This window comes from Lysobacter sp. GX 14042 (assembly GCF_021390425.1).
Taxonomy (GTDB): Bacteria; Pseudomonadota; Gammaproteobacteria; order Xanthomonadales; family Xanthomonadaceae; genus Novilysobacter.
The window spans coordinates 110,185-165,496 of the sequence record NZ_JAJUWY010000004.1 but is presented as its reverse complement, the minus strand read 5'-3'; the positions used below and the strand labels follow the sequence as shown (position 1 = coordinate 165,496).

Here is a 55,312-nt window from a genome sequence, read left to right as displayed (position 1 = left end):
ATCCTCGACATCGGCGGGGAATCGACCCGCCCCGGCTCGGCCGGCGTGCCGGTGGACGAGGAGCTGCGCCGGGTGGTGCCGCTGGTCGAGCGCCTGGCGCGCGAGACCCGGGTGCCGATCAGTGTCGATACCTCCAAGCCCGAGGTGATGCGCGCGGCCGTGGATGCCGGTGCGGGCATGATCAACGACGTCTACGCGCTGCGCCGCGAGGGCGCGCTGGACGCCGCCGCGCAGGCTGCGGTGCCGGTGGTGCTGATGCACATGCTCGGCGAGCCGCGCTCGATGCAGGACCTGCCGCACTACGAGGACGTCAGCGCCGAGGTGCAGCGTTTCCTGGCCGAGCGGATCTTCGCCGCCGAGATGGCCGGCATCGCCAGGAGCAGGCTCGTCGTCGATCCCGGTTTCGGCTTCGGCAAGACCACCGCGCACAACGTCGAGCTGCTGGCCCGCATGGGTCGCCTGGCCGAACTCGGGGTCCCGGTGCTGGCGGGACTCTCGCGCAAGCGCAGCATCGGCGAGCTGACCGGCCGTGACCTGCCTTCCGCGCGCGCCCACGGTTCGGTGGCGGCGCACCTGCTGGCGGTGCAGCGCGGGGCCCGGATCGTGCGGGTGCATGATGTCGCCGGGACCGTCGATGCGCTCAGGGTATGGCACGCGGTCGAGGCGGTCGCGGTGCCACGTCAGGGGCGCTCCGCGCCCGCGATGGCATGGGGCGACGACGACTGAGCGGCTCCCCGGCGGGCTGAAAGCAACCGCCGGTCTACGTTAGGCTGCGCGACTTGTGCCGCTTCCGGGCGGTCCACGCACTGCAGCAAAACGGGGGACCCCGCATGAATGATGGCTCGTCGATGATCGCCGCCAACACGCCGCTGATCGTCACCTTTCTGGTTTACCTGGCCGCCATGGTCCTGATCGGGTTCATCGCCTGGCGCCGGACGGAGAGTTTCGACGATTACATCCTCGGGGGGCGCAAGCTCGGCCCGACCGTGACCGCGCTGTCGGCCGGCGCATCGGACATGAGCGGCTGGCTGCTGATGGGCCTGCCCGGTGCGATGTACCTGGGCGGGGTGTCGGAAGCCTGGATCGGCATCGGCCTGGTCATCGGCGCCTGGGTGAACTGGCGCATCGTCGCCGGCCCGCTGCGGGTCTACACCGAGCACACCGGCAACGCGCTGACCCTGCCGGACTACTTCACCCATCGTTTCGAGGACCGTTCGCGGGTGCTGCGGATCTTCTCGGCGGTGGTGATCCTGGTGTTCTTCGCGGTCTATTGCGCCTCGGGCATGGTCGCCGGCGCGCGGCTGTTCGAAAGCGTGTTCGGCATGTCCTACGGCAGCGCGCTGTTCTGGGGCGCCTCGGTGACGGTGCTGTACACCTTCGTCGGCGGCTTCCTGGCGGTGAGCTGGACCGACGTCGCCCAGGGCACCCTGATGCTGTTCGCGCTGCTGCTGGCGCCGGTGCTGACCATCATGCACACCGGCGGCTGGGAGGTGACCGTGGAAACAGTACGCTCAGTCGACCCGTCGCTGCTGCTGTGGACCCGCAACGCTGCGGGCCCGATGAGCGTGATGGCGCTGGCCTCGCTGATCTGCTGGGGCCTGGGTTATTTCGGCCAGCCGCATATCCTCGCCCGCTTCATGGCGGCCGATTCGGTGCGCACGATCCCGGCCGCGCGCCGGATCGGCATGGGCTGGATGATCCTGTGCCTGGCCGGCTCACTGTCGATCGGCTTCTTCGGCATCGCCTATTTCGCCGTCAACCCGGGGGCGGCCGGGCCGGTGGAAGCCAACTCCGAGCGGGTCTTCATCACCCTGGTCGAGCTGCTGTTCAACCCGTGGATCGCCGGCATCCTGTTGTCGGCCATCCTGGCCGCGGTGATGAGTACGCTGTCGAGCCAGCTGCTGGTGTGCTCCAGCGTGCTGTCGGAGGACTTCTACCGTGGTTTCATCCGCAAGCAGGCGAGCCAGCGCGAGCTGGTCTGGATCGGCCGGCTGGCGGTGCTGCTGGTCTCGCTGGTGGCGATCGGCATCGGCCGGGATCCGGACAGCAAGGTGCTGGGGCTGGTGGCCTACGCCTGGGCCGGCTTTGGCGCCGCCTTCGGACCGGTGGTGCTGCTGTCGCTGTTCTGGAAGCGCATGACCCGCGATGGCGCGCTGGCCGGCATGCTGCTGGGGGCCTCGACCGTGCTGTTCTGGAAGGAGGTGATGGTCAACCGGATGGGCTCGGAGGTGTACGAGATCATTCCGGGCTTCATCATCGCCACCGTCGCCATCATCGCGGTGAGCCTGCTCGGCCGCTCGCCTTCCCCGGCGATGCAGGCCAGGCACGACCAGGTCCACGCCGCGCTGGACGAGAACGGCTACTGACCGCGATGGGCGACCGGCGTCCATCGGCCATTGCCCTGATGGGGCCGACCGCCTCGGGCAAGACCGCGCTCGCCCTGGAGTGGGGCGAGCGCCTGGGGGGTGAAATCGTCAGCGTGGACTCGGCGCTGGTCTATCGCGGCCTGGATATCGGCTCGGCCAAGCCCGACGCGGCCGAGCAGTCCCGGGTACCGCACCACCTGGTCGACATCCGCGAGCCTTGGCAGGCGTACTCGGCGGCCGAATTTGCCGCCGATGCGCGTGCCGCGATGGCCGGGATCGCGGCGCGGGGCAGGGTGCCGATCCTGGCCGGCGGCACCGGGCTGTATTTCCAGTCCCTGCTGCAGGGCCTGTCGGTGATGCCGCCGGCGGATCCGCACGTGCGCGCCGCGCTGGCGGCCGAGGCCGAAAAGCGTGGTGGCTGGCACGCGATGCATGCCGAACTGGCACGGATCGATCCAGAGTGCGCGGCGCGGATCCAGCCCGGCGACCCGCAGCGCATCCAGCGTGCCCTGGAGGTCTGGCAGCTGTCGGGACGCACCATGAGCGGTTGGCGCAGCGAACCGCTGCCGCCGCGCCCGCCGTTCCGCGTGCTGCGGCTGGCCCTCGCGCCGTCCGACCGCGCGGTGCTGCACGGGCGCATCGCCCGCCGTTTCGACCTGATGCTCGAGGCCGGTTTCCTCGACGAGGTCCGCCGGCTCCGCGCGCTGCCGGAGCTGGCCGGCCATCCCGCGCCGCTGGACCTGCCGGCGCTGCGGGCGGTCGGCTATCGGCAGGCCTGGGAACACCTGGACGGTCGCCACGATGCGGCGGAGTTCCGCGAACGGGCGATCGCCGCCACCCGGCAGCTGGCCAAACGCCAGCTCACCTGGCTGCGGGGCCAGCCCGACCTGCGATGGTTCGATCCGGTCAGCGACCGTGCCGGCCTGGACCAGGCACTCTCGCTGTTCCTCCCCTGGTAGCGGCGTCGGCCACGAGCCGGCATCTGGCGGCCAGCGCACAGCGCAATCCCCCGTGCGTGCGCTACCATCCCAGACAGCCTTGCCACGGGGTGGTGGCGGGTCGCCGGCCGCCCGCGGACGGCCATACAACAACTACAAATCCAGACCGATTTTTTAGGGGAATTCGATGTCCAAGGGGCAATCCTTGCAGGATCCTTTCCTGAACGCGCTGCGTCGCGAACGCGTCCCGGTGTCCGTGTACCTGGTCAACGGGATCAAGCTGCAGGGCACGATCGAATCGTTCGACCAGTTCGTCGTCCTGCTGCGCAACACCGTCAGCCAGATGGTCTACAAGCACGCCATCTCCACGGTGGTGCCGGCGCGCAACGTGCGCGTGGGGCCGGGCGGCGGGCACGTGCAGGCCGGGGAGCCGGGTGCGAATGGCAATGGCAATGGCAACGGCGCGGAGCGCGACGGGGAGGACTGACGGGCCGTGGGTTCCCGCGTTCGCGGGAACGACGGGCGGGCTTGCGTTTGGCGCGGCGCGGACCCATGTGGTGGGGATGCGCCGCCGGTGCCCGGAGATGACCCCGCTTGTTTGAACGTTCCCGCAAGGGCGAGCACGCCCTGCTGATCCAGCCCCACGCCGGCGGTCCGCCGGACCAGGACCTGCTGGAAGAATTCGCCGAACTGGCCCGCTCGGCGGGCGCCAGCGTGGCGGCGGTGCTCCCGGCGCGGATCGACCGGCCCAATGCCGCCACCCTGATCGGCAAAGGCAAGCTGGAAGAGGTCCAGGCCGCGGCCGAGGCCAGCGGCGCCGACCTGGTGCTGGTCAACCATCCGCTCAGCCCGGTGCAGGAGCGCAACCTGGAGAAGGTGCTGCAGCGGCGCGTCGTGGACCGGACCGGGCTGATCCTGGACATCTTCGCCCAAAGGGCCCGCAGCCACGAGGGCAAGCTGCAGGTCGAACTGGCGCAGCTGCGCCACCTGGCCACCCGGCTGGTCCGCGGCTGGACCCACCTGGAGCGCCAGCGCGGCGGCTCGATCGGCCTGCGTGGCCCCGGCGAGACCCAGCTGGAGACCGACCGCCGGCTGCTGCAGAAGCGCCTGGAGCAATTGCAGAAGCGCCTGGACAAGGTCGAGGTGCAGCGGGCGCAGATGCGCCGCGCCCGCGTGCGCAGCGAGTTGCCCCGGGTGGCCCTGGTCGGCTACACCAACGCCGGCAAGTCGACCCTGTTCAACGCCCTGACCGGCGCCGACGCGTACGCCGCCGACCAGCTGTTCGCCACCCTGGACCCTACGGTCCGGCGGGTCGAGCTGCCGGCCGGACCGGTGGCCGTGGCCGACACCGTGGGTTTCGTGCGCGACCTGCCGCATGAGCTGGTCGCGGCGTTCCGCTCCACCCTGAGCGAGGCGCGCGAGGCCGACCTGCTGCTGCACGTGGTCGACGCCTCCGACCCCCTGAGGGACGAGCGCATCGCCCAGGTCGACGAGGTGCTGGCGGAGATCGGCGCCGGCGAGTTGCCGCAAGTGCTGGTGCTCAACAAGATCGACCGGCTGGACGACGCCCGGCCGCGCATCGACCGTCCCGCCGACGGCCACGCGCGGGTATGGATCTCCGCGCGCGACGGCGACGGGGTGGGGCTGCTGGCCGAGGCGGTGGGCGAGGTGCTGCAGATGCGCCACGTGTGCGGCACGATCGAACTGCCGCCACGCGCCGGCCGCCTGCACGCACGGCTGCATGCACTGGGCGCGGTGCGCGCCGAGCAGGCCGGCGAGCATGGCTGGCGGCTGCAGGTGGACCTTCCCGAAGCGGAAGCACGCAGGCTGGCGACGGGTCCGGAAGGACACGTGCTGGCTTCGCTGCTGCCCGCCCCATAGAATCAGCGGTCGCATTTTCTCGGAGCTGGCATGGCCTGGAACTCTCCCGGCAGCAATGATCCCGGCGGCAAGGGGCCGCGGCGCGGCAACGGCGGGCTGGAGCAGATCCTCGATCCGCTGCGCAACCTGTTCGGGGGCGGAGGTGGCATCGGCCGCTGGGTCCTGCTGGTGCTGGCACTGTGGCTGGCGGCCAACTGCTTCGTGCTGATCGCCGAGCAGCAGCGCGGCGTAGTCCTGCGCTTCGGCGAGTACGCGCGCCTGCTGCAGCCCGGCCCGCACTTCAAGCTGCCATGGCCGCTCGAGCGCGTGGTCAAGGTCAACGCCACCTCGATCAAGAACTTCGGCACCACGGTGCCGGTGCTGACCGCGGACGAGAACATCGTCCAGGTCGAGATCAACGTGCAGTACCGGGTCAGCGATCCGCGCCTGTACCTGTTCGGTACCCGCGACGGCGACGCCATGCTCACCCAGGCCGCGCTGAGCACCGTGCGCGAGCAGGTCGGCCGCTCGCCGCTGGACACCGTGCTCGGCGCCCGCAACGCGCTGGCGGTCTCCGCCCGCGACCAGTTGCAGGCCTCCCTGGATGCGTATCGCACCGGACTGGTGGTGACCGAGCTCAACCTGCCCAACGCCCGTCCGCCGGAGGAGGTCAAGCCGGCCTTCGACGACGTCAACAGCGCGCAGCAGGACCAGGACCGCCTGATCAGCGAGGCCGAGGCCTACGCCGCCCAAGTGGTCCCCGAGGCCCGTGGTACGGCGGCCCGGGTCCGGGCCACCGCCCAGGGCTACCGCGAGGCGAGCATCGCCCGTGCCCAGGGTGACGCCGACCGTTTCTCGCTGCTGGTGGACGAGTACCAGCACGCCCCGGGCGTCACCCGCAAGCGCCTGTGGCTGGAGACGGTACAGGGCGTGCTGGCCGACAACCGCAAGGTGGTGGGCGGGGATTCGCGCCAGCTGATCTACGTGCCCATGGACGGTGCCGGCGGCGGCCGCGCCGATGGCGGCCAGTCCCGGCAGCCGCCCCTGGTCACCCCCGAGTTGCTGATGCCGGAGCAGGGCCAGGGCGCCGACACCGGTGCCGCGCGCAGCCCGCGCCCCACCGGTCGTGAGGAGGTGAGCCGATGAGGTACCCGGTACTCGTTGCACTCGTCGTTGCCCTGGTCCTCGGGCTGATGGGTGGCACCTACGTGGTCCGCGAAGGCCAGGTGGCCATGGTCCTGAACCTGGGCCGGGTCGACCGCACCGGGATCGGCCCGGGCCTGCACTTCAAGTGGCCGCTGATCGAGCGCGCGTTGGTCTTCGACCGCCGCCTGCAGGTACTCGACGCCGAGCCGGAGCGCTACCTGACCTCCGAGCGCAAGGACGTCGCGGTGGACTTCTTCACCGTCGGCATGATCGAGGACGTGCGCGCGTTCTACCGCGCCACCGGCGGCGACGAATCGATCGCCGTGGACCGCCTGGCGCCGATCATCAAGGATTCGCTGCGCAACGAGATCAACGCCCGCACCCTCAAGGAGATCGTCTCCGGCGACCGCTCCGAGATCATCGAGCAGCAGCTGGAAGGCATCAACCGCGGCGCGGCCACCATCGGCATCCGGATCATCGACCTGCGCCTGAAGCGCATCGACCTGCCGACCGACAGCCAGGTCATCCAGGACGTCTACCGCCGCATGCGCGCCCAGCGCCACCAGGTCGCCAGCCGCCTGCGCGCCGAGGGTGCCGAGGAGGCGCAGACGGTGCGCGCCGAGGCCGACCGGCAGCAGCAGGTGATCATCGCAGAGGCCGAGCGCGACGCGCAGCGGCTGCGTGGCGAGGGCGATGCCCAGGCGACCCGGATCTATGCCCAGGCAGCCAACCGCGACCCCGCGTTCTATGCCTTCCAGCGCAGCCTGGAGGCCTACCGCGCGGCGTTCGCCGACGGCAAGGGCGTGATCGTGTTGGACCGCGACGACGAGTTCCTGCGCTATCTCGACAGCGACAGCTGAGCCGCGGTCGATGTGGGGTGAGCTGATGGCGGCCGCCTGCCTGGCGCTGGTGCTGGAAGGGCTGTTCCTGTTCGCCGCCCCGCGTGCCTGGCGCCAGGCCATGGTGCAGCTGGTACGGCTCGACGAGCAGCGCCTGCGCCGCATCGGTGGCCTGGTGCTGGTCGCCGCGCTGACCGGCCTGTGGCTGGTCCGCGGCCCCGGCTGAGCGCGGGCCCGGCCGCAGGTTCCGACCGGGCCCGGCCGTCAGCCGGTCATGGGCCGACTCCCGCCTCCAGCGGGACATCGTGGGCGCGCAGCCAGGCGGTGACCGCCTTGCGCTCGTCCCTGGCCTGCTGCGACAGCGAGCCTTCCGGCGTGCGGAAGAAGTAGGCCTGGAAGGTGGCCTCCTGTCCGCCCGGCGCGTGCGCAGCGGCGCCGGCCTCGAGCAGCGCGAGCACATGGGCGCCGGCATTGATCATCGCCGCGCGGTGCAGCGGGGTGTAGCCCTGCGAATCGGTGGCGTTGGGGTCGGCGCCGGCGTCCAGCAACAGGGCGAACTGCCTGCTGGTGCGCGGCGACACCGCCACCGCCAGCGGGGTCTCGCCGTTGCGGCGGTTACGCGCGTCGGGATCGGCGCCTTGCCCGAGCATCAGCTCCAGATAGGAGGGATCGTCCGCCAGCGCCGCGGTGTGCAGGGCGGTGGTGCCGTTGAAGCCTTCCGCCTCCGGGTCGGCGCCACTGTCCAGCAGGGCCTCGAAGCCGGAGCGGCTGCCGGACAGGATCGCGAACTGCAGCAGGTTGATGCCGTCCTCGCCGCGCGCGTCCGGGTCGGCGCCATCCTGCACCTGGGTGCGCACGGCGTAGGCGTTGCCATGCCGGGCCGCACTGGCCAGTCCGGCGGCCTCGGCATCGTCAAACGGTAGGTCCATGGGTTCTCCGCTGCAGGCGCTGGTGGACATGAGTACCGCCAGCAGCAGGGTCAGCGTCGCGGGCTGGCGGCAGGGCATGCCGGGATACTAGCGCTCGGGCGTGGTTCTTTCAGAACCGGTCCTTGAGCCAGTTCCACCCATCGGTGAGGGCCTGGTCGACCACGCCCAGGCCCTCGCTGGCCTTCTGGATCGCCCAGCCTCCGGCCCCGGCCACCGTTTCGACAGCGTCGCCGACCCCGCGTGGGATGGCGCCGATCACTTCACCGCCAGCGCGGGTGACATCCGCCAGGCCATTGGCGAGGAAACGGTCCACCGGATGGCTCATGCCGCCGGCGGCCTGCTCGAGGCGGTTGGCGGCATTGTCGGCCAGGCCTTCAATGGTGGCGCCGGCTATGTCGGTGGCGGTGTCGACGAACTCACCCGCCGCGTCCAGGCCGAACCGTACATCCGATCCGCCCCGGTACCACTGGGCCTGCACGTCACGGCCGTCGGCGGCCAGTGCCTCGGCTTCGGTCCGGCCTTCCTGGTGCCGTTCGACGTGGCCGCGGAACTCGTCCACGCCCTGCGCGACCTCCTCGGTCACCCGGCTCTCGACCTCGCGGCTGTTGAGCGGCGACATCAGCGTGCGCTCGATGCTGGCGGGGTTCTGGTAGCCGTCCTGCCACGGCTGCTGCTGCAGCATGGTGTCGATCAGGACCTGCTGCTCGTGGCTGCTGGCCGCCCGGCCCAGGTACTGGATGCCGCTGGCCAGGCCGCCGAGGGGGCCGGGCAGTTGCGAGAGGCCCTCCAGGGCGTCGTTGACGCGGTCGGCGGTGCCGGGATCCACGCCGGCGTGTTCCAGCCCGTATTCGATCACCCGGTCGGCCAGCTCGCCCTCGGGCTTGACGATGACCTGGTGGCCGATGGCGTCGGGGGCAAGCGGTGCGGTGATCCAGCCTTCCTGGACTTGGGTCAGCGCATCCTCGTGCATCGAGTAGCGGCGTACCTGGCCGTCTTCCGCCTGGCTGCGGAACTGTTCGCCGTCCAGGCCGAGGCGCTCGAAGGTGCGGTCATGCACGCCGGAGGGGTCGAAGGTCACCGCGGGGATGCCGGTCACCGCCGAGGCCACCGTCGCCAGCCCGCCGCCCTGCGAGTGCCCGGTCAGCGCCAGATTGGTCCAGGCGGGATTGCCTTGGGCATCCACGCCCCTCTCGCCGAAAGCCTGGGCGAACTCCTGCGCGGCCTGGGGGGCCAGGCGGTCGAACTCGTCGGTGTACTGGCCGGCGCCCTGGCTGAAGTTGGTCATCCAGTCCGCCGCGCCGTCGGCCGTGCCGCGGTAGGCCAGCACGTAGTTGCCCTGGCCGTCGGTGAAGACCTCGGCCTTGAACTGGCTCCCGGGCACGTCCAGCCGGCCCGGGTCCATGCCGGCGGCCTGCAGCTGGGTGTCGTCCAGCGCGGTCCAGCCACACAGATCGACGTCCGCGTCCCCGTAGACGGTGGTGGACATGCGCATCAGGTCGACGTCGATCTCGCGGCCGCGGGTGCCGGAGACATGTCCGGAGAAGTCGGTCGCGTCGTAGGGCATGGCCGGCGCCGGCCCGCAGCTTGCCGGGGCGACCTGCGGGTGCCAGGACGGTTCGGGCCGGTACGGGGTGGCGCTCCCCCCAGGAGCCTGCGGGCGATCGGGCAACGGAGGCGGCGGGGCGAGTGGCGCCAGCCGGGCCTGCAGTACAGACGGGGCGGTGATCGGGTTCATGGCGCCTCGGCCTTTCAATCGGACGCCCCGAGCTTTGCAGCACCGCGCGCGTGGCCGCCATTGGGGCGGACCCTAGCGGGACTGGCCCGGGACCCCCGAAACCCGGATAATGCCGAAAAGCCGGAGGGGCGTTCCTTCCGGCTTTTTCTGTGCGCGCCGCCGGCAACGTCCCGCGGCCCTCATTTGCTCGGGAGCATCTGCAATGGGTCAGTCAGTCGTCGTTCTTGGTGCCCAGTGGGGCGATGAAGGCAAAGGCAAGATCGTCGACCTGCTGACGCAGGACATCGGCGCGGTGGTGCGCTTCCAGGGAGGCCACAATGCCGGCCACACACTGGTGATCGGCGATCGCAAGACGGTGCTGCACCTGATTCCGTCAGGGGTCCTGCGCGAGGGCGCGCTGTGCCTGATCGGCAACGGCGTGGTGCTGCACCCCGGCGCGCTGCAGAAGGAGATCGCCGAACTCGAGGCCAATGGCGTCGAGGTCCGCAGCCGGCTGAAGATCAGCCCGGCCACGCCGTTGATCATGCCGTACCACGTGGCGCTGGACCAGGCGCGCGAAAAGGCCGCCGGTGGCAAGGCGATCGGCACCACCGGGCGCGGGATCGGCCCGGCCTACGAGGACAAGGTGGCGCGGCGCGGCATCCGCGTCGCCGACCTGCACTACCCGAGGCAGCTCGAGGAACTCCTGCGCACCGCGCTCGACTACCACAACTTCGTGCTGACCCGGTACCTGGGCGCGGACGCCATCGACTACCAGCAGACCCTGGACGAGGCGCTGGCCTTCGCCGAGGTGGTCGAGCCGATGAAGTCCGACGTGGCCGGCATCCTCCACGACCTGCGCAAGGCCGGCAAGCGGGTGCTGTTCGAGGGCGCGCAGGGTTCGCTGCTGGACATCGACCACGGCACCTATCCCTACGTGACCAGCTCCAACACCACCGTCGGCGGTGCACTGGCCGGCACCGGCGTGGGCGCGGACGCGATCGACTACGTGCTGGGCATCTGCAAGGCCTACGCGACCCGCGTCGGTGGCGGTCCGTTCCCGACCGAGCTGGACGACGAGGCCGGCCAGCGGCTGCGCGATCGTGGCCAGGAATACGGCGCCACCACCGGCCGCCCGCGCCGCTGCGGCTGGATCGACATCGTCGCGCTCAAGCGCGCGGTCGCGATCAACGGCATCAGCGGGCTGTGCATCACCAAGCTCGACGTGCTCGACGGTTTCGACACGCTGAAGATGTGCATCGGCTACCAGTACCGCGGCAAACAGACCGAGTACGCCCCGCTCGACGCCCAGGGCTGGGAGGAGTGCGTGCCGGTGTACCTGGAGTTCCCCGGCTGGCAGGAAAGCACCCAGGGCATCACCGACTGGGACAAGCTGCCGCCGGCCGCGCGCGCCTACCTGCGCTCGCTGGAGGAGCTGTCGGGCTGCCCGCTGGCGATGGTTTCCACCGGGCCGGACCGCGACGCGAACATCGTGCTGCGCGACCCCTGGGGCTGATTCCCGGGGCAGGCGCAGCGCGCCCGGGTGCGCGCGGAACATCCGGGTTCACGTCCGTCCGACGCCCGGGCCGGGAAACTCCGTGATTTAAGGGAGTTTCCCATGGCCATGGCACGCGATCCCGACGCCGCAAGCCTGCGGGGCAGGACCTTCGTCATCACCGGCGCGTCCAGCGGGCTCGGGCGCGGCGTCGCCCTGAAGCTCGCCGCGCGCGGCGCCAATGTCGTCCTGCTCGCGCGCCGCGAGGCGCTGCTCGGCGAAATCGCCGACCAGGCCCGGGCCGCCGGCGGGGCCGCGATCGTGGTCCCCGGCGATGTCACCCAGGTCAGGGACATGGAGGCACTCGCCGAGGCCGCGCTCGCCCCCACGGGGCGGATCGATGTGTGGATCAACAATGCCGGCATCGGCGCCCTGGGCCGGTTCTGGGACATCCCGCCAGGCCACCACGCCCGGGTGGTCGACGTGAACCTCAAGGGCGTGGTCTACGGCAGCTACTTTGCCGTGCGCCGGTTCCGCGCCCAGGGCGAGGGCACCCTGGTGAACATCGGCTCGATCGACAGCGAGGTGCCGATGGCCTACCAGGGCTCCTATTCGGCATCCAAGGCCGGCGTGCTGAGCCTGGGCCGGGTGCTCAACGAGGAACTGCGGCTGGATGGCCAGGAACGCATCAAGGTCGCCACCGTCATGCCCTGGGCGGTCGACACGCCGTGGTGGGAGCACGCCGCCAACTTCACCGGCCGCGCGCCGCGGATGGCGGCGATGGACGACCCGCAGGAGGTGGTGGACGCGATCATCGACATCGCACTGGACCCGAAGGAAGAGCTGGCGGTCGGCTGGAAGGCCAAGGCCTCGTATGGAACCCACAAGCTCGCCCCGGACCTGTCGGAGCGGATGTCTGCGGATCTGGCGGACAGGTCGCAGATGGAGGATGCGCTGCCGGCGCCGTCGACCGATGGCACGCTGTTCGTGGCGATGGAATCGGGGCGCGGGGTGGAAGGCGGGGTGCGGGAACGGATGGAGCGGGAGGATGAGCTGCGCGAGCGGCAGGGCGACTAGGCCGGGCGTTCACCCCCGGCGCCCTACCGTCGTGCTTCCCACTGGAGGACATGCGCATGGCCAACCATCAGGACCGGAAGAACCCGCCGGAAGCCCCGACCACCCCGCCCGACCCCAAGGCCGGCATGGACCGCGAGGTCGGCGATCTGGACGACCCCGAGGCGGTCGAAGACGACGAGGCGCTCCCCGGCCGCATGGGTGGCGGCCTCGCCGGAGGCTGATGCCTGTTCCGGCCGCGGTGTGCGCGGCCGGTCGCGACCCGGTCCGGCGGATGCGCTTGCCTGTGGCGTCCGCTTTCCCCCGCTTCCCGCGTTTGCACTGGCATTCGTTCCCGGGGTGGGGGAGGAGACGTGCGACAGCAAGCAGGTTCGGGCGATCCGGGCCGTCCGGGCGTGTCCGCGCGCGCGCGGCACCGGCTGGCATTTCCGCGCCGGGTCTACCCGTTGCGGATCCTGGGCATGGGACTGTCGGGCCTGCCCGTCGGGGTCGTGCTCCAGCAGCAGGCGGCAGGCTGGCCGCTGTGGGCGCTGCTGGTGCTGAGCTCGCTCCTGTGGCCGCACCTGGCCCTGCTGCGTTCGCGCACCAGCGCCGATCCGTATGCCACCGAGAAGCACAACCTGGTGGTCGACTCGGCGATCGCCGGGCTGTGGGTGTCGCTGATGCACTTCAACCTGCTGCCCGGCGCCCTGCTGTTGACCCTGGCGACGGTCGACAAGATCAACACCGGCATACGCGGGCTGTGGCGGCGCTCCATGCCCTGGATGCTCGGGGCGGTGCTGCTGGGGGCGGTGCTGGGCGGCTTCGCGTTCCAGCCACGCACCGACATGGCGGTGATCATCGCCTGCATGCCGATCCTGCTGATCCACACCATCGTGGTCAGCCTGCACTCCTATTACCTGGTGCGCCGGGTCCACCGGCAGAACATCCGGCTCGACGAGCTGAGCAGCACCGATCCGCTGACCGGGCTGAGCAACCGCCGCCAGTGGGAGGAGGATGCGCAGCGCCTGCTGCATGACTGGCACGAGCGGGGGGCGCCAGCGAGCCTGGTGGTGGTGGACGTGGATGACTTCAAGCGGATCAACGACGAGTACGGCCACGCCGCCGGCGACGACGTGCTGCGCGGACTGGCAGCCGTCCTGCGCAGTTGCGCCGGGGACCACCCGGTCGGCCGCAATGGCGGCGACGAGTTCGCCATTGTCCTGCCCGCGGGCGAGGCCGAAGCGATCCGGCTGGCCGACCGGGTCAGGTGCGGAGTCGAGAGCCTGGAGGTGCCGGGCGCCCCGGGCCTGCGCTGCACGGTGAGCCTCGGCGTGGCCGCCGCGGGGCCGGAGGCGACCACCCTGCGGCGCTGGATGATCGCCGCGGATGCATCGCTGTACGAGGCCAAGCGCGGCGGCCGCAACCGGGTGGGCGAGGGCGCCGCGGCGGCGATCCGCGACGCGGCCTGAGCCGGGCCGACCGGCACAGGCGCCGCCGCCCGCCGGCACGGCATCATGCCGGGCCATGACCGCCGCTCACGCCCCGGTGCCCACCCGCGCCTCCCTCGCCCGGCAGGCCTGGCCGATCATCATCGCCAATGCCGCCGTGCCCTCGCTGGGACTGGTGGACACCGCGGTCATCGGCCACTTCGGCAGCGCGGTGGACCTGGGGGCGCTGGCGCTGGGCGCGCTGCTGTTCAACTTCATCTACTGGAGCTTCGGCTTCCTGCGCATGGCCACCACCGGCTTCACCGCGCAGGCGGCGGGCGCCGGCGACGAGGCCGAGGTGCGGGCGACGCTGGCCCGTTCGGTGTTGCTGGGGGTGGCGCTGGGGCTGGGGCTGTTGCTGCTGCAGTGGCCGCTGGTGCAGGCGTATTTCGGGCTCATGGACGCCAGCGCGCCCGTGGAGTCGGTCGGGAAGGCGTACTTCGCCGCGCGCATCTGGGGTGCCCCGGCGGCGCTGGCGCTGTACGCCTTCAGTGGCGCGTTGATCGGGCTGGGCCACAGCCGCGCGCTGCTGCTGGTGCAGTTGCTGCTCAACGGCCTCAACGCCGGACTGGACATCTGGCTGGCCGGGTCGCTGGGGATGGGTGCCCGCGGCATCGGGCTGGGCACGGCGATCGCCGAATGGGCCACCTGCCTGGTCGCGGCGGTGGTGCTGTGGCGGACGCTGCGGGCGCGGCATTCCGATGCCGGCGCATTCCTCCCTTGGGCGCGCATCGCTGATCGCACCCGGCTGCGCCGCACGCTCTCGGCCAATGGCGACATCATGGTGCGCACCTTGTGCCTGCTGCTGGGCTTTGGCTGGTTCGCCAACCAGGGCGCCCGCTTCGGCGACGTGACCCTGGCGGCCAACCACATCCTGTTGCAGCTGGTGTCGTTCAGCGCGTTCTTCCTGGACGGCTTCGCCTTCGTCGCCGAAGCACTGGTCGGTGGCGCGGCAGGCGCGCGCGATCCGGCGCGGTTCCGCCGCGTGGTGCGCCTGTCCAGCGAGCTGGCACTGGTTACTGCCGCGGTGCTGGCCGTGGGTATCTGGCTGCTGGGCGCGCCGGTGGTCGGCGCGCTGACCTCGCTGGAACAGGTCAGGGCCACCGCGGTCACCTACCTGCCATGGACCGGGCTGTACGTGCTGCTCTCGGTGGCGGCATTCCAGCTCGACGGCGTGTTCATCGGTGCCACCCGGACCCGCGAGATGCGCAACGCCGGCCTGCTGTCGCTGGCCGTGTTCCTGCTGTCCGCGTGGCCGCTGGCGACGTTTTTCGGCAACCACGGGCTCTGGGCCGCCTTCATCGTGTTCGTGGTCGCGCGCGCAGCGGCGCTGTTGCCGTATTACCGGCGGCTGGAGAGGGAACTGGCGCCCTGCGGCCGCACGTCCGCGACGGTCGGTCACGGGTAGGGCCGGTCGGCCGCGTGACCTGTTCAGGCGGTACCGGGCCGGCCACTTGGCGTGGATACGCGCGTGGGTTAGCTTGGCCGGTCATGAATGCCATGCCGGGTGAACCTTGAGCGTTTCCGAGATTCCAGGGTCCGGGATGGATGCCGCGGCCGCGGCGCTGCCGGCCACCATCGCCGACGCGGACTTCCGCCTGCTGGTGGAGTCCGTCCGCGACTACGCGATCCTGCTGCTGGACGCCCGGGGGCACATCACCAGCTGGAACCTGGGCGCGCAGCTGACCAAGGGCTACCTCGCCGGGGAAATCATCGGCCGGCACTTCTCGGTCTTCTATACCCCCGAGGACGTGGACCGCGGCTGGCCCGCCCAGGAACTGGAAATGGCCTTGCGCGACGGCCGTTTCGAGGACGAAGGCTGGCGCCTGCGCAAGGACGGCAGCCGGTTCTGGGCCAGCGTGGTGATCACCGCGCTGTTCGATGGGCAGGGGCGGCATTACGGCTTCGGCAAGGTCACCCGCGACATGACTGCGCACCGGCGGGTCAGCAAGCTGGAGAGCCAGGAGCGCCACCTCCACCAGTTCCTGGCTGTGCTGGGCCACGAGTTGCGCAACCCTCTGGCGCCGATCGCCAACGCGGTGCAGATCATGGGCATGCAGGAGCTGTCGGCTCCGCTGCGGGCGACCCGGGACATCCTCGATCGCCAGGTCGGCCACCTGTCACGGCTGGTCGACGACCTGCTGGACGTGGGGCGGATCGTCAGCGGCAAGGTCCACCTGCGGCGGGAGCCGCTGGACCTGCGCGAGGTGGTGTCGGATGCGGTGGAGACCGTCACGCCGGCCATCCAGGCACGCCGGCACGTACTGCAGGTGGACGTGCCGGATGGGCCGGTGAGGGTCGACGGCGACAAGGTCCGGCTGGTCCAGGTGCTCAACAACCTGCTCGGCAACGCGGCCAAGTTCACCCCGGAAGGCGGCCGGATGAAACTGCTCCTGAATGCCCGCGACGGTGTCGCCCAGCTGTGCGTGTCCGACAACGGCCCGGGTATTCCGGCCGCCGAACAGGAACACGTGTTCAAGCTGTTCACCCAGAGTTCGAGCAGCAGCGATCGCCATTACGGCGGCCTGGGCGTGGGGCTGAGCATGGTCCACCAGCTGGCCGAGCTGCACGGTGGCTCGGTGAGTGCCTTCAGCACCGGCGAGCCGGGCAAGGGCGCCGAGTTCGTCGTCGAGCTTCCGTTGCTCGACGACGAACCGGCGTGAGCGCCGTCAGGACACCATCGGTTCGCTGAAGGCCTCGATCTCGCCCTCGTACTCATTGATCGGCACGCAGCTGCAGAACACGTTCTTGTCGCCGTAGACGTTGTCCACGCGGGCGACCGGCGGCCAGTACTTGTGTTGCTTGAGCGTGGGCAGCGGGAAGGCCGCCAGCTCGCGCGGGTAGGCATGGGTCCACTCGCTGGCCGAGACCTGCGCGGCGGTGTGTGGGGCGTGCTTGAGCGGGTTGTCCTCGCGGTCGGCCCTGCCGTCGGCGATCGCCTGGATCTCCTCGCGGATCTGGACCATCGCGTCGATGAAGCGGTCGAGCTCGGCCAGCGACTCGCTCTCGGTCGGCTCCACCATCAGCGTGCCGGCGACCGGGAAGCTCAGGGTCGGGGCGTGGAAGCCGAAGTCGATCAGGCGCTTGGCCACGTCCTCGGCGCTGATGCCGGTGGCCTTCTCCAGCGGGCGCAGGTCGAGGATGCACTCGTGCGCCACCAGCCCGTTGCGGCCGCTGTACAGGGTCGGGTAATGCTCCTGCAGGCGGCGGGAGACGTAGTTGGCGTTGAGCATCGCCACCTGGCTGGCCTTGCGCAGCCCGTCGCGGCCCATCAGCGTGATGTACATCCAGCTGATCGGCAGGATGCTGGCGCTGCCGAAGGTGGCGGCGCTGACCATGCCGCCGGTGCCGACGCCTTCGGTCAGGCCCCCATCCGCCCTTCGGGCACCTTCCCCCGCGGGCGGGGGAAGGGGGAAAGCACCGGGCAGGTAGGGGGCGAGGTGGGACTTGACCGCGCAGGGGCCGACGCCGGGACCGCCGCCGCCGTGCGGGATGCAGAAGGTCTTGTGCAGGTTCAGGTGCGAGACGTCCGAGCCCCACTTGCCCGGCGCCGCCAAGCCCAGCATGGCGTTGAGGTTGGCGCCGTCGGTGTACACCTGGCCGCCGTGGGCGTGGACGATCTCGCAGATCTCGACCACGTCCTCCTCGAACACGCCATGGGTGGACGGGTAGGTCATCATGATCGCGGCTAGCCGGTCGGAGTACTGCTCGGCCTTGGCGCGGATGTCCTCGACCTCGACGTTGCCGTTCGCGTCGCACTTGGTCACCACCACCTTCATGCCGCACAGCTGCGCGGAGGCGGGGTTGGTGCCGTGGGCGGACTCGGGAATCAGGCAGATGTCGCGCTGCCCCTCGCCGCGGGCCTCGTGGTAGGCGCGGATCGCCAGCAGGCCGGCGTACTCGCCTTGGGCGCCGGAGTTGGGCTGCAGGCTGACGTTGTCGTAGCCGGTGCAGGCCACCAGCATCTGCTCCAGGCCGCGGACCAGCTCCAGGTAGCCCTGGGCCTGGTCGACCGGAGCCAGCGGGTGGATGTTGGTGAACTCCGGCCAGGTGATCGGGATCATCTCGGCGGTGGCGTTGAGCTTCATGGTGCACGAGCCCAGCGGGATCATCGTGCGGTCCAGTGCCAGGTCCTTGTCGGAGAGCATGCGCATATAGCGCAGCAGTTCGTGCTCGGAGTGGTGGGTGTTGAACACCGGGTGGGTCATGAACTCCGACTGGCGCAGCAGGCCGGCCGGCAGGGCGTCGGCGGTTTCCCCATCCAGCGCGTCGATGTCGCCCAGCTCGATGCCGAACAGGCCGGCCAGTGCGGTGACGTCCTCGCGCGTGGTGGTCTCGTCCAGGCTGATGCACAGGCTGCCGGCGTCGACGTGGCGCAGGTTGATGTGCGCGGCGCGGGCGCGCTCGTGGATCTGGCCTGCGTCGATGCCGGTTACGTGCAGGGTGTCGAAGAAGTCATTGCCGACCTCGATGCCGGCCTTGCGCAGCGCGCCGGCCAGGATCGCGGCCAGGCGGTGGGTGCGGCGGGCGATGCGGACCAGGCCCTCGGGGCCGTGGTAGACCGCGTACATCGAGGCCATCACCGCCAGCAGCACCTGCGCGGTGCAGATGTTGGAGGTGGCCTTCTCGCGGCGGATGTGCTGCTCGCGGGTCTGCAGGGTCAGGCGGTAGGCATTGTTGCCCTCCACGTCGACGGACACGCCGATCAGGCGGCCTGGCATGGAGCGCTTGTAGGCGTCGCGGCAGGCCATGAACGCCGCATGCGGGCCACCGAAGCCGAACGGCACGCCGAAGCGCTGGGTGTTGCCGATCACGATGTCCGCGCCCCAGGTGCCGGGCGCCTCGAGGACGGTCAGCGCCAGCAGGTCGACGGCGACGCACACCACGCCCTTGCGCGCGTGCACCGCCTCGACCAGCTGGTTGTAGTCACGGGCGTTGCCGAAGGTGTCCGGGTACTGCAGCAGCACGCCGAAGGCCTCGGTTTCCGCGGCCCGGGCGTCGTCGCCGATGACCAGCTCGATCCCCAGCGGCTCGGCGCGGGTGCGCAGCACTTCCAGCGTCTGCGGGTGCACGCCGGCGGAGACGAAGAATACGTCCGACTTCGACTTCGACGAGCGCCTGGCCAGGGTCATCGCCTCGGCCGCCGCGGTGGCCTCGTCCAGCAGCGAGGCGTTGGCGATCTCCATGCCGGTCAGCTCGGCGCACATGGTCTGGAAGTTGATCAGCGCTTCCATCCGGCCTTGGGAGATCTCCGCCTGGTATGGGGTGTAGGCGGTGTACCAGCCGGGGTTCTCGAGGATGTTGCGCAGGATGACGTTGGGCACGTGGGTGCCGTGGTAGCCCTGTCCGATGAAGCTGCGGAAGACCTTGTTGCGGTCGGCGATGTCGCGGATCTTCGCCAGTGCGTCGACCTCGGTCACGGACTCGGGCAGCGCGAGCGGGTCGGCGGTGCGGATGGAGGCAGGCACGATTGCGTCGGTGAAGCTCTCCAGCGACTCGTGGCCGACCACGCGCAGCATCTGCGCGACCTCGGCGTCGTTGGGGCCGATGTGGCGCGCGATGAACGCGTCGTGTTGCTCGAGCGAGCGCAGGGAGGTGTGCTGGGTCATGGCAGGACTCTGGACGTGGCGGGGCCGTGGCCTGCCGATGCAGGCCGGGGGTGCCCCTCTGTCCTTTTGCCTGAGAGTTCAAAGCGCGGGGGAGGAATGCGCTTCATGCCCCTTCGGCGCCGGAGTGAACCGGTCTCTCCAGAGTGTCCACACCCGGCGGTGCTGGGGCCTGAGCGATTACGGGCGTTGCGCCTTCGGCAGCGGGTCGGGCCCGCTTCTCCCACCGGGGGGTTGCAGCCCGCGGATTATAGGCGATCGCGCCGGGTCTGCTGCGCGTGCTGCCATGCCGCGCGGGTCGCCGGACGGGCGTCCTCCCAGCCCGGCTTCGAATCGCCGCGGCCGCGCTCGTACTCCTGCTGCAGCATGGCCTCGACCTCGTCGTAGCTGCGTCCGGGATGGCGGGCGGCGCCCTCCCAGCCGGTGCGGTAGGCCAGGCTGTAGTCGTCGTAGCCGTAGTCGCTGCGGGCGTAGGGCTCATGGCGGTAGTGTTCGCGCCAGTAGACCTCTTCGGCCCGGGCGGCGTCGCCCTCGCCGCCGCCGACCAGTCCGCCGGCAACCGCGCCCACCGTGGCGCCGAACACCATGCCGGGCGGCCCGGCCACCGAGCCGAGTGCCGCGCCTACCACGCCTCCGCCCACGGCGCCGGCAGTGGCGCCGATGCCGGCGCGCTTTTCCTCCGCGGGTTCGCGGTCCTTTTCGTCAGCCATGGTCGTGCCCTCCGCAAAGGCCCCGCCGCCCGGGGCGGGGCCAGGTCTGCTGCGTCGTCCGTGCCGGTCAGCGGCCGTCGCCGTCGGCATCGCCCGGCATGGCGCGTTCGACGCGGTGCCAGGCGGCGCGGGTCGCTTCGCGGGCGTCCTGCCATTCCAGCCGCGAGTCGCCGCGGTAGCGGGTCTCGTAGTCATTGCGCAGGTCGGATTCAACCTCGTCGAAGTCGCGGCCCTCGTAGCGCGCGCGGGACTCGTAGCCGGTACGGTACGCCGGGCCATAGTCCTGGTAGGTGTAGTCCGGCTTCACATAGGACTCGCTGCGGTAGTTCTGCTCCCAGTGCTGGTTCTCCGCGGTCGGGTCGATGCGCTCGGCCACGCCCTTGCCGGCCAGTCCGCCGGCGATCGCGCCGACCGCCGCCCCTACCGCGGTGCCCACCGGGCCGGCAGCCGAGCCGATGGCGGCACCGGCCACGCCGCCGCCGGCCGCGCCGACGCCGGTGCCCACCGGGTGGGCGCCCGGAGCGCCGGTGATCGGGTCGCGGTTCTGGTCGCGGTTGGGGTCTCGGGTGTCATTTGCCATGTCGTGTGCTCCTGTTTTATGGGACGGGTCCGGCCGCCGCTGCTCAGTGGTAGCGGTCGGCGTTGGTGTGGGACCCGGTTGCATCGTGGCTGTCCGGATGTTGCTGCGGCGTGGTCGCCTCGCGGCCCGCCTCGGCGAGCCGGTCGCCGGCCTCGTGCATGGCCTTGCGGGTGCGGTCGGCCACGCGGTCGCGGGTCGCGCCCAGCAACTCGTCCTCCTTCTGCGTGGGCGGCAGCAGGCCGCCGAGCAGGGCACCGACCGCAATGCCGATCGCACCGAGGGCCATCGGGTTGTCGTCCAGCATGCGCTGGAAGCCGTCGCTGGCGCGGTGGGCGCCACGACGTACCGAGTCAGCGGCGTCGTGGGCCTTCTCGCTGGCGGTATGGCCGGCCTCCTGCAGGCGCTCGCGCGCATCGTCCAGGGTCTCGCGCGCGCCGTCCGCCGTGTCCGACGGGCCCTGGCGCAGCTCCCCCGGCTCGCGGCGCGGGGCCGGCGGGTGGCGCTGGGAGGTCCACAGCCAGGCCATGCCGGCGGCGGTCAGCAGGGCGGCGGTGGGGTTGTCGCGTACCGCCTGCGCCAGGTTGCCGGCGAACTCGCGGCCGCCGTCCCTGCTGCCCTGGACCACCTTGTTGATCATCTCGCCGGGTGACAGGCGCCCTTCCAGTGCATCGATGAGGCCCGTCAGGTGCTCGCGCTGGCGGTCGATCTCGCGTTCGAGCTGTTCGGGTTCCTTGCGCGACTGGGCGCGATTGGTGTCAGTGGTATTCATGGCTGCTCCCCCGGATGGCTTCGCGGTCCTTGTGCAGCGAGCGCATGGTGCGGTCGGGACGCAGCGAACCGGCGCTGAACTTCTTCCGGCCCGCCGCGAGCATCACCGCGCCGACCACGGTGACCACGGCGCCGACGATCAGCGCCGCCGCCCACGGGGCCATGACCGTGCCCAGGCCGTAAACGGCGGCCAGCAGCAGCACGATGAAGCCGGAAAAGGCCACCAGACCGCCGGCGGAAACCGCCAGCGCCCCCTCGCGGGTCTGCTCCATGGCCTCGTGCGCTTCGCTCTTGGCCAGTGCGACCTCATTGGTCACCAGGGCGCTGCCCTCGCGCACCAGTTGTTTGAGCAGCTCGCCGACGGACGCGTCCTCGTACGCGCCCGGCGCAGCGGACGAGTAGGGTGCGTGGGCGGCGGACCGGGCACCGCCGTCGGCCCCGGGATGTATGCGGCCGTCGCGGCCGGGTTGGGTGCTCATGGTCCGATACCTCCTCGGGTGTTGCCGCCGGCCAGGTCGACGGTTGCCTCGTCGGCGGGGATCGGCAGCTGGTCGCGCCCGCCGTGGTGCGGGTGCTGGGAAGACCGGGCGAAGCGGCCCAGGCCGAAACCGATGGCGACCGCACCGGCAAGGAATACCGCCGGCTTTTCGCGTGCAAGCCGGCCCACGTCGCGCAGCAGTTCGTCGCCGCTCTTCTCGCGCAGGTCGCCGGCGACGTCGCGCAACTGTCCGGCGATGTCGGAGACGTAGTCGGACATGTGCCCGATGTCCCCGTGTGACAGCTCGCGGGCCGCGGCCTCGACGCTGTCGGCGACGGTCTCGGCCTTGTGCGCGGCGTCCGCGCGCAGCTCCTCGGCTTTCGCCTTGCCCTCGGCGGTGGCCTGGCGCCCGAGGTCGCCGGCGGTGTGGGGATCCGCGGACGGCGGGTCGGCAGCGTGGCCGCCACCCGGATCCGGGGGAGGGGGAGTAGTGGTGGGTGTCATGGTGCCCTCCTGTCATTGCCGCCGCGGGGCGGCGGCAGGGTAGGCCCGGCCGGAAGCGGCCGGGCGCTTCGTAGGGTCATTTCCGCATGCCGCCCGTAAGCCGTCCGTGTAGGGCGGCAAGCCGGCCAGCCGGCCAGCGGCGATGAACAGGGGCGCAGGGCGCTATGGCTTCGCGCCTCGTTGACGGGGCGGCACCAACCCTGAACCGCATGGCCCGACTCAAGCACACCGACTGGCCCGCCCGGCTCTGGATCGTCCGTCATGGCCAGAGCGCGGGAAATGTCGCCCGCGACCAGGCCGAACAGGCCGCCGCCCACCTGATCGACCTGCAGACCCGCGACGCCGACACGCCGTTGTCGGAACTCGGCCACGCCCAGGCCGCCGCGCTCGCCCGCTGGTTCGCCGCGTTGCCGCCCGATGAGCGGCCGACGACGCTGATGAGCTCGCCGTTCGTGCGTTCGCGGCAGACCATGGAGGCGGTCGCCGCCGCGCTGGGCACCGACCCGGACGAGGTGCTGGTTGACGAGCGCCTGCGCGAGAAGGAGTTCGGGGTGACCGACGGCTACACCGCGACGGGCATCGCGGCAAAGTTTCCCGAGCTGGCCGAACAGCGCGCCCGGGTCGGCAAGTTCTACTTCCGCGCACCCGGCGGGGAGAGCTGGTGCGACGTGATCCTGCGCCTGCGCAGCGTGGTCGAGGTGCTGCGGCGCGACTACGTCGGCGAGCGGGTGCTGATCGTGGCCCACCAGGTGATCGTCAACTGCTTCCGTTACCTGCTCGAGTGCATGGACGAGGCGGAGATCCTGGAGATCGACCGCCGGGCCGACGTGCCCAACTGCGCGGTCACCGCGTACGCGATCGATCGCGACGCCGACGGGTCGCGCTTCGGGCTGCAGGTCGCCAACCTGGAACTTCCGCTCGATCGTGCCGGCGTACCGTCCACCGGGGCCGCCGACCGTCCGGCGGGGCCGCGGTGAGCGGCGCGGTGGACATCAACGCGGAGCTGCTGCGGCAGTGGCCGCTGCCGGATCCTTCCGCCAGCGACAGCAAGGAGGACCGCGGCCGGGTGCTGGTGGTCGGGGGCAGCCGGCAGCTGGTGGGCGGCGTCCTGCTGGCCGGCATTGCCGCACTGCGCGCCGGCGCCGGCAAACTGCAGGTCGCCACGGTGGAGCCGGTCGCCGCGGCGCTGGCCACCGCGATGCCGGAGGCGCGGGTCATGCCGCAGGAAGCCGGCGGGGAGGGTGGCCTGGCGAAGCTCGATCGACAGGTGCTGGAGTCCGCTGCGCGGGCGGATGCGGTGCTGGTGGGTCCGGGCATGGAGGAGAGCGTTGCCACGCACGCAGTGGTGCGCCGGCTGCTGGCGCGGGCCGGGCGGGTCGTCGTCGCCGACGCAGGCGCCCTGCACCCGGGCACTCCGCGCGCCCGGCGGGACGGCATTGGCCTGGTGATGACACCGCACCACGGCGAGATGGCGTCACTGCTGGGAACCGGCATCGACGAGGTCCAGGCCGCGCCCGCCGAGACCGCCCTGCGCTACGCCCGGAACAACAACGTGGTGCTCGCGCTGAAAGGACCGACTACCTGGATTGCCGCGCCCGATGGCCGGCTCTGGGTCAACACCGGCGGCAGCCCCGGACTGGGCACCTCGGGGTCGGGTGATGTGCTGGCGGGGTTGATTGCAGGCCTCGCCGCCCGTGGCGCGGGTCCCGAGCAGGCCCTCGTCTGGGGCGTGCATCTGCACGCCCTGGCTGGCGCACTGCTCGCGCGGAACGTCGGCGAGGTCGGGTTCCTCGCCCGCGAGATCGCGGGCGAGGTGCCGATGTTGATGCACGCCCTTTCACAGGGGACGCAGGGAACGAGGCCATGCGCATCAGCCTGATCTCGGACACCCACGGCAAGCTCCGGCCGGAGGCGCGTGCCTTCCTGGCCGGCTGCGACCATATCGTCCACGCCGGTGACATCGGAAAGCCCGACGTGCTGGCCGACCTGGAGGCGATCGCGCCGGTCACCGCCATCCGTGGCAACGTGGATACGGGCGAGTGGGCCGAGGGCTTGCCGGAGGCCCGCGAGGTGGTGCTGTCGGGGGTGCGCCTGCTGGTGCTCCATGACCTCAGGCAACTGGCGGTGGACCCGGCGGAGCAGGGCATCCGGGTGGTGGTCTCCGGACATTCGCACAAGCCCCTGACCGAGGAACGCGAGGGCGTGCTCTACGTCAATCCCGGCAGCGCCGGCCCGCGGCGCTTCAGCCTGCCGGTCACCGCCGGCGAGCTGTTGCTCTCCGGCCCCATGCTCACACCGCGGATCGTCAATCTGCTCGAGCCTACACTCTCCCCCTGAGCCTCGGCCCATGCAGAAGCAGACCCTGATCCAGTTGTTCCTCCCGTTGCAGGGCGAAGCGGGGGCCGGCTACCCGCGGGACCTTTTCGACTGCGTGCGTGGCGAGCTGACCGAGCGCTTCGGCGGGGTCACCGCGTACCTGCGGTCACCCGCCGCGGGCGCCTGGGAGGACGACGACGGCGACGTGCAGCGCGACCGGATGGTGCTGCTGGAAGTGATGGCCGACCGGCTGGACCACCGCTGGTGGGACGGCTACCGCAGGGAGCTCGAGCAGCGGTTCGCCCAGGAGGAGATCCTGGTCCGCGCCTTTCCGGTGGAGCGGCTGTAGGCGCGACTAGCGGGGTCCACTGTCCCGCGCATCCTCCACCCCCGGGATCGGCGTTGCATCCGGGAAGGCGTCGCGCAGCGCATCGACACCTTCCTGCGGTCGCGCCAGTTCCACCAGGTCCTGGCGGTGCCCGCGGCGCTCGGTCGTATCCATCTCCATCCGTTCATCGCGCGAGCGCAGCAGTTCCGGCCGGGCCTCGCCATCGCGGTTGAACGACCAGGCCAGCATCGCCGGCCCGATCGGCATGCTGTCACCGGGTTGTGTCCCGTGACGGGTCGACCAGGTGTGCCAGGTCTTGCCGTAGCTGTTCATCTTGCTGCGCATCAGCGCCTTGTCGGCTGCTTCGGGGAGGCTGGGCGCAACGAGCTGGCCGGAGAGGATCTCACCGTTGTGGGGGTGCCAGAATTCCCGCTCATCCGCCGGCAGCTGGCCGAACAGGCGTTCGGAGACGATGTACTCCACGCCGGTCAGGTTCGCCGCCGTGGTGTTGCCATCGAACAACGCGCACTGGGCGAAATCCTCGTTGACCTGGTGGCAGAAGTGGTGCGCCTCCATCTGGTGTTGCGGGTCGTCCTTCATCGGATGGAAGCCGACCAGGTAGACGTCGAACTTCGCCATCGGACCGTTGTCCTGCAGTGCCTTGGCGCCGGCCTCCAGCAGGCCGGTGCGGGCGGATTCCGCGGCACCGGGCGGGTCGACGGCGGGCATGACGGGCTCGCCGCCGGTGCAGGCGGCGAGGGCCACCAGGAGAAACGGCGCGGACAGGCGAGGGGCGTTCATGCGCCGAGCGTCTGCCTCCTGGCGTGGACGTGTGGTCACGGCGGCGTTGGACGCCCTGGCCGGCCCGCGGCTCAGGACATCGGTTCGGGTGGCGCCGGGCCACCCGGCAGCGGAATCCACTCGTCGTGGTCCAGGTCGGGTAGCTTCATCCGGCCCGCGCGCCAGTCGGCCTTGGCCTGCCCGATCCGCTCCTTGCTGGAGGAGACGAAGTTCCAGTCGATGAAGCGTTCGCCCAGCGGCTCGCCACCGAGCACCATCAGCAGCGTGGGCTCGCGCGCGGTGACCGCGGTGGCACCCCGGCCGAACACCAGCATCTGCCCCGCGCCGTACACCTGCCCGCCGTGCTCGACCCCGCCCTGCGCCACGTAGACCGCGCGCTCGGGATGCTCGTCGGGCAGGGCAAAGGTGCTGCCGGCTTCGAGTTCGCAATGCAGGTAGAACATCGGCGAGTGCGTCCGCACCGGCGCCTCCAGTCCGAGCGCGCGCCCGGCCACCAGCCGGCCGCGGATCCCGCCTTCGTCGAACTCCGGCAGCTCGTCGCGGCCGTGGTGGTGGAAGGCCGGATCGGTCTCCTCGTCCCCTTCGGGTAGCGCGACCCAACTCTGGATCCCATGCATGTGGCCGCCGTGCGCACGCATCTTCTCGAAGCGTTCGGAGTGGGTGATGCCGCTGCCGGCGGTCATCCAGTTCACCTCGCCGGGCCGGATCGCCTGCTCGGAGCCGACGCTGTCGCGGTGCATCAGCTCACCGTCGAACAGGTAGGTGATGGTCGACAGGCCGATGTGCGGATGCGGGCGCACGTCCATGCCGCGCGGCATGCCCGGTTCGAAATCCGCCGGGCCCATGTGGTCGAAGAAGATGAATGGCCCGACCATCCTGCGACGGCGGAACGGCAGCACCCGGCCGACCTCGAAACCACCGCCGAGGTCGGCGCGGCGCCGGTCGATCACCAGTTCGAGCATCGTCCCGCCTCCGTGTCTGACCAGGGGATCGTAGCGGCCCGGCCGTTGCCGTGCCGCATGGCTGGAATATCATGCGCGCCCCGGCGTCCTGTCCGGGCAAGGAGCACGGGCGTGGAGCTGGGCCTGGAAGTACTCGCGCTGCTGATGGCGGTCGCGTTCGTTGCCGGGGTGATCGATGCCATGGCCGGTGGCGGCGGGTTGCTGACGATTCCGGCGCTGATGGCGGCGGGCATCCCTCCGGTGGCCGCGATCGCCACCAACAAGCTGCAGAGCAGTTTCGGCACCGCCAGCGCGGTATACGCGTTCGCCCGCAAGGGACGGATCGACTTCCGGCGCTTCCGCTGGCCGGCGGTGGCCGCCTTCATCGGCTCGGCGCTCGGTGCCTGGGTGCTGCAGCGTCTGGACCCCACGTTCCTGGAAGGCTTCATCCCGGTGCTGCTGCTGTTGATGGTCGTGTACTTCCTGGTCGCGCCAAAGGCCAGCGAGGAGGACCGCCACAGCCGGCTGGGCACCGCGTCGCTGATCGTGATCGTGGCGGTGATCGGGTTCTACGACGGCTTCTTCGGCCCGGGCACCGGCTCGTTCCTGACCACCGTGCTGGTCGCCCTGTTCGGCATGGGCCTGGTCTCGGCGACCGCTCACACCAAGCTGCTGAACCTGGCCAGCAACGTGGCCGCGCTGGCCACCCTGGTGATCGGCGGCCAGGTGCTGTGGGCGGTCGGCCTGGTGATGGCGGTGGCCAGTGTCGCCGGCGGGCAGGTCGGCGCGAGGCTGGCGATGCGGGTCGGCGGCCGGATGATCCGCCCGCTGCTGGTGACGATGGCGCTGCTGCTGATCGCGAAATTGCTGTCGGACCCGGACAACCCGCTGACCGGGTTCGTGCTGGGGCGGTAAACCCCTTCTCCCGCTTGCGGGAGACGGTTGGGGTGGGGACAAACAGCGGGTGGACTAGCGCTCGCCCTCCAGCCAGGCCTGGATCCGTTCCATGTCCCGCCGTACCGAAGCATTGAGCAGCTTGGGATCGTTCCCCGGAAGGTAGTCCTGGAACGTGGCGCCGGTGCGGTCGGTCGCGGCGGGATCGGCGCCGGCCTGGAGGAACTTCAGCACCGCGGCGGTATCGTTCACCAGCGCTGCCTGGTGGAGCGGGGTGGTGCGGTTGCGGTCGGCGACATCGAGGCGGGCGCCGGCGCGCAGCAGGAGGTCGATGTTGTCCCCGCTGCCGGCGCGCAGGGCGTCGTACAGCGGCGTGGCGCCGGTGACCGTGTTGGGGGTGTCGGGCGACATGCCGTGCCGGAGCAGCGCCTCCAGCCAGTACGGCGTCTTGCCCATCGCCGCCAGGTGCAGGGCGGTGCGCCCATCGGCGTTGCCGCGCCCGGGGTCGGCGCCCAGCGACAGCAGCAGGCGGAAGCCGTCGCGGTCGCCCTGCTTCATCACCCACTGCAGCAGGGGCTCTTCGCGTTCGTCCAGGGCGTTGGGGTTGGCGCCGGCCGCGAGCAGTTCGCGCGCCAGGGCTTCGTCGCCGCGGATGATGGCATCGGCGAACTGCGCGTTGCCCGGATTGCTGAAAGCCTGGTTCACATCGGTCCCTTGCCGGGCGCAGCCGGCGGTGGAGGCGAGCATCAGTGCCGCAGCCATGAGCACGCGCAGGCAATGCCGCACCCTCCAGGGGCAGGGCGCGGCGCAGGGGGGCGTGCGGGTTGCGGCGGTCATGCCGGCAACGGTACTACGCGATGCCACGCGGGCGCGTGCCACGGCTCACGCCATGCTCAGCGGCCGCCGCCGAGGCCCAGCCAGCCCAGGCCGTTGTTGATGGCCTGGCCGACATCGCCGGCGACATCGGCCACCTTCTCGACGCCGTCGCCAATCGCGTCGGCCACGCTGTCGACCGCGTCACCCACGGTATCGGCGACATCGCTCGCCACCTTGCCGGTGTTCTCGACGAAGCCGGCCACGGCATCCAGCGGGGCCTCCAGGCCGGTGTGGCCACCGATGTCGCGCAGGATGCCGCCGGTGCCGTTGGCGAGGTTGTGCACGGTATCGCCGGTCATGCCGATTACCCCGTCGACGATGTCCCCGGCACTGTCGACGGCGAAGTCCGCCAGGTCACCCGCCGCCTGCAGGGTGCCCTTGACGGTGTTGCCGTCGGCGAACTCGCGGCCGGAGGCGGCCAGCCCGTCAAGCAGTCCGGAACCGTTGTCGGCCAGCCCGCCGACCAGCTCCTGGCCTTGGCGGATGGCGCTGCCGAGCTGGTTGAGGTTGAACTCGCCATAACGCTCCAGGCTGTCGCGGCCGATGTTGCCGACCACCCCGATGGTGTCGCCGAGTACTTCGCCACCGGCGTCGATCGCCTGGTCGGCCAGGGTGCCCAGCAGCGGGTGGCCATCGACCGTCAGCCCGAGGCGCACCGCGTCGCCGAGGAAGTCCGCGCCCTGGCTGACGGCAGTGCCGAAGGCTTCGGGGGCGGTGGGGCGGGTGGAGGGGTCGTAGGCGGCGTTCTGGCGCAGGGCTTCGATGTAGGAGGCACCGTCGCCCCCGCCGCCGTGCAGGCCGATCATGTCGAGGGCGCCCAGGCCGGCGGGCGGGTCGATCCGCAGCTCGTGGCCGACCGCGTTGGGCGGGGACATGTTCAGCAGCGGAATCAGCGGGATGTCCTGCTGGGCGCCGTTGAGCGGATCGCCGTTGACGATGTAGCGGCGGATCTGGCCGTCGTCGGCGGCTTGCGCGCGCACCTCGTTGGGGTTGAAGCCCAGCAACTCCAGCGTCTGGTCGCTCAGGCCGGCGGCGTTGAAGGTCACCCCGGTGGTGTCGGTGGCCAGCGAGGCGGCCGAGGCCAGGCCGCCACCCAGCGAATGCCCGGTGAAGACCACGTTGCCCTCGCCGAACACCCGCTCGGTGAGCTTGCCCAGGGCGACGGCATCGCGGTACTGGCCGGTCTCGAAGCCCAAGCCCTGGCCCAGGTTGTCATCCAGGTCGCTGCGTTCGCCGGGAACCCAGTTGTCGGTACCGCGGAAGGCGACCACGTACTGGCCCTGGTCGTTCTGGTAGATCGCCGCGTCGAAGCCCTCGGTGGTGCTGAGCATAGCGGGGTCGATAGGGATCTCGTTGCCCTGCGCGTCCACCAGCGAACCGCCGTCGGCGCTGGGCTCCAAGCGCGTCCAGCCGGCCTCGTCCAACGCTTGCGCGGTCTGTGGGTTGTCGGCGTCGTAGACGTCGTTGGCCATCATCGCCAGCTGCAGGTCGGTGTCCGGCTGCGGCTGCTGGCCGCCGACCTGGCTGGCGAAGCCGCCATCGCCCTTCGGGTAGTTGTCGGCGATCTGCTGCAGTTGCGGCGGCAACGGGATCCCGTGCGCAAGGTGCTGCTGGATCCGCACCTGGTCGGCGACGGACAGCGGGTTGGCGATCGGCATGTTCATGCGCACGTCCCTGAATGGATGCCTTGAACTTAGCGGCCACGCCGGCCCGCGCCAGCTCGGACTGACCCTAGGCGCGGTGGTACCGGCGGCCGGGACTCACGACGAAGTCACGATGCGCGGACTACATCGTCTGCAGCTGAACAAGGACCCGACCCGATGCCAGACCCGAACCGCGGGTCCGATGGAGAGCCACAACAGCCTCCCTCGGAACCGGAAAAGACCCCCGTGGCCAAACCCCTGGGCGAGCGCGTCGCCGAGGCACTGAAAAGCGGGGAAGGCGAAGCGGCGCTGCAGAAGCTGCTGTGCGATGAGCGCGCGCCCGATATCGCCGTTGCACTCGAGAACCTGGAACCGGGGCAATGCGAGCGCATCTTCGAGGCGTTGGAGCACGACTGCGCCGGGGAGGTGCTGACCCTGCTGGGACCCGAGCGGGCGCGGGAGATCGTCGAAACCCTGCGCCTGGACCAGTTCCGGCGCCTGCTGGAGGACCTGCCGCCGCGCGATGCGGCGCTGGTCGCCGCCGAGGCGCCCGAGGAGTACCTGGAGGCGGCCCGGCGTGACCTGCCCGACGTCGCCGCCGATGCCGAGATCCGCGCCGCCTACCCCGAGGGCAGCGCCGGCCGGCTGATGACCAACCGTTTCCTGCGCCTGCGCCCGGAAATGACCGTTGCCGAGGCGCTCGACCTCGTGCGCGACACCGACCCGTCGATCGACGTGCCCTCCAACCTGTATGCCGTCAGCCAGGCTGCCGGTCCTTCGGGCGAGCAGCGCGAGACGCTGGAAGGGGTGCTGTCGATCCGCGCGCTGGCGATGGCCGACGCCGGGCAGCGCATCAGCGAGCTGATGGCGACCGACATGGTGACCGTCAAGGCCGAGGCGGAGGACGACGAAGCCGCCAACCTGCTGTCCACCCACAAGTTCTCCACCCTGCCGGCGCTGGACCGCGATGGCTTCCTGGTCGGGGTGATCCCCGGCGACGACCTGATGCACGTGCTGGTCGCGCGCATGCACCGCCGCTACTCCCGCGCAGTCGGCACCGACGCACAGGCCATGGAGGACGCCACCCCGCTGCAGGCGGCCAAGATCCGGGTGCCGTGGCTATTGGGCACGATGCTGCTGGAACTGGGCGCCGGCCTGGTGATCGCCCATTACAACGACGTGCTGGAACGGGTCATCCTGCTGGCCTCGTTCATGCCGGTGATCTCGGCCGTGGCCGGCAACGTGGGCCTGCAGACCGCGGCGATCACCGTACGCGCGCTGGATACCGGGCAGGTGTCGCTCAAGCACCGCGGCGCGGCGCTGCTGAAGGAAACCTACGTCACCATCCTGATGGGCGCACTGCTCGCCGCGGTCCTAGGCGGCATCGGCATGGTCTGGTCCAAGGACGTGACGTTCGCCCTGGTGATCGCCATCGCGCTGGGCTGCTCGATGCTGACCGCCGCCGTGATGGGCACGATGATCCCGATGATCTCCAAGAAACTGGGCTTCGACCCGGCGACCACCGCCGGCCCGTTCGAGACCGCGTTCCAGGACATCATCGGCTTCGGGGTGTTCCTGGCCCTGGCGACCCTGATGCTTTGACCACCAACTCCAGCACCTCGTCCGGCTGCTCCTTGTGCGGAAAATGCCCCACACCCGGCATCAGGTGCATCGTCGCCGGCCCCTGCACCAGCGCGGTAATCCGTTCCGGATGGCGGGCGGTGCCGTACTCGTCCTGGTCGCCGTGGATGGCGAGCACCGGGCAGCGCACCCGGCGCAGCTGCGCATCCAGGGTCCAGCCGGCGAAGCCCGGGTCCAGCCAGGTGCCGGTCCACGCCTCCAGCACCCAGGCCGCCTTGTCGCCGTGGTATTTCGCCAGTCGGGCGAGCTGCGCGGGTGGACGGAAGCCCGCGCCGACCCGGGCCACCCCCTCCAGCGTCCGGTCCTCGGTGAAGGCCTGCGCGGACAGGCTCACCACCGCCCGGCAGTCCTCGCGCCAGGTCGCAGCGCAGGCCAGGGCGATGCCGCCGCCGATGCTGTGGCCGAAAGCGACGAAGGCGCCGATGCCGAGGGCCTCGCGCACGTGGCGGAAGCCGGTGCGGGCCTCGTCGTCGATGAAGTCGAGGGGCAGCCTGCCCGGATGCGGATCCGAGCGGCCGTAGCCGAGGCGGTCGTAGGCGACGACCCGGCGGCCGGTGGCCTGGGCGAGCCGGGCAGGGAAGTCGCGCCACTGGGCGACGCTGCCGAGGGAATCGTGGAACAGGACGATGGGCGCGCCGGTGGCGCACTGGGGCTGCCAGCGGGCGGTGAAGAGGCGCCCGTTTGGTGTGGGGATATAGACCGGTTCGGGGGTGGGGACGCTCATGTGCAAAAGCTTAGCGGCGGCTGCTGCCTGGAGGGTCGATGGCGGAACTTCCCGCCTCGTGCATCGTATGTAGGGAGGGGCCCGGGAAAGCCGGCCCGCGATGCCGTCGATCGAGTGGGAGCGAGCCGATGCAGAACAAACCGGGGATCCTGGCGCAGGCCGTCAGGTTGGGGATCATTGCCACCGCGATAGCCGCCGGTCCGGCGTGGGCGCGGGACGCGAAGTTCGACGTGGCCGGGGGCACGCTCGAGCAGGCGCTTCCGGAGTTCGCGCGGCAGGCGGGCTTGCAGGTCATCGCGCCCGCCAGTGATCCGACTTCGTCCACGGTGGAGGTTCCACCGCTGGTCGGCCGGATGGATACGCGCGTGGCGCTCGCGCAGCTGATTGCCGGAACCGGGCTGCGGGTGGCGGCCGATGACGGCGACACCATCACCTTGTACCGGCCGCAGATGCTCGCCTCGCTGGGGGGCGCGGGTGCGCTGAACACAGTTGCCATGGCGCAGGCCGGACAAAGCACCGTGGCGCCAGTTCAAGTGGAACCCGAAGCCGCAGCGGCACAATCGAGGCCGGACGTCGCGACCCTGGACCAGGTGACCGTGGTCGGAACCCAGATCCGCGGCTCGAACGCGACGGCCATCCTGCCGGTGGTGACCCTGCAGGCCGAGCAGATCGAGGCGACCGGCGCCGTCTCCGGCGATGACCTGTTCCGCTCCATCCCGCAGATGGGTGACGTGTCCTTTGTCGGCACCAACGGCGGCAACAGTTCCAACTACGCGCGCGGCGACATCGCCTCGGTCAACCTGCGTGGCCTGGGCGTGGGCAACACGCTGCTGCTGATCAACGGCCGCCGCACCGTGGTCCACCCGACCAGCCAGGCCGATAGTGCCCTGGTGCCGGTCCTGACCTACAACGCCAACGCGATCCCGGTCGGCAACCTGCAGCGGTTCGAGGTGCTGCTCGATGGCGCGGCGGCGATCTACGGCACCGACGCGGTCGCGGGCGTGGTCAACAATGTCCTTCGCGACGACATCCACGGCGGCGAGATCACCGTCCAGGGCGGGGTGGGCGAGGGCACCGGGCTGCGCGACTTCGGCGTAAGCGGGATCGTCGGTCGCAACACCGACGACCTGCGCGGCAACGTGACGCTGTCGTTCAACCACTACCGCACCACCGGCATCGATTCGCTCGACCAGGACTGGACCGCCACCGCCGATCGCCGTTTCGACTTCGTCGGCACGCCCTTCGAGGGCATTGGCACCCTGGACTCGCGCCACGCCACCAGCGCCTGGGGCAACTACACCACCGGCACCCCGGTGATGCGCAACGGCGAGCTGGTCACCTCGGCCGCCGGCGCCTTCCACGTGCAACCGGTCAGCAATCCCGACTGCGCCGCGGAGCTGGGCGACGGCAACTGCGTCGCCAGCGGCAGCAAGGCGAGTTCCGGCGCCGACCGCAACCTGCGTTCGGATGCGCAGGCGCAGTGGCCGCTGTCGCTCACGCCCGAGGTGCGCCGTACCAACCTGTTCCTGACCTCAAAGTGGGACTTCGACAGCGGCATCACCTTCTTCAGCGAGCTCGGCTACTACCACGCCGATGCCGACAGCCTGCAGATGCCGGTCAACTCGATCGGCGCGCTGCCGGTCGTCGTGCCGGCCAGCAACTACTGGAACCCGTTCGGCAGCAGCGCCAGTCCGAACCGACTGGAGGGCCTGGACGTGGGCCCGGACGGCCTGCCGGTCACCATTTCCTCCTATCGCTTCGAGCGCCCGACCAGGATCCAGGTGGAGAACCAGCAGGTCCGGGCGCTGGCCGGCCTGCGTGGCTACCACCACGGGTTCGACTGGGAAAGCGCGCTGCTGTACTCACAGGCCAGGGTGGTCGACACCCAGCAGGCGGTGAGCATGACGCGATTCCAGCAGGCGCTGGCCGACCCCACCGCCGACGCCTACAACCCGTTCTGCGGCGGTTGCAACGACGACCGCGTGCTCGACCGCTTCTATGTGGATGCCGTGCGGGAAAGCCGGACCGGACTTTCACTGTGGGACCTGAAGGCCTCCCGTCCCGACCTGTTCGCCCTGCCGGCGGGCGAGGTGGGCCTGGCCATGGGCGTGGAGGCCAGGCACGAGCGCCAGCGCGATGATCGCGATCCGCGCGTGGACGGCACGCTGACCTACGTGGACGCGGTCACCGGGGCGGAGATGCCCAGTGACATGTACGGCGTCAGCCCGACTCCGGACACCGAAGGCTCGCGCACCGTGACCGCCGCGTTTGCGGAGCTTTCGGTGCCGCTGGTCGCGCCGGGCATGGAGGTGCCGCTGGTCCGTTCACTGGACTTGCAGCTGGCCGGTCGCGCCGAGCGCTACAGCGACTTTGGCAGCGTCGCCAAGCCCAAGCTGGCGCTGGGTTGGGAGGTGGTGGATGGCCTGCGCGTGCGTGCCTCGTGGGCGGAGGGGTTCCGCGCCCCGAACCTCGAGCAGGTCAACGCCACCCTGGTCAGCCGCTCCAACACCCGCACCGACTACATCCAGTGCGAGGCCGACGTGCGTAGCGGTGCATCCGACGCGTTCACCAACTGCGGCCATTCGACGTCCACCACGGCGCGCCGCTCGGGCAACCCCGACCTGAAGCCGGAGACTTCCACCAACACCAGCGCCGGCCTGGTCTGGCAGCCGCGTTTCCTGCCCGAGGCCGCAGGCCAGTGGAGCTTCTCGGTCGACTATTTCAAGTACGACCAGGAGGACATCGTCGGGCTGTACGGCGAGGGCAACGCGCTGATCCTCGACTACCTGCTGCGCACCCAGGGATCATCCAACCCCGAGGTGGTCCGCGCCGATCCGACGGTCGACGACATCGCCCGCTACGAGGGCACCGGCCTGGATCCTGCGGGCCGGGTGCTCTACGTCAACGACCGCTACGTGAACATGCAGCCACAGACCGTCCGCGGCATCGACTACGGGATGTCGTGGCGGTCGGCCCAGACCCGCTTCGGCGAGTTCGGCCTCACCGTCAACGGTACCCGGGTGCTCGAGTTCTACCGCGACCTCTCGCCCGACATCCAGGTGCTGGCCGACGCGCGCGATGCCGGGTTGATCGACGGTTCGGTGTGGGTCGCCGGCGGCGGTGACCTGATCGGCCAGAACGGCATGCCGGAGTGGAAGTGGAGCAGTACCGCCACCTGGCGGCTGGGCGGGCTGAGCCTGGGTGGCAGCGTCCGCTACACCGGTGCGGTCACCGACACCTGGCTGTCGGACAGCGACGGCAACCAGTGGCGCATCGATTCGCAGACCCTGGCGAACCTGTTCGGGCGCTACGAGTTCTCCGGTGGCGGCGCGCTGGATGGCCTGGCGGTCAAGCTGGGCGTCAACAACGTCGCCGACAAGCGTCCGCCGGTCAGCTCCAGTGCCTACGGCTACCAGTCCGGCCTGTACCAGCCGTATCCGCGGTACTGGTACATGAGCGTCAGCAAGAAGTTCTGATGGCCGGTACCCGCGATCCCGATACCCCGCTGTCGTCCGGTCGGGCAGCGTGGCTGGCGGAACACGTCCTGCCGCATGAGCCGGAGTTGCGCCGCTGGCTCGGTGGCCGGCTGGGGCTCCCGGCGCAGGACGTGGACGACATCGTCCAGGAAAGCTACGCCAAGTTGGCCGGGCTCGACGGGGTGGAGCACGTGCGCGAGCCACGGGCCTACCTGCACACCGTGGCCCGTTCGCTGGTGCACCAGCACCTGCGCCGTGCCCAGGTGGTGGCCATCGAGACCATGGCCGAGCTGGACGGACTCGGTGGGCAGGACCCCGGCGCCTCGCCGGAGCGGTTTGCGGCGTCGCGCCAGCAGCTGGCGCTGGCACAGCGGCTGGTGGCAGGCCTGCCGGGTCGTTGCCAGGAGGTATTCCGGTTGCGCCGCATCGAGGGACTATCGCAGCGGGAGACCTCTGCCCGGCTGAAGATCAGCCAGAGCACGGTCGAAAAACACATGGTGAAGGCATTGCGCCTGCTGATGGCGGGCGTGCAGACCAACGACGAGGCGGCGCCCGCTCCCCCGGGCCGTGCCAGTCCGGGCAGGAACCGGTCACATGGAAGAGCTTGACCGCAAGGACACCGATGCCGTCGCCGCGGCCTGGGTCGTGCGCGAAGACGGCGGACTGCTGACGGACGCCGAACGCGCCGAACGTGACCGCTGGGTTTCGGCCTCGTCGCGGCATTTCGGGGCCTATGCGCGTGCCCGTGCCGTGCTGGCGTGGAGCGACCGCATGGCAGTCGCGGCCCCGCCGGTGCGCACACCAGTCCGCCGGCGCTGGAGCCTCGTCGCTGCCGCCATGCTGGTGGTGACGCTCGCGGGCGTGCTGATGCTCACCTGGCCGCGCGGGACGCTGCACCAGACGGCGCGCGGCGAGATCCTGCGGGTCGTGCTCGAGGATGGTTCCACCATGACGCTGGATGCGGGTTCGCAGGTGCGCGTGCACTTCGGGCCCGATAGCCGCGAGCTGCGGCTGCTGTCGGGCATGGCCCTGTTCGATGTCGCGCACGATCCGCAACGCCCGTTCACGGTGGAAGCCGCCGGCACGCGGGTGACCGCAGTGGGCACGCGCTTCACGGTGGGCGTCGAGAAAGGCCGCGGGGCAGGCGGCGGGCCGGTCGAGGTCCTGGTCAGCGAAGGCGTGGTCGACGTTGCCGCCGATGGGGCGCTTCCGGTGCCGGCGCGCCTGCACGCGGGAATGCGGGCGGTCGCGCGTTCCACGGCGGGCGTGGAAGTGGAGCAGGTCGACGAGCAGGAACTGGCCCGCCGGCTGCTCTGGCGCGACGGCATGCTGGCGTTCAATGGCGACACGCTGTCGGTGGCGGCCGCGCGGTTCCGCCGTTACAGCGACGTGGCCATCATCATCGACGACCCCAGCGTGGGCAGCCAGCGCGTAGTGGGCCTGTACCCCTCCAACGATCCGGCGGGGTTCGCACGCCACGTGGCTCTCAGCCTGGGGCTGGAGTTGGAACAGCGCGAAGGCGGCGTGCGACTGTCGGCACCCGGGCGGGTTGACGGCGGTGGCGCCGCGCCGCGCACGCAATGAGGACCACCTGAAGATGCATAACCGACGTTTCCTTTCCATTGCCTGGTTCGCGGCACTGCTGCTCGCGCCCCTGCTTGCCGGCGCCGCCGACGCAGGCCTGCTGATCCGCGATGCCCGCGTGTTCGACGGGGACACGCGGCAGGCGGCGAAGGTCGATGTGCTGATCGAGGAGGGGCGGATCGCCCGTATCGGAACCGGGCTGCAGGGCGGGGCGGAGACCCGGATCCTCGATGCCGATGGGCTGTCACTGGTGCCCGGGCTGTTCGACCTGCACACCCACTGGACCCCGAACACACGGCCCGCGGCGCTTCCGGCCATCGCCAACGCCTACCTCGATGCCGGCGTGACCACGGTGGCCGACTACCACCAGGCGCCCGAAGCGCATGCGCCGCGTCGCGAATGGCTCGACCGGCTGGCCGCGCCCACCGTCCAGTTCGGCGCCCGGGTGAGCACGCCGCTTGGCCACGGTGCGGACTGGGCCGACCAGGCCACCACCCGCTGGGTCAATTCACCCGATGCCGCACGCGCGGCAGTGCGGGAGATCGCCGCCTACCGGCCCGACTTCATCAAGGCGTTCACCGACGGCTGGCGTTACAACAATGCCGCCGACAACACCAGCATGGACGAGGCGACGCTCACCGCGCTGGTCGACGAGGCGCACCGGCACGGCATCAAGGTGTTCACCCATACCGTGACCGTCGAGCGCGGCAAGCAGGCGGCACGGGCCGGCGTCGACCTGATCGCCCACAGCCTGCTGGACCGTGAGGTCGACCGGGAGCTGGTCGACCTCATGCTCGAGCACGGCACCGCCTATGGGCCGACCCTGGCGGTGTACGAGCCGGTGCGGGTCGGGGACGGACCGCCCAGGAATCCGGACAGCCCGGTACTGCGGCAGCGGCGGATCAATTTCGCGACCGCGCTGGCCAACGTGAAGCGCCTCCACGAAGCCGGGGTGCCGGTGGTCGTCGCCACCGATGCCGGAATGCCGGGAACCCCGCATGGCCGTGCCACCACCCGGGAGCTGGAACTGCTGGTGGGCGCGGGGCTGACCCCGTACGACGCGTTGCAGGCGGCAACCGCCACCGCGGCGCGGGTGCTGGGAACGCCGGACCGGGGGGTGATTGCACAGGGTGCGCGCGCCGACCTGGTCCTGGTCGAGGGCGATCCCTGGCAGGACGAAACGGCGATGCAGCGGGTGCGGCGGGTGTTCCTGGCCGGCACCGAGGTCACCGGCCCGGATGCCCGGCGCCCGGCCGCGAACGCACGCGACCATCTTCCGCCACGGCCGTTGCCGGCCCTGATCGATGATTTCGAGCGCGGCGACGGGCGCACCGCACTGGACACGCTGCGGATCGGTGACGCCGACGGCGGCAACGACCGCACCTGGCAGTCGAGCCTGCGCGTCCCGCGTGACGGTGGCGATGGCCACGTGCTGTCCACCCACGTGCGGCTATCGCATTCCGACAACGCCTACGCTGCGGTGATCCTGCCGCTGTCGCGCGGCTCGGTCGCTCCGGCCGGCCTGGCAGCCCACGCCGGGGTGTCGTTCCAGGCGCGGGGCGAGGTCGGCTCCATCCGGGTCGAGATCCGCGGCCAGGACGGGCGCAGGTGGGCGCATGATTTCGAACCCGGGCCGCAGTGGCGCGAGTACGCCATCGAGTGGGACGACTTTGCGGGGCTGGCGCCGTGGGGTGGTGGCGATCCGCCGGCGTGGCGCCCGGACGATGCGCTGCAGATCGCCTTCTCGGTGGCGGGCGATCCCGGCACCACGGGGTGGTACGAGCTCGACGAGGTGCGCCTGTATGGCGGTCCCGAAGGCGTGGCGCCATGAGGTGGCCGGTCGCGCTCTTGGGCATGGCGCTGGCTCTCGCTGCGCCGGCCTGTCCCGGCAGTGACCGCCCCGGCGCCGGACAGGAAGAGGTCCTCTCGCGGGTCCAGGACTGGGCGGGGCCGCAGGCGGCCCTGGCCGACAGCCTGTGGAAACACCCCGAACTCGGCTACCTGGAGCACGATGCATCGGCCCTGATGCAGGACCGGCTGCGCGAGGCCGGTTTCCGGGTCGAGTCGGGCGTGGCCGGCATGCCGACAGCGTTCGTCGCCCGCGCGGGCCGGCGCGGCTCCGGCCCGGTGATCGCCCTGCTCGCCGAGATGGATGCCTTGCCCGGCATGGCCCAGGCGGCAGAACCGGTGCTTTCGCCCGTGCCCGGACAGGACGCGGGCCACGCCTGCGGCCACAACCTGTTCGCGGCGGGCTCCATCGGTGCCGCCCGGGCCATTGCCCAGTGGCTGGAAGCCGGTGGCCACGAGGGCGAGGTCCGCGTCTACGGCACCCCTGCCGAAGAAGGCGGCTCGGGCAAGGTGTTCATGGTCCGTGCCGGCCTGTTCGACGATGTCGACGTGGTGCTGCACTGGCACCCGTCGGGAACCAACTCGGCGACGCAGGCGACCAGCCTGGCCAACATCAGCGGCAAGTTCCGATTCCGCGGGACCGCCGCGCACGCCGCCATCGCGCCCGAGCGCGGCCGCTCGGCGCTGGATGGCGTCGAGGCCATGAACCACATGGCCAACATGCTGCGCGAGCACGTCCCGGACGGCACCCGGATCCACTACGCCATCACCGATGGCGGCCGCGCGCCGAACGTGGTTCCGGCGGCGGCCGAGGCGTACTACTACGTGCGCCACCGCGACGCGCGGGTGGTGCGTGACGTGTTCGCGCGCCTGCAGGCGGCAGCCGAGGGCGCGGCAATGGGCACGGGTACGCAGGTCGGTTTCGAGCAGCTCGGCGGGGTGCACGGGTTGCTGCCCAACGACGTGCTCGGACGCGTGCTCGATCGCGCGCTGCGCGGGGTTGGCGGAGTCGGGTACAGCCCCGCGGAAGCGGAATTTGCGAAACAGCTGCAGCAGTCCTTCGACCGGGCACCGGCGGTGGAGAGCGCGATCCAGGTGGAGCCCTATCGCAGCGATGAACACGGCCTGGCGTCCACCGACGTGGGCGACGTCAGCCAGGTCGTTCCGACCGCCGGGCTGTCCACCGCCACCTGGGTACCGGGCACGCCCGCGCACAGCTGGCAGGCGGTCGCGGCCTCGGGCATGTCGATCGGGCACAAGGGTGCGCTGAACGCCGCCTCGGCCCTGGCGATCGCGGCGGTGGAACTGTTCACCCATCCGGAGCTGGTCGCCCAGGCCCGGGCCGAGTTCGAGGAGCGGCGTGGCGCGGACGATGCCTACCGGCCGCTGCTCGAGCGTGAAGCCCCGCCGCTGGACTATCGCCGCCTCGACTAGCGGACTGTCGCCGCACGTCGCCATCATCGGGCCGCGCTTGCAGCTAGCCTATGGCGACAGGGCGCCGAGACGGCGCCGCACGGAAGGCGCCCATGGCGGTCGAAGCCGAATCCCGGTGGCAGCTTGGCCCAGGCACCGAGCAGGGCCTGCTGCGCATCTCGATCATCGTGGTCGTGCTGTTCGCTGCCCTGGGCATCGTCTTCGGGCTGCTGTCGGGCTCCTTCGCGATCATCTTCGACGGCGTGTTCTCGCTGATCGATGCCTGCATGACCATGGCCGCGCTGCTGGTGGTCCGCCTGATCGCCGCCTCCAACGCCGGCGGGCTGCGCAACAAGCGCCTGGTCGACCACTTCACCATGGGTTTCTGGCACCTGGAGCCGATCGTGCTCGGGGTCGATGCGCTGCTGCTCACCGGGGCCGCGGTCTACGCGCTGATCAACGCCATCGACTCGTTCCTGGTCGGGGGGCGCGAAGTCCACTTCGGGCTCGCCTTGGGCTATGCGGCCCTCACCACGGTGGTGAGCTTCGCGATGTGGCTGTTCCAGTTGCGCGCCAACCGCCGCATCCGTTCCGGCTTCGTCGGGCTCGACGCCAAGGGCTGGCTGATGTCGGGCCTGATCGCCGCTGCACTGCTGGTCGCCTTCGCAGGGGGATGGGTGCTGGAAGGCACGGCGCTGGACTGGGCCACCCCCTACATCGATCCGGCGGTGCTGGCGCTGGTGTGCCTGGTCATCATCCCGATGCCGCTGGGCACGATCCGGCAGTCCCTGGCCGACATCCTGCTGGTCACGCCGGCAGACCTGAAGCACCACGTGGACACGGTGGCGGGCGAGATCGTCGCCGTCCACGGCTTCCTGGACTACCGCGCGTACGTGGCGAAGGTCGGGCGCGGGCGCCAGATCGAGATCGCCTTCATCGTCCCGCCCGGCGAGCCGGCCAGGACAGTGGAGGAGTGGGACCGGCTGCGCGACGAGATCAGCGAGGCCATCGGTGGCGATACGCCGGACCGGTGGCTGACGATCGTCTTCACGGCCGACCCGGAGTGGGCGGACTAGCAGGTGACGGGCCGCGGGTCACGGTGCCGGTGATCAACCCCCGGTAGCATGCCCGCATCACCTGGAGCGGCACCCCATGAACCTGCTGCATGTCGGTAGCACCGGCCTGGTCGGCCGCCACGCCCTGGACCTCGCGCTGGAGGACCCGCGCGTCCGCACCCTCGTTGCCCCTGTCCGCCGGCCGCTGCAGCAGCGTCACCGCAAGCTGCTGGCGCCGGTGGTCGATTTCGACGCGCTGCCGGCCGACGCGCCCTGGTGGCGGGCCGATGCGGTCATCTGCACGCTGGGGACGACGATGCGCCAGGCGGGCTCGAAGGAGGCCTTCCGGAAGGTGGACCTCGGGTACCCGCTCGCGGTCGCGCGGCTGGCGCGGGAGCACGGCACGCAGGTGTTCGCCCTCAATTCCGCGATCGGCGCCCACGCCGGCTCGGCGATCTTCTACAACCGGGTCAAGGGCGAGTTGGAGCACGAGTTGCAGGCGCTGGGTTTCCGCTCCCTCACCTTCGTGCGGCCCGGCCTGATCGGCGGTCGGCGCGAGGACGCGCGTCCGGGCGAGGGGCGTGCCGGCCGGTTGATCCGGGTGCTGGGGCCCCTGGTGCCCCGCCGCTGGCGGATCAATCCGGCGGAGAAGATCGCTGCCCGGCTTCTGGAGGCCGCGGTTGACGGCAAGCCGGGCACCCACGTGGTCGCTTCGGCGGAGTTGGTGTAACCCCGGCTGGAACGCACCGGGCCAGCGGGCGTTCCCATTCAGCTTGCTATGCTGCCGCGCTTGAAGGAGCCCCCATGAGCCTGTTGCTCCACCGGCAGCGAGTGCGTGCCTGATGGCCACGTCTCCCGCGCCCACGCCCTCCATTTCGACCCGCCGCCTGGCCCTGCTGCTGGCCGGGCTGTCGATGTTCGGCCCGTTCGCCATCGACACCATCTTTCCGGCGTTCCCGGCGATGGGTGGCGAGCTGGGCGCGGACAAGCTGGCGATGCAGCAGACCATCAGCTTCTACCTGGTGGCCTACGCGGTGATGAGCATCGTCCATGGGCCGCTGTCGGATGCCTTCGGGCGCCGGCGGGTGATCCTGGGTGGCCTGTCGGTGTTTACCCTGGCGTCGGTGGGCTGCGCGCTCTCGACCGAGCTTGGCACGCTGCTGGCGTTCCGCGTGCTGCAGGGCCTGAGTGCGGGTGCCGGCCTGATCGTCGGCCGGGCGGTGATCCGCGACGTGCTCGAGGGCGCGGCGGCGCAGCGGCTGATGAGCCAGGTGTCGATGATCTTCGGTGTCGCCCCGGCGATCGCGCCGATCATCGGCGGCTGGCTGATCGGCTGGTCGCACTGGACGTCGATCTTCTGGTTCCTGGTCGTGTTCTCGGCGGTGCTGCTGCTGGTGACCTGGCGCGGCCTGCCCGAGACACTGCCGCCCGCCGAGCGGTCCTCGATCTCGCCGCGGGGCCTGTGGGGCGACTACCGGACGATCGCGGGCAACACGCACTTCAGGCGGCTGGCCGCGGCGGCGGCGTTCAACTTCGGTGCGCTGTTCCTGTTCATCGCCTCGGCGCCGGCCTTCGTGCTCGACCTGCTGCAGTTGCGTGGCGAGCCGCTGGGCGAGCAGGACTTCCACTGGTTCTTCGTGCCGATGATCGCCGGGATGATGCTGGGGGCGTGGCTTTCCGGGCGCATGGCGGGCCGGGTGGAGCCGCGCCGGCAGGTGGCCCTGGGCTTCGGGGTCTCGGCGGTGGCGATGGCCATTGGGCTGGGCTACAACCTGCTGGTCGACGCGCCCCAGGTGCCGTGGGCGGTGTTGCCGGTGGCCCTGAACGCCTTCGGCATCGCGCTGGTGTTCCCGGTGGTCACCCTGCTGATCCTGGACCTGTTCCCGCGCCACCGCGGTTCGGCCTCGTCGATGCAGGCCTTCACCACGCTGGTCCTCAACTCGGTGCTGGCGGGAATCGTGTCGCCCTGGCTGAGCCACAGCGCGCTGTGGCTGACCGCCGCGGCGGCGACGCTGATGGTGCTGGGCTGGGCCTTCTGGACGTGGGAAATCCGCCGGGCGCAATAGCCGCGTGGCGGCGTATCGCGCCGGGCCGCTGACAGTCGACCGGGTAGCGGAGCGCCCCCGGATCACTTGCTCAGCCCCGCGCAGGCGCCGGTGGCGCCGACCACCCGCAGGTGCGTCCCTCGTTCTGTTCCCTGAGCCATTCCTGCAGCGGGGCGAAGTACTCCAGCACCGCCGAGGCATCCATCTTGCCCTCGCCGGTCAGCTCGGCCAGGGTGTCCTGCCACGGCTGGCTGGCACCGTGCGCCAGCATCGCCTGCAGCTTCCCGCCGGCGGCCTTGTTGCCGTAGAAGCTGCACTCGTGCAGCGGGCCATCGAAGCCGGCCGCGTCGCACAGCGACTTGTAGAACTGGAACTGCAGGATGTGCGCCAGGAAGTAGCGGGTGTACGGGGTGTTGCCCGGTACGTGGTACTTGGCGCCCGGGTCGAAGAACTCCTCGCCGCGCGCGTCCACCGGGGCCACGCCCTGGTACTTCGCCTTCAGGTCCCACCACGACTGGTTGTAGTTGTCCGGGGTGATGGAGCCGTCGAACACGCCCCAGCGCCAGCGGTCGATCATCAGCCCGAAGGGCAGGAAGGCCACCTTCGACAGCGCCATGCGCATCTGGGCATTGATCAGCGCCTCGTCGGTCTGCTGCTGCGCGTCCATCAGGTCGATCGACTCCAGGTACTTCGGGGTCATCGCCAGCACGATGGTGTCGCCGATGGCCTCGTGGAAGCCGTCGTGGGCACCGGTCTGGAACAGCGGCGGCTTGTCGTTGTAGGCCAGGTAGTAATAGACGTGGCCCAGCTCGTGGTAGATCGTGGTGAACTCTTCCTCGTTGGGCTTGATGCACATCTTGGTGCGCACGTCGCCCTTCATGTCGATGTCCCAGGCGCTGGCGTGGCAGACCACGTCGCGATCGCGGGGCTTGATGAACTGGGTGTTCTGCCAGTAGCTGTCAGGCAGCTTGGGCATGCCCAGGGAGGTGTAGAAATCCTCCGCGCGGCGGGTCATCTGCCGGGCCGAGGCGTCCTTCGCCTCCTGTTCCAGGTCGGCCAGCGCCGCCGGGCTGCGCTCGCCGCTGTACTGCGCGATCCGGCCGGCGTGGATCTGCTGGTAACGCGACTCCAGGGCGCCGGTGATGTCCAGGCTGCCGGCACCGGGGTAGGGCGCCAGCATGTCCCACAGGTTGCTCCAGTCCTGCTGCCACATGTTGCCCATCAGGTGGGCCGGCAGCAGCCCGCCGTCCACGTGCCCGCGCTCCCCGCCATAGCGTGCATCCAGGCGGGTGCCGGCATAGCAGTGCAGCTGCTCGTAGAGCGGCCGGACCTGGTTCCACAGGCGGTCGGTCTCGGCCGACAGCTCGGCCGGGCTCATGTCGTAGGACGAACGCCACATCTCCCCGGCGTCGGCGAAACCGAGCTCGTCGGCACCGGCGTTGACCAGCTCCACGAAGCGCGCGTAGTCCTCGCGCATGGGCTGGGAGATGGTGTGCCAGCCGCGCCAGGCGTCCAGCTGGGCGTCGTAGTCGCGGTTATCGCGCAGCACGTCCTCGAGTTCGCCGAGCTGGCGGCACTGGCGCGCGTTGCCCTCGCCGGTGCAGTACTCGCCGGCCCCGTACATGCCTTCCATGCGGCTGGCGATGCGGGTCAGCTCGGCCAGCTGGGCGGGATCGGAAGGCGCCGGCATCGAGGTGCCCAGGCGCAGCAGCTGTATTGCGCGCGCGGTCTCCGGGCTCATCTGCTGGCCCTCGAAACGCCGCGACTCCTCGATCCACCTGTTGAGCTGCGCCAGGTAGCGTTCGTTGGCCTTGGCCGACAGCAGCTGGGTGTCGTCGTTGATGTAGGTCGAGGAGAGCCACTGCGGCGTGGTGATCTCCGGGTACATCGCCATGATTTCGTCGTTGACGCGGGCGATGAACTGGTCGGCGGTCTCCTCGCCGTCCGCCTGCCGTTCGCCGCCGGTGCGGGCCTGTTGTCCCTCCGCGCCCGGCGAGGGTGCGCGGTCGCAGGCGGTGAGGGCGATGCCCGCCGCGATGGCGAGCACGAGCAGGCGGTTGCGTGGCTTCACGGCGTTCTCTCCGGCGGGCGCCCAGGCGGGCGCAACGCATGCAGGCTAGTGGCACCGGCCCGCAGGGCGCAATAGCCCCGCCGCCGCCGGCGTGTCATGCGTGCGGCAGCAGCGAGCGTTGTTCGAGCCACGCCCGGGCATCGTCGGCATCGCGCTCGAACCAGGCACGCGCCGATCCCAGGCGGAAGGTGTAGCCCCAGGCATCCATGTCCGCCATCAGCCGGTCACGGCCGACGCCGGGCAACTCGTCGGCGAGCAGGATCTGCAGGTAGCAGGTCGCGTCTTCTTCCTCGACCGAATCGGTGGCATCGGTATGGACCGCCGCCCGCCGCTGCGGTGGCAGCACGATCAGGTGGCCGGCCTCGTGCAGCAGCGAGTGCACCGGCGTGTCCGCGCGCGCGTGGACACGGTTGCCGATCAGGCCGGCCTCGCACCCGCCCCAGTAGCTGCCGGGGATCGGCTCGCCGTCGGGCACGCGCACCAGTTCGAGGCCGTAGCGGGCGAGCAGGGCGGCCGGCGCGTCGAAGCCGGTATCTGAAAGGAGGAGCATGAGGTGTCCGGGACATTCCGGTTGCGGGCGGAACGTCCATGGATGCCCGCCTGCGCGGGCATCACGGAGCTGCGCGGCGCGGCTGTCAGGCGGCCGGGGCGCCGTTCTCGGGGAGGGAGACCGAGATGTCCAGCACCTTGTTGTCGCCGTCGCCGACCAGGTCGACCTTGACCGCCTCGGCGTCGACGCTGACGTACTTGCGGATGACTTCCAGCAGCTCGCGCTGCAGCATCGGCAGGTAGTCCGGGCCACCGCGGCTGGCGCGCTCGTGCGCGACGATGATGCGCAGGCGGTCCTTGGCGACCGCCGCGGTCTGTTTCCTGGCCAGCAGGAAGTCGAACATGCCCATGCTCAGCCTCCGAAGATCTTGCTGAAGAACCCCTTCTTGCCGGGTGTGACAAAGCGCATCGGCCGGGTGTCGCCGAGCAGGCGTGCCACCGCGTCGTCGTAGGCCTGTGCGGCGTCGGTCTCGTTGTCGAGGATCACCGGCTCGCCCTTGTTGGAGGCGTTGAGCACGTCGGTGGATTCGGGAACCACGCCGATGGTCTTGATGCCGAGGATCTCCTCGACATCGGCCACGCTGAGCATCTCGCCGGTCTCGACGCGGTTCGGGCTGTAGCGGGTCAGCAGCAGGTGCTCCTTGATCCGCTCGCCCTGTTCGGCCTTGCGGGTCTTGCTGGCCAGCAGGCCGAGGATGCGGTCGGAGTCGCGCACCGAGGAGACCTCGGGATTGACCACCACCACCGCCTGGTCGGCGTAGTACATGGCCAGGAAGGCGCCCTTCTCGATGCCCGCGGGGGAGTCGGCGATGATGTAGTCGAAGCCGTCCTCCTCCAGTTCCTTGAGCACGCGCTCCACGCCTTCGGTGGTCAGCGCGTCCTTGTCGCGGGTCTGCGAGGCGGCAAGGATGTAGAGGTTCTCGAAGCGCTTGTCCTTGATCAGGGACTGCTTGAGCGAGGACTCGCCGTTGACGACGTTGACGAAGTCGTACACCACGCGGCGCTCGCAGCCCATGATCAGGTCGAGGTTGCGCAGGCCGACGTCGAAGTCGATGACCGCGACCTTGTGGCCGCGCCGGGCAAGGCCGCAGGCGATGGAGGCGCTGCTGGTGGTCTTGCCCACGCCACCCTTGCCCGAGGTGACTACGATGATTTCGGTCAAGTTCGGTTCCTCCGGAACGGGTTCAATGCGCGCCGGCGCGGGCGGGGGAAGCACCGGGCACGCGGGATCGGGGTTGTGTTGTTTGCCGCGGACGGGCCGCGGGACTGCGACAGGATGCCCGTTTTCGGGCTCACTGTGTGCCCTGGGGCGCGATGTGCAGCTGGCCGTCCTGCAGCCAGACCTGCACCGGCTTGCCGCGCAGGGCGGCCGGCAGGTCTTCCATCACCTTGTAGTGGCCGGCGATGGCGACCAGCTCGGCGTGGAACTCGTTGCAGAAGATGCGTGCCTGCTCGTTGCCCTGGGCGCCGGCCAGGGCGCGGCCGCGCAGCGGGCCGTAGATGTGCACCGAGCCATCGGCGATCACCTCGGCGCCGGCGCCGACGCCGGCCAGGACCGTCAGGTCGCGGTTGTCGGCGTAGACCTGCTGTCCCGAGCGCACCAGCGGCGCGTGGACCATGCCGGGTGCCACCGCGGTTGCCGTGGTCCGGGGGGGCGGCTCGGGAGAGGGTGCCGCAGCGGCCGGCGGGGCAGCCGGCGCCGGCGCCGACACTGCGCCCGGGTCGCGCTCGTACTGCGCGCGGAACTTGGCCAGCAACGGCAGCCCCAGGTCGCGGGCCAGCCGGTCGGTGTCGCTGCTGCCGTAGGCCAGCGCGACCGGGAGTACTCCGGCGCCGCGCAGGGCCTCGACCAGCTCGCGGGCCGTGGCCGCATCGGGTACCTGGCTCAGGCCGCCGAAGTCCAACACCACCGCGGCACGATCGAACATGCTGGGCGCGCGGCGCACGCGGGCGGCCATCTCGTCGGCCAGGCGTGCCGGATCCAGGCTGCGGATGCGCAGGTTGGCGATCCCGACCTGGCCGATCTTCAGCTCGCCGGCCTGCTCGTAATCCATCGGTACGGTGCTCATGCGTCGGTCCCGGTCGAACGCGGGGCCTCGGCGGCATCGGGCAGCCGGCGCGGCCGCAGCCAGGCGACATCGGGCAGGGTGTCGCCATAGGCCCCGGCGATCCAGGCGTGGCTGTCCAGGTCCTTCATCAGCATCGCCGCGCGGCGACCGGTGTCGGACATGACGTGCTGGCCGATCTCGCGGAAACCGAAGGTCCCGTGGAACAGCAGGACCGGGTTCGATCCGTCTTCCAGGAACACCTCGCAGGCCACCTGCGGATAGCGCGGCTCGGCGTAGCTCTGGGCGTCGGCGTAGAACGCACGGCCCACGCCGCCACCGCGGCGGCGGCTCGCCACCACTACCCGGTCGATATAGAAGAAGTCGTCGTGGCGCTCGCGGAACCAGCGGAAGTTGCTGGAGTCGTGGTCGCTGCCACTGCCAACGCCGATCAGGAAGCCGGCCAGGTTGCCGTCGCGCTCGGCGACCCGGAAGTACTCGGCGGTGTCGTAGAAGTGGCGCAGGCGCGCTGCATCCATGGGAAGGATCGTGGGGCCCGCGGCGTTGTTGAGTGCCAGTACGGAATCCAGCTCATGCTCGCGCACGTCGCGGATGACGATCGACATTCCGGTCTCCAGGGTGGGCGGTTGGCGCAGGGGCGTCATCGCCGGGATTATCGCATGGGCCCTTCGCGGGCCGCGAGTTGCCCACGCCTGCGGACATGGGCGCGGAACCTGTTCAGGCGCCGGCTTCCGGGCACCCCGGAGCCGCGCGATGCCATTAGGATGGCGTGATGATGGGTCCCCTGAACCACACCCGACTGTTGCGCTGGGCCGGCCTGTTCACCTGGGCGATGACCGGTTTCTGGCTGGTCCAACTGTGGCTCGATCCCGGTGCGGCGGCGGCGCTGCAGGCCGGCTCGCACCCCTTCGCCGTGCTGGTCGCGCGCTGGACCGCGGTGTATCTGTCGTTCGGGATCGTCTACTGGTGGATCAGTCGGGACCTGGGCCGGCGCCGCCATGGGGCGCTGGACAACGTCGCACTGCTGGTGCTGACGGCCTGTGCGATCGGGGTCAGCGTGTTCTCCGGCTCCGGGCTCGGGAGCGTGCTGCTGATGGTGATGGCCGGACTGCTGCCGTGGCTGCTGCCGCTGGCGCCGGGCGTGGCCTGGCTGGTGGCCAGCAACCTGGCGGCGATCCCGGTGTTCGTCACCGTGATGGAGTTCCCGGTGCTGATCGCCGCGGCGCAGTCGTTGCTGTACGCGGGTTTTTCCAGTTTCGTGTTCGTCACCGCGCTGGTGGCGCGCCAGCAGACCGAGGCCCGCGAGGAGCAGCGCCGGCTCAACGCCGAGCTGCGCGCTACCCGCCGGCTGCTGGCCGAGAGCGCCCGGGTCAACGAGCGCACCCGCATCTCGCGGGAGCTGCACGACCTGCTGGGCCACCACCTGACCGCGCTGAGCCTGAACCTGGAGGTCGCCGGGCACCTGGTGGAGGGACGGCCGAAGGAGCACGTGCAGCAGGCCCATACGCTGGCACGGCTGCTGTTGACCGACGTACGCGAGGCTGTCAGCCACCTGCGCGAGGGCGGTACCATCGACCTGTCGGCGGCCCTGCGGCCGTTGGCCGAAAACGTGCCGGCACTGGACATCCACATGGACATCCAGTCGCCGCTGAACCTGGACGACCCGGAGCGGGCCCACGTGCTGCTGCGCTGTACGCAGGAGATCATCACCAACGTGGTGCGCCATGCCGGCGCCGGCAACCTGTGGCTCGGCGCGAGGCTGGAGGACGGGTGGGTGCTGATGGATGCCCGCGACGACGGTCGCGGCACCGACCAGCTGCGGGCCGGCAACGGCTTGCGGGGGATGCGTGAGCGGCTGGCCCAGGTCGGTGGGACGGTCAGGGTGGAGACAAGGGCGCGGGCGGGTTTCCGCCTGCACATCGAGGTTCCGGTGTCGGACGCGGTCGCGGCCGCCGGGGAAGGAGCACGGGGATGAGCGGACCGATACGGGTCATGTTGGTCGATGACCAGACGCTGGTGCGGCAGGGGGTGCGTTCGCTGCTGTCGCTGGCCGAGGGCATCGAGGTGGTGGCCGAGGCGGCGGACGGCAAGCAGGCGGTGGAGACGATCCCGGAGGCCGCGCCCGACGTGGTGCTGATGGACATGCGCATGCCGGTGATGTCCGGACTGGAGGCCCTGCAGGCACTGGCGCGTAGCGGCCAGCTGCCGCCGACCATCATCCTCACCACGTTCGACGACGACCAGCTGGTGCTGGCCGGACTGAAGGCGGGCGCCAAGGGCTTCCTGCTCAAGGATGTCTCGCTGGAACAGCTGGTCGATGCGATCCAGACGGTCGCCGCCGGGGGTTCGCTGGTGCAGCCGGCGATGAGCCAGCGGCTGCTGTCGGGACTGGAGCACATGCGCAACCAGTTCGTCAGCCTCGACCAGCCGGACCCGCTGACCGAGCGCGAAACCGAGATCCTGCGGCTGATGGCCGGGGGCTTTTCGAACAAGGAAATCGCCAACTCGCTGGGGGTGGCCGAGGGCACGATCAAGAACCACGTGTCCAATATCCTGTCCAAGCTGGGGGTCCGGGACCGGACGCGGGCGGTGCTCAAGGCCTTCGAACTGAAGCTGGTGTAATGCCTCCCGGGTGCGAAAGACCTGATTCGGCATGGTTCCCCGAGGCTGCGCCGGACCGCAGAACCTTGCTAGCATTGCGCGTCTGCGCCCTCGTCCCATCCTGGGTCCGGCCCTGGAGAACACATGACCCGCTTCATTGAATTCCTGATTTCGCTGGCCATCGTTGCCGTGATTTTCATCGTGGTCGGCTTCCTTCTGCCGTCGCACCGCCACGTCGAGCACTCGGTCGAGACCAACCGCAACATCTCGATCGTCTACGACACGATCAGCAGCTTCAGCCGGTTCGCCCAGTGGAACGTGCTGCCGCTGCGCGATCCCAACATGGACATCCGGGTCTCCGACAACGCCTCCGGCGTCGGCGCCCGCCTGGACTACACCTCCGAGTTGGAGGGACTGGGCAAGGGCAGCTGGGAGATCGTCGAAGCGGTGCCGGGCAAGAGCGTCACCTACGCCATCACCGACGAGGAGCGCGGCCAGGACAAGGTCACGACCTTCACGCTCACCCCGACCGGCCGCAACAACCGCAACGTCAAGATCACCCAGACCTATGACATCGACTACGGCATGAACCTGCTGGGTCGTTACTCGGGCCTGTACGTCAGCTCGGGCACCGGCGAGGCCATGAAGATGGGCCTGCAGCGCCTGACCAACATGCTGGCCGCGGTGCCGAACTACGACTACAACGAGTTCGAGGTCGCGCCGAAGCTGGTCGACCGCCCGGCCACCAACCTGCTGGTGGTGACCGCGGCCGTGGAGCGCAACAACGACGTCGTCCAGCGCACCATGAACAACAACATGCAGTGGATCGAGAAGGTCATGAAGAGCAACGGCCTGGAGCCGGCCGGTCCGCTGCGCATCATCACCAACGAATTCGGGGCCGAGAACTACTCGTTCGACGTCGCCCAGCCGGTGCGCAAGGCGAGCGGCGCCTCCACCGAGACCGCGGTCGAGGACGGCGAGGACGTGGAGGCCGACCAGGCCCGCGCCGAAGCCGCTGCCCAGGCGCCCGCCGGCAAGCTGGAGATCAAGCTCGAGGGCCCCGTGGAGCACGAGTTCGTCGAGGCCCAGAAGGAGGCGATGGTGCCGTTCTCCGGGCATATGGCCACCCTGCCACGCGTGCGCGACACCCTGCGTGCCTGGGTCCTGACCCAGGGGTACGAGACCGCCGGCCGGCCGTACGAGGAGTGGATGAAGGGCATCGACGACAGCTTCACCGAGGAAGGCGAGTTCCAGGCTTACTGGGGCCTTCGCTGAGCCTCGGCCCGGAAGGCTGGTAGTACCCGACGCGCCGCGGACCCCCGCGGCGCGTTTTTTTGTCAGGCCGGCCCGGTGGCGGCAGAATCGGCGGGAGCCTGCAGGGAGACAGCGACCGTGGGGAATGTGGACATGGAAGGAAGGGCCGGGGCGGGTGCGGGCCGCGGCCTCGCGGCTGCCGGGGCGGTCATGGCCGCGCTATCGGTCGCGTTGGCTGCGTATGCGTCCCACGCCGGTGCGCCGGAGGCGCGCGAGGCGCTGCGTTCGGCGGCACTGTTCCTGTTCGGCCATGGCATCGCGTTGGCGGCGCTGGCGCCCCGCGCGGCACGCCGGCCGGGGCGCTGGGCACTGCTCGGGCTGCTGCTGGGGACCGTGCTGTTTTCCGGCAGCGTCGCCGGTGCCCGGCTGCTGGGCTGGTCGTCGGCCGCCGCGCCACTGGGCGGGATACTGATGATCGTGTCCTGGCTGGCCTGGGCGGTCGACGCGGCGAGGCGCTGAGGTGGCCCGCCATTCCCGCGGCTTCGACACCGCGGCGGCCCATGCGCACCTGCAGCAGGATCGGCGGCTGGCGCGCTGGATGCAGCGGATCGGGCCGATCGCCCCGGATCCACGCTGGCGCCGCAGCTTCGACCCGGTCGACGCGCTGGCCCGTTCGATCCTGTACCAGCAGCTCAGCGGCAAGGCCGCGGCGACCATCACCGGCCGGGTCGAGGACGCGATCGGCAGTCGGCGCCTGCATGCCGACACCCTGGGCCGGGTCGATGACGCCACCCTGCGTGCCTGCGGCGTCTCGGGCAACAAGGTGCTGGCGCTGCGCGACCTGAGCCGGCGCGAGGCGGACGGCGGGATCCCCGGTCCCCGCAAGCTGGCGTGGATGGACGAGCAGGCGATCATCGACGCGCTGGTGGCGGTGCGCGGCATCGGGCGCTGGACGGTCGAGATGATGCTGATGTTCCGCCTCGGCCGGCCCGACGTGCTGCCGGTGGACGACCTGGGCATCCGCAAGGGCCTGCAGGCGGTGGACGGGCTGGAGGCCCTGCCGACTGCGCGTGAGGCCGCGGCGCGGGGCGTGCGCTGGGGCCCGTACCGGACCTATGCCGGGCTGTACCTGTGGCGGATCGCCGATGAGGCCTCCGGCAAGGGCGGCGCGCCGACTCCGCGTTCGCAGGAATGACCGGACCGGCGCGGCCGCGGAAGCCACGTCAGCGCTGGCGGCGGCGCAGCACTCCGAGCAGCACGAACACACCCAGGCCGTTGATCGCCAGCGCCAGCGCCAGGGCGACCGCGAGGGTGCGTGACGGGTCGCCGGCGGCCCAGGCCAGGCCGGCGCCGCCGGCGAGCATCGCCAGCCCGGCAAGACGCAGCAGCGTGCCCAGGCGTGGGTGGCTGCGGGCGAAGCTGCGTGCCAGCACGAAGGCCGGGAGGCTGCTGGCGGCGACCACCAGGGCCGGGATCATTCCTTGCTGCATGTGTCGAAGCGCCAGTGCCAGGGTTCGTAGACGATGCCGTGCGGATTGTCGCGCGGGTAGCTCATGTGGAAGCCCAGCGCCGGGGCCCGAGCCTGCAGCCAGGCGAACGCCGCGGTGGCTTCGAAGGATTCCTCGGCCGGCGGCTCGCCCGGCGTGGACAGGTCCAGGGCCAGACCGGAGTGGTGCTCGCTGAAGCCGGGCGCGGCGTTGACCGCCAGGATCTCCCCGACGCTCTGCCCGCGGTCGAGCTTGCGGCGGAAGATCCCGAGCTGGTAATCGTGGCTGCGGTAGCCGGAGATCGCCTCCAGGACGATGCCATCGGCGGCGGCGGCGCGCCGCAGGTGGTCCCAGGCCCGCGCGGCGGGTTCGACCAGCCACAGCGGCCGGCGGTAGCGGTCGAAGCCGGCGAGCGCGAGCCGCGCGGGCTCGGGCACCAGGTCCAGGCCGGTGCGCGCGGCGTACCCGTCGGCATCCAGGCCCAGGTCTTCGAGCCGCTCGTGGAGCCGGTTGAGCGGAAGCTCGCCCGGTTCGCGGACGAAGTCGCGGGCATCGGCGGGCGGGGCGGCGTGCAGTGCATCGAGCAGGTCGAGCGCGTCGGCGATGCCTGGCTCGCGCGGCAGGCGCTCGACCAGGGGCAGCACGCCGCCGGCCAGGTCGGCGGCCAGGTAGCGGCCGTCGCGCTTGCGGCGCAGCACGTGGCGGGCGCGGGCGAGCGTGCGGGCGTCATGGTTGCCGCGCGCGCGCAGCAGGCCCTGCGGCCAGATCTCGATATCGGCGGTGTTGTACAGGACCCGGGGTTGCCCACGCATGCGCGCAGGGTAGTGCCGCACGGGGCGCTACGCCAGCCGTCGGGGACAAAAACGGAAGCCGGCGCGTGGCCGGCTTCCCTGGGGGGATGCGGGTCCCGGTCAGGACTGCGGTGGTGCCTCCTGCGCCGGTGCAGGCTGCGCGGGCTGCAGCAGGAAACCGGCGATCCGGCCTTCGGCATCGATCGCGGTCTGGGCCAGGATGACCCCGCGCTCGTACATCAACGGCACCATGACGACCTGGTAACCGCCCTGCTCGGCCTGCTGCGGCTCGCCGCGGCCGGTGGCGGCACCGAGCTGCTGCGGCAGCGACTCCCAGATCTGGCGCAACTGGTCGCCGGGCACCTGCTGGCGCATCTCGTCGTTGAAGCTGGCCTCGATCGCCGGGTAGTCGCCGGCGTCGAGCCGGTCGAG

The 55,312-nt window shown here is 70.7% G+C and carries 55 protein-coding genes and 2 riboswitches (2 of these 57 running past the window's edge); of the genes, 33 read left to right on the top strand and 22 right to left on the bottom strand.

Annotation, left to right across the window (positions count from 1 at the left end; translation table 11 throughout):
- The 8 genes from folP to LY625_RS08060 form a co-directional block, all read left to right on the top strand.
- On the top strand, positions 1–726 hold the 3' portion of the coding sequence (gene folP / locus LY625_RS08095) for a dihydropteroate synthase (RefSeq protein ID WP_233739515.1). Its footprint begins 174 nt before the window's first position; 726 of the gene's 900 nt are visible here — the last part of the coding sequence; the start codon falls outside the window, past its left edge; its stop codon occupies positions 724–726.
- 104 nt (positions 727–830) lie between these two features.
- Complete coding sequence (putP, locus tag LY625_RS08090; RefSeq protein WP_233739514.1) at positions 831–2,366, top strand: sodium/proline symporter PutP; 1,536 nt, start codon at positions 831–833, stop codon at positions 2,364–2,366.
- A 5-nt stretch (positions 2,367–2,371) separates the two neighbouring features.
- Positions 2,372–3,325: a tRNA (adenosine(37)-N6)-dimethylallyltransferase MiaA gene (miaA, locus tag LY625_RS08085; RefSeq protein ID WP_233739513.1), complete on the top strand. Its 954-nt coding sequence runs from the start codon at positions 2,372–2,374 to the stop codon at positions 3,323–3,325.
- Positions 3,326–3,491: 166 nt separating this feature from the next.
- Positions 3,492–3,791: an RNA chaperone Hfq gene (hfq, locus tag LY625_RS08080; RefSeq protein ID WP_233739512.1), complete on the top strand. Its 300-nt coding sequence runs from the start codon at positions 3,492–3,494 to the stop codon at positions 3,789–3,791.
- 107 nt (positions 3,792–3,898) lie between these two features.
- Positions 3,899–5,185, top strand: a complete 1,287-nt coding sequence (hflX, locus tag LY625_RS08075; protein ID WP_233739511.1) for a ribosome rescue GTPase HflX — start codon at positions 3,899–3,901, stop codon at positions 5,183–5,185.
- Positions 5,186–5,215: 30 nt separating this feature from the next.
- Entirely contained in the window at positions 5,216–6,310 is a 1,095-nt protein-coding gene (gene hflK / locus LY625_RS08070; protein ID WP_233739510.1) for an FtsH protease activity modulator HflK, read from the top strand.
- Positions 6,307–7,170, top strand: a complete 864-nt coding sequence (locus LY625_RS08065) for a protease modulator HflC (RefSeq protein WP_233739509.1) — start codon at positions 6,307–6,309, stop codon at positions 7,168–7,170. Before hflK ends, LY625_RS08065 begins: the two co-directional genes overlap by 4 nt.
- 10 nt (positions 7,171–7,180) lie before the next feature.
- On the top strand, positions 7,181–7,375 hold the full coding sequence (locus tag LY625_RS08060) for a DUF2065 family protein (protein WP_233739508.1): 195 nt from the start codon (positions 7,181–7,183) through the stop codon (positions 7,373–7,375).
- A gap of 46 nt (positions 7,376–7,421) precedes the next feature.
- Here LY625_RS08060 and LY625_RS08055 read toward each other — a convergent pair whose 3' ends face one another.
- The gene (locus LY625_RS08055) at positions 7,422–8,078 is read right to left on the bottom strand and encodes an ankyrin repeat domain-containing protein (protein WP_233739507.1); all 657 of its coding nucleotides are present in this window, start codon (positions 8,076–8,078) and stop codon (positions 7,422–7,424) included.
- A 109-nt stretch (positions 8,079–8,187) separates the two neighbouring features.
- The gene (locus LY625_RS08050) at positions 8,188–9,813 is read right to left on the bottom strand and encodes an Mbeg1-like protein (RefSeq protein ID WP_233739506.1); all 1,626 of its coding nucleotides are present in this window, start codon (positions 9,811–9,813) and stop codon (positions 8,188–8,190) included.
- 202 nt (positions 9,814–10,015) lie between these two features.
- Between LY625_RS08050 and LY625_RS08045 the strand changes: the two genes are divergently transcribed.
- The 6 genes from LY625_RS08045 (at position 10,016) to LY625_RS08020 (ending at position 16,493) form a co-directional block, all read left to right on the top strand.
- Positions 10,016–11,308 (top strand): adenylosuccinate synthase, encoded by a 1,293-nt coding sequence (locus LY625_RS08045; protein ID WP_233739505.1) that lies wholly within the window; start codon positions 10,016–10,018, stop codon positions 11,306–11,308.
- 102 nt (positions 11,309–11,410) lie between these two features.
- Positions 11,411–12,364: an SDR family NAD(P)-dependent oxidoreductase gene (locus LY625_RS08040; RefSeq protein ID WP_233739504.1), complete on the top strand. Its 954-nt coding sequence runs from the start codon at positions 11,411–11,413 to the stop codon at positions 12,362–12,364.
- A gap of 56 nt (positions 12,365–12,420) precedes the next feature.
- The gene (locus LY625_RS08035; protein ID WP_233739577.1) at positions 12,421–12,585 is read left to right on the top strand and encodes a hypothetical protein; all 165 of its coding nucleotides are present in this window, start codon (positions 12,421–12,423) and stop codon (positions 12,583–12,585) included.
- 129 nt (positions 12,586–12,714) lie between these two features.
- Positions 12,715–13,812, top strand: a complete 1,098-nt coding sequence (locus tag LY625_RS08030) for a sensor domain-containing diguanylate cyclase (protein ID WP_233739503.1) — start codon at positions 12,715–12,717, stop codon at positions 13,810–13,812.
- A 55-nt stretch (positions 13,813–13,867) separates the two neighbouring features.
- Positions 13,868–15,238, top strand: coding sequence for an MATE family efflux transporter (locus tag LY625_RS08025; protein ID WP_233739502.1), 1,371 nt, complete (start codon positions 13,868–13,870; stop codon positions 15,236–15,238).
- A 136-nt stretch (positions 15,239–15,374) separates the two neighbouring features.
- Positions 15,375–16,493 (top strand): PAS domain-containing sensor histidine kinase, encoded by a 1,119-nt coding sequence (locus tag LY625_RS08020; protein WP_233739501.1) that lies wholly within the window; start codon positions 15,375–15,377, stop codon positions 16,491–16,493.
- Positions 16,494–16,499: 6 nt separating this feature from the next.
- Here the strand turns inward: LY625_RS08020 and gcvP are convergent, their stop codons facing one another.
- The 6 genes from gcvP to LY625_RS07990 form a co-directional block, all read right to left on the bottom strand.
- Positions 16,500–19,439 carry an aminomethyl-transferring glycine dehydrogenase gene (gene gcvP, locus LY625_RS08015; protein WP_233739500.1) on the bottom strand — a complete coding sequence of 980 codons (2,940 nt, stop codon included), beginning with the start codon at positions 19,437–19,439 and terminating at the stop codon, positions 16,500–16,502.
- Positions 19,440–19,493: 54 nt separating this feature from the next.
- Positions 19,494–19,585: riboswitch (glycine riboswitch) on the bottom strand.
- Position 19,586: 1 nt separating this feature from the next.
- A riboswitch (glycine riboswitch) is annotated at positions 19,587–19,672 on the bottom strand.
- A 12-nt stretch (positions 19,673–19,684) separates the two neighbouring features.
- Positions 19,685–20,146: a hypothetical protein gene (locus tag LY625_RS08010; protein WP_233739499.1), complete on the bottom strand. Its 462-nt coding sequence runs from the start codon at positions 20,144–20,146 to the stop codon at positions 19,685–19,687.
- 67 nt (positions 20,147–20,213) lie between these two features.
- Complete coding sequence (locus tag LY625_RS08005) at positions 20,214–20,726, bottom strand: glycine zipper domain-containing protein (protein WP_233739498.1); 513 nt, start codon at positions 20,724–20,726, stop codon at positions 20,214–20,216.
- Between the two features lie 43 nt (positions 20,727–20,769).
- Positions 20,770–21,495 carry a DUF3618 domain-containing protein gene (locus LY625_RS08000; protein ID WP_233739497.1) on the bottom strand — a complete coding sequence of 242 codons (726 nt, stop codon included), beginning with the start codon at positions 21,493–21,495 and terminating at the stop codon, positions 20,770–20,772.
- Positions 21,482–21,973: a phage holin family protein gene (locus tag LY625_RS07995; RefSeq protein WP_233739496.1), complete on the bottom strand. Its 492-nt coding sequence runs from the start codon at positions 21,971–21,973 to the stop codon at positions 21,482–21,484. Before LY625_RS07995 ends, LY625_RS08000 begins: the two co-directional genes overlap by 14 nt.
- The gene (locus tag LY625_RS07990; RefSeq protein ID WP_233739495.1) at positions 21,970–22,476 is read right to left on the bottom strand and encodes a hypothetical protein; all 507 of its coding nucleotides are present in this window, start codon (positions 22,474–22,476) and stop codon (positions 21,970–21,972) included. The genes LY625_RS07995 and LY625_RS07990 overlap by 4 nt, the downstream gene beginning before the upstream one ends.
- A 209-nt stretch (positions 22,477–22,685) precedes the next feature.
- On the opposite strand from LY625_RS07990, the gene LY625_RS07985 reads away from it, so the two are divergent.
- From LY625_RS07985 to LY625_RS07970, 4 genes are read left to right on the top strand one after another with little or no spacing between them, the layout of a single operon-like run.
- Positions 22,686–23,453: a histidine phosphatase family protein gene (locus LY625_RS07985; protein WP_343223473.1), complete on the top strand. Its 768-nt coding sequence runs from the start codon at positions 22,686–22,688 to the stop codon at positions 23,451–23,453.
- Between the two features lie 8 nt (positions 23,454–23,461).
- Positions 23,462–24,355, top strand: coding sequence for an NAD(P)H-hydrate dehydratase (locus LY625_RS07980; RefSeq protein ID WP_233739494.1), 894 nt, complete (start codon positions 23,462–23,464; stop codon positions 24,353–24,355).
- Positions 24,340–24,813: a metallophosphoesterase family protein gene (locus LY625_RS07975; RefSeq protein WP_233739493.1), complete on the top strand. Its 474-nt coding sequence runs from the start codon at positions 24,340–24,342 to the stop codon at positions 24,811–24,813. Before LY625_RS07980 ends, LY625_RS07975 begins: the two co-directional genes overlap by 16 nt.
- A 10-nt stretch (positions 24,814–24,823) precedes the next feature.
- Positions 24,824–25,141 carry a hypothetical protein gene (locus LY625_RS07970; protein ID WP_233739492.1) on the top strand — a complete coding sequence of 106 codons (318 nt, stop codon included), beginning with the start codon at positions 24,824–24,826 and terminating at the stop codon, positions 25,139–25,141.
- Between the two features lie 6 nt (positions 25,142–25,147).
- On the opposite strand, the gene LY625_RS07965 is transcribed toward LY625_RS07970, so the two are convergent.
- Positions 25,148–25,849, bottom strand: coding sequence for an OBAP family protein (locus tag LY625_RS07965; protein WP_233739571.1), 702 nt, complete (start codon positions 25,847–25,849; stop codon positions 25,148–25,150).
- Between the two features lie 143 nt (positions 25,850–25,992).
- On the bottom strand, positions 25,993–26,883 hold the full coding sequence (locus tag LY625_RS07960) for a pirin family protein (protein ID WP_233739491.1): 891 nt from the start codon (positions 26,881–26,883) through the stop codon (positions 25,993–25,995).
- Between the two features lie 111 nt (positions 26,884–26,994).
- Here LY625_RS07960 and LY625_RS07955 point away from each other — a divergent pair, with 111 nt between their 5' ends.
- Complete coding sequence (locus tag LY625_RS07955; protein WP_233739490.1) at positions 26,995–27,777, top strand: TSUP family transporter; 783 nt, start codon at positions 26,995–26,997, stop codon at positions 27,775–27,777.
- A gap of 54 nt (positions 27,778–27,831) precedes the next feature.
- Here the strand turns inward: LY625_RS07955 and LY625_RS07950 are convergent, their stop codons facing one another.
- Both LY625_RS07950 and LY625_RS07945 read right to left on the bottom strand, forming a co-directional pair.
- A complete protein-coding gene (locus LY625_RS07950; RefSeq protein WP_233739489.1) occupies positions 27,832–28,461 on the bottom strand; it encodes an ankyrin repeat domain-containing protein in 630 nt (209 codons plus the stop codon).
- Positions 28,462–28,649: 188 nt separating this feature from the next.
- On the bottom strand, positions 28,650–30,296 hold the full coding sequence (locus LY625_RS07945) for an Mbeg1-like protein (RefSeq protein ID WP_233739488.1): 1,647 nt from the start codon (positions 30,294–30,296) through the stop codon (positions 28,650–28,652).
- Positions 30,297–30,521: 225 nt separating this feature from the next.
- On the opposite strand from LY625_RS07945, the gene LY625_RS07940 reads away from it, so the two are divergent.
- A complete protein-coding gene (locus LY625_RS07940) occupies positions 30,522–31,877 on the top strand; it encodes a magnesium transporter (RefSeq protein ID WP_233739487.1) in 1,356 nt (451 codons plus the stop codon).
- On the opposite strand, the gene LY625_RS07935 is transcribed toward LY625_RS07940, so the two are convergent.
- Positions 31,831–32,640 carry an alpha/beta hydrolase gene (locus tag LY625_RS07935; protein WP_233739486.1) on the bottom strand — a complete coding sequence of 270 codons (810 nt, stop codon included), beginning with the start codon at positions 32,638–32,640 and terminating at the stop codon, positions 31,831–31,833. The two genes, LY625_RS07940 and LY625_RS07935, sit on opposite strands and share 47 nt — an antisense overlap.
- Before the next feature lie 128 nt (positions 32,641–32,768).
- Between LY625_RS07935 and LY625_RS07930 the strand changes: the two genes are divergently transcribed.
- The 8 genes from LY625_RS07930 to LY625_RS07895 all read left to right on the top strand — a co-directional run bounded on the left by LY625_RS07930 (position 32,769) and on the right by LY625_RS07895 (position 44,082).
- Positions 32,769–36,116, top strand: coding sequence for a TonB-dependent receptor (locus LY625_RS07930; protein ID WP_233739485.1), 3,348 nt, complete (start codon positions 32,769–32,771; stop codon positions 36,114–36,116).
- Positions 36,116–36,724 (top strand): RNA polymerase sigma factor, encoded by a 609-nt coding sequence (locus LY625_RS07925; protein ID WP_233739484.1) that lies wholly within the window; start codon positions 36,116–36,118, stop codon positions 36,722–36,724. The genes LY625_RS07930 and LY625_RS07925 overlap by 1 nt, the downstream gene beginning before the upstream one ends.
- Positions 36,711–37,700 carry a FecR domain-containing protein gene (locus tag LY625_RS07920; protein ID WP_233739483.1) on the top strand — a complete coding sequence of 330 codons (990 nt, stop codon included), beginning with the start codon at positions 36,711–36,713 and terminating at the stop codon, positions 37,698–37,700. Before LY625_RS07925 ends, LY625_RS07920 begins: the two co-directional genes overlap by 14 nt.
- Positions 37,701–37,713: 13 nt before the next feature.
- Entirely contained in the window at positions 37,714–39,531 is a 1,818-nt protein-coding gene (locus tag LY625_RS07915) for an amidohydrolase family protein (protein WP_233739482.1), read from the top strand.
- Entirely contained in the window at positions 39,528–40,982 is a 1,455-nt protein-coding gene (locus tag LY625_RS07910) for an amidohydrolase (protein WP_233739478.1), read from the top strand. The genes LY625_RS07915 and LY625_RS07910 overlap by 4 nt, the downstream gene beginning before the upstream one ends.
- Before the next feature lie 92 nt (positions 40,983–41,074).
- Positions 41,075–42,037: a cation transporter gene (locus LY625_RS07905; RefSeq protein WP_233739476.1), complete on the top strand. Its 963-nt coding sequence runs from the start codon at positions 41,075–41,077 to the stop codon at positions 42,035–42,037.
- 76 nt (positions 42,038–42,113) lie between these two features.
- Positions 42,114–42,746, top strand: a complete 633-nt coding sequence (locus LY625_RS07900; RefSeq protein ID WP_233739474.1) for an NAD-dependent dehydratase — start codon at positions 42,114–42,116, stop codon at positions 42,744–42,746.
- Between the two features lie 112 nt (positions 42,747–42,858).
- On the top strand, positions 42,859–44,082 hold the full coding sequence (locus LY625_RS07895; protein ID WP_233739465.1) for a multidrug effflux MFS transporter: 1,224 nt from the start codon (positions 42,859–42,861) through the stop codon (positions 44,080–44,082).
- A 70-nt stretch (positions 44,083–44,152) separates the two neighbouring features.
- On the opposite strand, the gene LY625_RS07890 is transcribed toward LY625_RS07895, so the two are convergent.
- From LY625_RS07890 to LY625_RS07865, 6 genes are all read right to left on the bottom strand, one after another.
- Positions 44,153–46,132: a M2 family metallopeptidase gene (locus tag LY625_RS07890; RefSeq protein WP_233739463.1), complete on the bottom strand. Its 1,980-nt coding sequence runs from the start codon at positions 46,130–46,132 to the stop codon at positions 44,153–44,155.
- A gap of 94 nt (positions 46,133–46,226) precedes the next feature.
- Positions 46,227–46,682, bottom strand: a complete 456-nt coding sequence (locus tag LY625_RS07885) for a hypothetical protein (RefSeq protein WP_233739461.1) — start codon at positions 46,680–46,682, stop codon at positions 46,227–46,229.
- 85 nt (positions 46,683–46,767) lie between these two features.
- Positions 46,768–47,031, bottom strand: coding sequence for a cell division topological specificity factor MinE (gene minE, locus LY625_RS07880; protein ID WP_233739459.1), 264 nt, complete (start codon positions 47,029–47,031; stop codon positions 46,768–46,770).
- Between the two features lie 2 nt (positions 47,032–47,033).
- On the bottom strand, positions 47,034–47,843 hold the full coding sequence (gene minD, locus LY625_RS07875) for a septum site-determining protein MinD (RefSeq protein ID WP_233739457.1): 810 nt from the start codon (positions 47,841–47,843) through the stop codon (positions 47,034–47,036).
- Positions 47,844–47,973: 130 nt separating this feature from the next.
- On the bottom strand, positions 47,974–48,750 hold the full coding sequence (gene minC, locus LY625_RS07870; RefSeq protein ID WP_233739455.1) for a septum site-determining protein MinC: 777 nt from the start codon (positions 48,748–48,750) through the stop codon (positions 47,974–47,976).
- Positions 48,747–49,352 (bottom strand): GNAT family N-acetyltransferase, encoded by a 606-nt coding sequence (locus LY625_RS07865; protein WP_233739453.1) that lies wholly within the window; start codon positions 49,350–49,352, stop codon positions 48,747–48,749. Before LY625_RS07865 ends, minC begins: the two co-directional genes overlap by 4 nt.
- 167 nt (positions 49,353–49,519) lie before the next feature.
- Here LY625_RS07865 and LY625_RS07860 point away from each other — a divergent pair, with 167 nt between their 5' ends.
- The 5 genes from LY625_RS07860 (at position 49,520) to LY625_RS07840 (ending at position 53,797) form a co-directional block, all read left to right on the top strand.
- A complete protein-coding gene (locus LY625_RS07860) occupies positions 49,520–50,722 on the top strand; it encodes a sensor histidine kinase (RefSeq protein WP_233739451.1) in 1,203 nt (400 codons plus the stop codon).
- Complete coding sequence (locus tag LY625_RS07855) at positions 50,719–51,369, top strand: response regulator transcription factor (RefSeq protein WP_233739449.1); 651 nt, start codon at positions 50,719–50,721, stop codon at positions 51,367–51,369. Before LY625_RS07860 ends, LY625_RS07855 begins: the two co-directional genes overlap by 4 nt.
- A gap of 123 nt (positions 51,370–51,492) precedes the next feature.
- The gene (locus LY625_RS07850) at positions 51,493–52,623 is read left to right on the top strand and encodes an SRPBCC family protein (protein WP_233739447.1); all 1,131 of its coding nucleotides are present in this window, start codon (positions 51,493–51,495) and stop codon (positions 52,621–52,623) included.
- A gap of 132 nt (positions 52,624–52,755) precedes the next feature.
- Positions 52,756–53,121 (top strand): DUF423 domain-containing protein, encoded by a 366-nt coding sequence (locus LY625_RS07845; RefSeq protein WP_233739445.1) that lies wholly within the window; start codon positions 52,756–52,758, stop codon positions 53,119–53,121.
- Between the two features lies 1 nt (position 53,122).
- The gene (locus tag LY625_RS07840) at positions 53,123–53,797 is read left to right on the top strand and encodes a DNA-3-methyladenine glycosylase 2 family protein (RefSeq protein WP_233739443.1); all 675 of its coding nucleotides are present in this window, start codon (positions 53,123–53,125) and stop codon (positions 53,795–53,797) included.
- A gap of 28 nt (positions 53,798–53,825) precedes the next feature.
- On the opposite strand, the gene LY625_RS07835 is transcribed toward LY625_RS07840, so the two are convergent.
- From LY625_RS07835 to LY625_RS07825, 3 genes are all read right to left on the bottom strand, one after another.
- Entirely contained in the window at positions 53,826–54,080 is a 255-nt protein-coding gene (locus LY625_RS07835) for a hypothetical protein (RefSeq protein WP_233739441.1), read from the bottom strand.
- On the bottom strand, positions 54,077–54,901 hold the full coding sequence (locus tag LY625_RS07830; protein ID WP_233739439.1) for a M15 family metallopeptidase: 825 nt from the start codon (positions 54,899–54,901) through the stop codon (positions 54,077–54,079). Before LY625_RS07830 ends, LY625_RS07835 begins: the two co-directional genes overlap by 4 nt.
- 99 nt (positions 54,902–55,000) lie before the next feature.
- Positions 55,001–55,312, bottom strand: partial view of a DUF3887 domain-containing protein gene (locus LY625_RS07825; protein ID WP_233739430.1) — the 3' portion only. 135 nt of this gene lie beyond the right edge of the window; only the last 312 of its 447 coding nucleotides appear in the window; the start codon falls outside the window, past its right edge; its stop codon occupies positions 55,001–55,003.

Bases quoted from the DNA above. Each gene is read 5' to 3' on its own strand.
- LY625_RS07845 (WP_233739445.1), top strand. From the start codon at position 52,756: ATGGAAGGAAGGGCCGGGGCGGGTGCGGGCCGCGGCCTCGCGGCTGCC.
- LY625_RS07965 (WP_233739571.1), bottom strand. From the start codon at position 25,849: ATGCCCGCCGTCGACCCGCCCGGTGCCGCGGAATCCGCCCGCACCGGC.
- LY625_RS07925 (WP_233739484.1), top strand. From the start codon at position 36,116: ATGGCCGGTACCCGCGATCCCGATACCCCGCTGTCGTCCGGTCGGGCA.
- miaA (WP_233739513.1), top strand. From the start codon at position 2,372: ATGGGCGACCGGCGTCCATCGGCCATTGCCCTGATGGGGCCGACCGCC.
- LY625_RS07995 (WP_233739496.1), bottom strand. From the start codon at position 21,973: ATGAGCACCCAACCCGGCCGCGACGGCCGCATACATCCCGGGGCCGAC.
- LY625_RS07910 (WP_233739478.1), top strand. From the start codon at position 39,528: ATGAGGTGGCCGGTCGCGCTCTTGGGCATGGCGCTGGCTCTCGCTGCG.
- LY625_RS07975 (WP_233739493.1), top strand. From the start codon at position 24,340: ATGCGCATCAGCCTGATCTCGGACACCCACGGCAAGCTCCGGCCGGAG.
- LY625_RS07905 (WP_233739476.1), top strand. From the start codon at position 41,075: ATGGCGGTCGAAGCCGAATCCCGGTGGCAGCTTGGCCCAGGCACCGAG.
- putP (WP_233739514.1), top strand. From the start codon at position 831: ATGAATGATGGCTCGTCGATGATCGCCGCCAACACGCCGCTGATCGTC.
- LY625_RS07915 (WP_233739482.1), top strand. From the start codon at position 37,714: ATGCATAACCGACGTTTCCTTTCCATTGCCTGGTTCGCGGCACTGCTG.
- LY625_RS08060 (WP_233739508.1), top strand. From the start codon at position 7,181: ATGTGGGGTGAGCTGATGGCGGCCGCCTGCCTGGCGCTGGTGCTGGAA.
- LY625_RS08065 (WP_233739509.1), top strand. From the start codon at position 6,307: ATGAGGTACCCGGTACTCGTTGCACTCGTCGTTGCCCTGGTCCTCGGG.
- LY625_RS08035 (WP_233739577.1), top strand. From the start codon at position 12,421: ATGGCCAACCATCAGGACCGGAAGAACCCGCCGGAAGCCCCGACCACC.
- LY625_RS07900 (WP_233739474.1), top strand. From the start codon at position 42,114: ATGAACCTGCTGCATGTCGGTAGCACCGGCCTGGTCGGCCGCCACGCC.
- minC (WP_233739455.1), bottom strand. From the start codon at position 48,750: ATGAGCACCGTACCGATGGATTACGAGCAGGCCGGCGAGCTGAAGATC.
- gcvP (WP_233739500.1), bottom strand. From the start codon at position 19,439: ATGACCCAGCACACCTCCCTGCGCTCGCTCGAGCAACACGACGCGTTC.
- hflK (WP_233739510.1), top strand. From the start codon at position 5,216: ATGGCCTGGAACTCTCCCGGCAGCAATGATCCCGGCGGCAAGGGGCCG.
- LY625_RS08045 (WP_233739505.1), top strand. From the start codon at position 10,016: ATGGGTCAGTCAGTCGTCGTTCTTGGTGCCCAGTGGGGCGATGAAGGC.
- LY625_RS07830 (WP_233739439.1), bottom strand. From the start codon at position 54,901: ATGCGTGGGCAACCCCGGGTCCTGTACAACACCGCCGATATCGAGATC.
- LY625_RS08010 (WP_233739499.1), bottom strand. From the start codon at position 20,146: ATGGCTGACGAAAAGGACCGCGAACCCGCGGAGGAAAAGCGCGCCGGC.
- LY625_RS07970 (WP_233739492.1), top strand. From the start codon at position 24,824: ATGCAGAAGCAGACCCTGATCCAGTTGTTCCTCCCGTTGCAGGGCGAA.
- hfq (WP_233739512.1), top strand. From the start codon at position 3,492: ATGTCCAAGGGGCAATCCTTGCAGGATCCTTTCCTGAACGCGCTGCGT.
- LY625_RS07850 (WP_233739447.1), top strand. From the start codon at position 51,493: ATGACCCGCTTCATTGAATTCCTGATTTCGCTGGCCATCGTTGCCGTG.
- LY625_RS07935 (WP_233739486.1), bottom strand. From the start codon at position 32,640: ATGAGCGTCCCCACCCCCGAACCGGTCTATATCCCCACACCAAACGGG.
- LY625_RS07990 (WP_233739495.1), bottom strand. From the start codon at position 22,476: ATGACACCCACCACTACTCCCCCTCCCCCGGATCCGGGTGGCGGCCAC.
- LY625_RS08025 (WP_233739502.1), top strand. From the start codon at position 13,868: ATGACCGCCGCTCACGCCCCGGTGCCCACCCGCGCCTCCCTCGCCCGG.
- LY625_RS08000 (WP_233739497.1), bottom strand. From the start codon at position 21,495: ATGAATACCACTGACACCAATCGCGCCCAGTCGCGCAAGGAACCCGAA.
- LY625_RS07885 (WP_233739461.1), bottom strand. From the start codon at position 46,682: ATGCTCCTCCTTTCAGATACCGGCTTCGACGCGCCGGCCGCCCTGCTC.
- LY625_RS08020 (WP_233739501.1), top strand. From the start codon at position 15,375: ATGGATGCCGCGGCCGCGGCGCTGCCGGCCACCATCGCCGACGCGGAC.
- LY625_RS07895 (WP_233739465.1), top strand. From the start codon at position 42,859: ATGGCCACGTCTCCCGCGCCCACGCCCTCCATTTCGACCCGCCGCCTG.
- LY625_RS07835 (WP_233739441.1), bottom strand. From the start codon at position 54,080: ATGATCCCGGCCCTGGTGGTCGCCGCCAGCAGCCTCCCGGCCTTCGTG.
- LY625_RS07855 (WP_233739449.1), top strand. From the start codon at position 50,719: ATGAGCGGACCGATACGGGTCATGTTGGTCGATGACCAGACGCTGGTG.
- LY625_RS08040 (WP_233739504.1), top strand. From the start codon at position 11,411: ATGGCCATGGCACGCGATCCCGACGCCGCAAGCCTGCGGGGCAGGACC.
- LY625_RS08050 (WP_233739506.1), bottom strand. From the start codon at position 9,813: ATGAACCCGATCACCGCCCCGTCTGTACTGCAGGCCCGGCTGGCGCCA.
- LY625_RS07865 (WP_233739453.1), bottom strand. From the start codon at position 49,352: ATGTCGATCGTCATCCGCGACGTGCGCGAGCATGAGCTGGATTCCGTA.
- LY625_RS07920 (WP_233739483.1), top strand. From the start codon at position 36,711: ATGGAAGAGCTTGACCGCAAGGACACCGATGCCGTCGCCGCGGCCTGG.
- LY625_RS07860 (WP_233739451.1), top strand. From the start codon at position 49,520: ATGATGGGTCCCCTGAACCACACCCGACTGTTGCGCTGGGCCGGCCTG.
- LY625_RS07930 (WP_233739485.1), top strand. From the start codon at position 32,769: ATGCAGAACAAACCGGGGATCCTGGCGCAGGCCGTCAGGTTGGGGATC.
- LY625_RS07960 (WP_233739491.1), bottom strand. From the start codon at position 26,883: ATGCTCGAACTGGTGATCGACCGGCGCCGCGCCGACCTCGGCGGTGGT.
- LY625_RS07945 (WP_233739488.1), bottom strand. From the start codon at position 30,296: ATGAACATGCCGATCGCCAACCCGCTGTCCGTCGCCGACCAGGTGCGG.
- minE (WP_233739459.1), bottom strand. From the start codon at position 47,031: ATGGGCATGTTCGACTTCCTGCTGGCCAGGAAACAGACCGCGGCGGTC.
- LY625_RS07985 (WP_343223473.1), top strand. From the start codon at position 22,686: ATGGCCCGACTCAAGCACACCGACTGGCCCGCCCGGCTCTGGATCGTC.
- LY625_RS08055 (WP_233739507.1), bottom strand. From the start codon at position 8,078: ATGGACCTACCGTTTGACGATGCCGAGGCCGCCGGACTGGCCAGTGCG.
- LY625_RS08005 (WP_233739498.1), bottom strand. From the start codon at position 20,726: ATGGCAAATGACACCCGAGACCCCAACCGCGACCAGAACCGCGACCCG.